The 43,208-nt window shown below is 71.6% G+C and carries 39 protein-coding genes and 1 riboswitch (1 of these 40 running past the window's edge); of the genes, 10 read left to right on the forward strand and 29 right to left on the reverse strand.

Features of this window, described 5'->3' with window-relative positions; genetic code table 11:
• A protein-coding gene (locus ABIA33_RS25935) for a tetratricopeptide repeat protein (protein ID WP_370084893.1) crosses the window boundary here: on the reverse strand, positions 1-2,875 show its 5' portion. Its footprint begins 101 nt before the window's first position; only the first 2,875 of its 2,976 coding nucleotides appear in the window; its start codon is at positions 2,873-2,875; the stop codon falls past the left edge of the window.
• On the reverse strand, positions 2,872-4,773 hold the full coding sequence (locus tag ABIA33_RS25940) for an HSP90 family protein (RefSeq protein WP_370084894.1): 1,902 nt from the start codon (positions 4,771-4,773) through the stop codon (positions 2,872-2,874). The genes ABIA33_RS25935 and ABIA33_RS25940 overlap by 4 nt, the downstream gene beginning before the upstream one ends.
• A 223-nt stretch (positions 4,774-4,996) precedes the next feature.
• Here ABIA33_RS25940 and ABIA33_RS25945 point away from each other — a divergent pair, with 223 nt between their 5' ends.
• Positions 4,997-6,427: an aspartate aminotransferase family protein gene (locus tag ABIA33_RS25945; protein WP_370084895.1), complete on the forward strand. Its 1,431-nt coding sequence runs from the start codon at positions 4,997-4,999 to the stop codon at positions 6,425-6,427.
• 296 nt (positions 6,428-6,723) lie between these two features.
• Here the strand turns inward: ABIA33_RS25945 and ABIA33_RS25950 are convergent, their stop codons facing one another.
• Complete coding sequence (locus ABIA33_RS25950) at positions 6,724-7,137, reverse strand: organic hydroperoxide resistance protein (protein ID WP_370084896.1); 414 nt, start codon at positions 7,135-7,137, stop codon at positions 6,724-6,726.
• Positions 7,138-7,248: 111 nt separating this feature from the next.
• Here ABIA33_RS25950 and ABIA33_RS25955 point away from each other — a divergent pair, with 111 nt between their 5' ends.
• Positions 7,249-7,737 carry a MarR family winged helix-turn-helix transcriptional regulator gene (locus tag ABIA33_RS25955; RefSeq protein ID WP_370084897.1) on the forward strand — a complete coding sequence of 163 codons (489 nt, stop codon included), beginning with the start codon at positions 7,249-7,251 and terminating at the stop codon, positions 7,735-7,737.
• Positions 7,738-7,800: 63 nt separating this feature from the next.
• Positions 7,801-8,049 carry a DUF5302 domain-containing protein gene (locus ABIA33_RS25960; protein ID WP_370084898.1) on the forward strand — a complete coding sequence of 83 codons (249 nt, stop codon included), beginning with the start codon at positions 7,801-7,803 and terminating at the stop codon, positions 8,047-8,049.
• A gap of 161 nt (positions 8,050-8,210) precedes the next feature.
• Here ABIA33_RS25960 and paaE read toward each other — a convergent pair whose 3' ends face one another.
• Genes paaE through paaA form a run of 5 tightly spaced genes read right to left on the reverse strand, consistent with a single transcriptional unit; the run spans position 8,211 to position 11,928 of the window.
• Positions 8,211-9,299, reverse strand: a complete 1,089-nt coding sequence (gene paaE, locus ABIA33_RS25965; protein ID WP_370084899.1) for a 1,2-phenylacetyl-CoA epoxidase subunit PaaE — start codon at positions 9,297-9,299, stop codon at positions 8,211-8,213.
• Positions 9,299-9,823, reverse strand: coding sequence for a 1,2-phenylacetyl-CoA epoxidase subunit PaaD (gene paaD, locus ABIA33_RS25970; RefSeq protein ID WP_370084900.1), 525 nt, complete (start codon positions 9,821-9,823; stop codon positions 9,299-9,301). The genes paaE and paaD overlap by 1 nt, the downstream gene beginning before the upstream one ends.
• On the reverse strand, positions 9,817-10,665 hold the full coding sequence (gene paaC, locus ABIA33_RS25975; protein WP_370084901.1) for a 1,2-phenylacetyl-CoA epoxidase subunit PaaC: 849 nt from the start codon (positions 10,663-10,665) through the stop codon (positions 9,817-9,819). The genes paaD and paaC overlap by 7 nt, the downstream gene beginning before the upstream one ends.
• Positions 10,666-10,696: 31 nt before the next feature.
• Positions 10,697-10,996 carry a 1,2-phenylacetyl-CoA epoxidase subunit PaaB gene (paaB, locus tag ABIA33_RS25980; RefSeq protein ID WP_370084902.1) on the reverse strand — a complete coding sequence of 100 codons (300 nt, stop codon included), beginning with the start codon at positions 10,994-10,996 and terminating at the stop codon, positions 10,697-10,699.
• The gene (paaA, locus tag ABIA33_RS25985) at positions 10,993-11,928 is read right to left on the reverse strand and encodes a 1,2-phenylacetyl-CoA epoxidase subunit PaaA (protein WP_370084904.1); all 936 of its coding nucleotides are present in this window, start codon (positions 11,926-11,928) and stop codon (positions 10,993-10,995) included. Before paaA ends, paaB begins: the two co-directional genes overlap by 4 nt.
• A gap of 161 nt (positions 11,929-12,089) precedes the next feature.
• Here paaA and ABIA33_RS25990 point away from each other — a divergent pair, with 161 nt between their 5' ends.
• Entirely contained in the window at positions 12,090-13,688 is a 1,599-nt protein-coding gene (locus ABIA33_RS25990; RefSeq protein WP_370084906.1) for a VWA domain-containing protein, read from the forward strand.
• Positions 13,689-13,740: 52 nt separating this feature from the next.
• On the opposite strand, the gene ABIA33_RS25995 is transcribed toward ABIA33_RS25990, so the two are convergent.
• Complete coding sequence (locus tag ABIA33_RS25995) at positions 13,741-15,087, reverse strand: aminotransferase class I/II-fold pyridoxal phosphate-dependent enzyme (RefSeq protein ID WP_370084907.1); 1,347 nt, start codon at positions 15,085-15,087, stop codon at positions 13,741-13,743.
• Positions 15,088-15,139: 52 nt separating this feature from the next.
• On the opposite strand from ABIA33_RS25995, the gene ABIA33_RS26000 reads away from it, so the two are divergent.
• Both ABIA33_RS26000 and ABIA33_RS26005 read left to right on the forward strand, forming a co-directional pair.
• Positions 15,140-15,778: an FMN-binding negative transcriptional regulator gene (locus ABIA33_RS26000; RefSeq protein WP_370084908.1), complete on the forward strand. Its 639-nt coding sequence runs from the start codon at positions 15,140-15,142 to the stop codon at positions 15,776-15,778.
• Positions 15,779-15,940: 162 nt separating this feature from the next.
• Positions 15,941-17,359, forward strand: coding sequence for a sugar porter family MFS transporter (locus tag ABIA33_RS26005; RefSeq protein WP_370084944.1), 1,419 nt, complete (start codon positions 15,941-15,943; stop codon positions 17,357-17,359).
• Between the two features lie 38 nt (positions 17,360-17,397).
• On the opposite strand, the gene ABIA33_RS26010 is transcribed toward ABIA33_RS26005, so the two are convergent.
• Positions 17,398-17,892 (reverse strand): Clp protease N-terminal domain-containing protein, encoded by a 495-nt coding sequence (locus ABIA33_RS26010; RefSeq protein ID WP_370084910.1) that lies wholly within the window; start codon positions 17,890-17,892, stop codon positions 17,398-17,400.
• A gap of 409 nt (positions 17,893-18,301) precedes the next feature.
• Between ABIA33_RS26010 and ABIA33_RS26015 the strand changes: the two genes are divergently transcribed.
• Positions 18,302-18,829 carry an HAD domain-containing protein gene (locus ABIA33_RS26015; protein WP_370084912.1) on the forward strand — a complete coding sequence of 176 codons (528 nt, stop codon included), beginning with the start codon at positions 18,302-18,304 and terminating at the stop codon, positions 18,827-18,829.
• On the opposite strand, the gene ABIA33_RS26020 is transcribed toward ABIA33_RS26015, so the two are convergent.
• From ABIA33_RS26020 to ABIA33_RS26050, 7 genes are all read right to left on the reverse strand, one after another.
• A complete protein-coding gene (locus ABIA33_RS26020; protein ID WP_370084913.1) occupies positions 18,807-19,466 on the reverse strand; it encodes a PadR family transcriptional regulator in 660 nt (219 codons plus the stop codon). The two genes, ABIA33_RS26015 and ABIA33_RS26020, sit on opposite strands and share 23 nt — an antisense overlap.
• A gap of 306 nt (positions 19,467-19,772) precedes the next feature.
• The gene (locus tag ABIA33_RS26025; RefSeq protein WP_370084914.1) at positions 19,773-20,327 is read right to left on the reverse strand and encodes an AAA family ATPase; all 555 of its coding nucleotides are present in this window, start codon (positions 20,325-20,327) and stop codon (positions 19,773-19,775) included.
• A gap of 171 nt (positions 20,328-20,498) precedes the next feature.
• Entirely contained in the window at positions 20,499-20,987 is a 489-nt protein-coding gene (locus ABIA33_RS26030; RefSeq protein WP_370084915.1) for a universal stress protein, read from the reverse strand.
• 2 nt (positions 20,988-20,989) lie between these two features.
• The gene (locus ABIA33_RS26035) at positions 20,990-22,225 is read right to left on the reverse strand and encodes an SLC13 family permease (RefSeq protein ID WP_370084946.1); all 1,236 of its coding nucleotides are present in this window, start codon (positions 22,223-22,225) and stop codon (positions 20,990-20,992) included.
• 225 nt (positions 22,226-22,450) lie between these two features.
• Entirely contained in the window at positions 22,451-22,948 is a 498-nt protein-coding gene (locus ABIA33_RS26040) for a hypothetical protein (protein WP_370084917.1), read from the reverse strand.
• 97 nt (positions 22,949-23,045) lie between these two features.
• Complete coding sequence (locus tag ABIA33_RS26045; RefSeq protein ID WP_370084919.1) at positions 23,046-23,831, reverse strand: CPBP family intramembrane glutamic endopeptidase; 786 nt, start codon at positions 23,829-23,831, stop codon at positions 23,046-23,048.
• Positions 23,832-23,952: 121 nt separating this feature from the next.
• Complete coding sequence (locus ABIA33_RS26050) at positions 23,953-25,479, reverse strand: glutamate--cysteine ligase (RefSeq protein WP_370084920.1); 1,527 nt, start codon at positions 25,477-25,479, stop codon at positions 23,953-23,955.
• Positions 25,480-25,946: 467 nt separating this feature from the next.
• Here ABIA33_RS26050 and ABIA33_RS26055 point away from each other — a divergent pair, with 467 nt between their 5' ends.
• Both ABIA33_RS26055 and ABIA33_RS26060 read left to right on the forward strand, forming a co-directional pair.
• Positions 25,947-26,528, forward strand: a complete 582-nt coding sequence (locus ABIA33_RS26055) for a hypothetical protein (RefSeq protein WP_370084921.1) — start codon at positions 25,947-25,949, stop codon at positions 26,526-26,528.
• Positions 26,529-26,780: 252 nt separating this feature from the next.
• Complete coding sequence (locus tag ABIA33_RS26060; protein ID WP_370084922.1) at positions 26,781-26,972, forward strand: DUF5999 family protein; 192 nt, start codon at positions 26,781-26,783, stop codon at positions 26,970-26,972.
• A gap of 93 nt (positions 26,973-27,065) precedes the next feature.
• On the opposite strand, the gene gcvP is transcribed toward ABIA33_RS26060, so the two are convergent.
• Entirely contained in the window at positions 27,066-29,960 is a 2,895-nt protein-coding gene (gcvP, locus tag ABIA33_RS26065; protein ID WP_370084923.1) for an aminomethyl-transferring glycine dehydrogenase, read from the reverse strand.
• Positions 29,961-30,155: 195 nt separating this feature from the next.
• A riboswitch (glycine riboswitch) is annotated at positions 30,156-30,247 on the reverse strand.
• 156 nt (positions 30,248-30,403) lie between these two features.
• On the opposite strand from gcvP, the gene ABIA33_RS26070 reads away from it, so the two are divergent.
• Positions 30,404-31,678 carry a DUF2382 domain-containing protein gene (locus ABIA33_RS26070; protein WP_370084924.1) on the forward strand — a complete coding sequence of 425 codons (1,275 nt, stop codon included), beginning with the start codon at positions 30,404-30,406 and terminating at the stop codon, positions 31,676-31,678.
• A 67-nt stretch (positions 31,679-31,745) separates the two neighbouring features.
• Here ABIA33_RS26070 and ABIA33_RS26075 read toward each other — a convergent pair whose 3' ends face one another.
• The 11 genes from ABIA33_RS26075 to ABIA33_RS26125 all read right to left on the reverse strand — a co-directional run bounded on the left by ABIA33_RS26075 (position 31,746) and on the right by ABIA33_RS26125 (position 43,024).
• A complete protein-coding gene (locus ABIA33_RS26075; protein ID WP_370084926.1) occupies positions 31,746-33,269 on the reverse strand; it encodes a DNA polymerase IV in 1,524 nt (507 codons plus the stop codon).
• A 70-nt stretch (positions 33,270-33,339) separates the two neighbouring features.
• Positions 33,340-34,050 carry a vancomycin high temperature exclusion protein gene (locus tag ABIA33_RS26080; RefSeq protein WP_370084927.1) on the reverse strand — a complete coding sequence of 237 codons (711 nt, stop codon included), beginning with the start codon at positions 34,048-34,050 and terminating at the stop codon, positions 33,340-33,342.
• Between the two features lie 66 nt (positions 34,051-34,116).
• Positions 34,117-34,788 (reverse strand): MerR family transcriptional regulator, encoded by a 672-nt coding sequence (locus ABIA33_RS26085; RefSeq protein WP_370084928.1) that lies wholly within the window; start codon positions 34,786-34,788, stop codon positions 34,117-34,119.
• Positions 34,789-35,012: 224 nt separating this feature from the next.
• Complete coding sequence (locus tag ABIA33_RS26090; protein WP_030266489.1) at positions 35,013-35,486, reverse strand: bifunctional nuclease family protein; 474 nt, start codon at positions 35,484-35,486, stop codon at positions 35,013-35,015.
• Positions 35,487-35,592: 106 nt separating this feature from the next.
• Positions 35,593-36,339, reverse strand: coding sequence for a MerR family transcriptional regulator (locus tag ABIA33_RS26095; protein ID WP_370084929.1), 747 nt, complete (start codon positions 36,337-36,339; stop codon positions 35,593-35,595).
• A 60-nt stretch (positions 36,340-36,399) separates the two neighbouring features.
• Positions 36,400-36,924 carry an FHA domain-containing protein gene (locus ABIA33_RS26100; RefSeq protein ID WP_370084931.1) on the reverse strand — a complete coding sequence of 175 codons (525 nt, stop codon included), beginning with the start codon at positions 36,922-36,924 and terminating at the stop codon, positions 36,400-36,402.
• A 448-nt stretch (positions 36,925-37,372) separates the two neighbouring features.
• Positions 37,373-38,251 (reverse strand): DUF881 domain-containing protein, encoded by an 879-nt coding sequence (locus tag ABIA33_RS26105; RefSeq protein ID WP_370084948.1) that lies wholly within the window; start codon positions 38,249-38,251, stop codon positions 37,373-37,375.
• Between the two features lie 189 nt (positions 38,252-38,440).
• Positions 38,441-38,773 (reverse strand): small basic family protein, encoded by a 333-nt coding sequence (locus ABIA33_RS26110; protein WP_370084932.1) that lies wholly within the window; start codon positions 38,771-38,773, stop codon positions 38,441-38,443.
• Entirely contained in the window at positions 38,770-39,606 is an 837-nt protein-coding gene (locus ABIA33_RS26115; RefSeq protein WP_370084933.1) for a DUF881 domain-containing protein, read from the reverse strand. Before ABIA33_RS26115 ends, ABIA33_RS26110 begins: the two co-directional genes overlap by 4 nt.
• 222 nt (positions 39,607-39,828) lie before the next feature.
• Positions 39,829-42,330: a sugar phosphate nucleotidyltransferase gene (locus tag ABIA33_RS26120; RefSeq protein ID WP_370084934.1), complete on the reverse strand. Its 2,502-nt coding sequence runs from the start codon at positions 42,328-42,330 to the stop codon at positions 39,829-39,831.
• Between the two features lie 85 nt (positions 42,331-42,415).
• Positions 42,416-43,024, reverse strand: coding sequence for a CDP-alcohol phosphatidyltransferase family protein (locus tag ABIA33_RS26125; protein WP_370084935.1), 609 nt, complete (start codon positions 43,022-43,024; stop codon positions 42,416-42,418).
• Positions 43,025-43,208 lie beyond the last annotated feature (184 nt).

Genomic DNA, 43,208 nt, shown 5'->3' on the forward strand with positions numbered 1-43,208 from the left:
CCTTGAGCTGGGCGGTGGCCGCCTCGTGCTGCTCCAGCTCGATCCGGACGCGAGCGGCGTCCAGGAGCGCCTGGGCGCGCACCCCGAGGCAGGAGTCCCCGCAGTCGGCGAAGCCCGCGGCGGCCTGCCGATACAGCTCCGCCGCCTCCGTGAACAGTGCGGTGCGCTGGTCCGGGGCGATCTCCGTGTCGCCCCACCCCTCGTCCTCGGCCACGTCGCGCAGCAGGCTCGCGAGTTGCCGCCAGGTGTCCGCCAGTTCGCGGCGCAGGTCGTCGGCGGGCTCCGGGTCGAGCCCGGGCTCGGCGAGTGCGTCGCGTGCGGTCCGCTCTGCCTCGACCATGAGGGCCCGGCCGGGGTCGGCGGAGCGGCCGTCGCGGAACGTCAGCCAGGCACGGGCCCGCAGGGTGCGCACCACCATGCCGGGGACGCCGGCGGCGGACCACAGGCCCTGGGCCCGCTGGTACGCGGCTTCGGCCTCGTCGCGGCGACCGGCCGCGCTCAGTGCCTCAGCGGTGCACGAGGCGAGCTGCGCGAGCGGATAGGGCTCGCCCCAGCCCTCGACGATCTGCGCGGCCTGCGCGAACTGCTCAGCCGCCGCAGCGTGTTCGCGCAGCTCGCTGAGCGACTCCCCCAGCGTGCGCCGGGCCGCCGCGGCCGCACGGTCGCCGTGCCGCAGCAGGTCGGGCAGGGCGGACTGGAGCACCTCGGCGGCCTCCGCGTGTCGGCCCAGGGCCTGGTACGACAGCGCGAGCCGGTGCCGCGCGGCCGCCCCCGGACCCGCGCCGAGCCCGGCCTCGTCCAGCCAGCGGGCCGCCTCCAGGGCGTGCTGGACGGCCTCGTCATGGGCTTCCCTGTGCGCTTGCAGGTCGGCTATCAGCAGGTGGGTGCTTCCAGCCTCCTCGGGGTCGAGCAGCCCCTCGCCGTACCGCAGCGCGTCCGCTGCGACGGCCTCGGCGCCGGCGTAGTCGCCCTGCCGGGCGTGGACGCGGGCCAGGGGAACCAGCGGATCGGCCGCGTTCCAGGGCTGTCCTGCGCGCAGATACGCGTCGGCGCCGGCCCGCAGCGCGTCGGCCGTCAGGTCGAGGTCCTCTTCCAGCAGCGCGGCCTGGTTGTAGTGCGCGTCGGCGAGGATCGCGAGCAGGCGCGGGGCGTCGGTGGCGCTGAGCCCCTCCGGCTCCCCTGCGACGGCGATGGTCTCCGAGAGGGCGGCCTGCGCCTGGGACAGCGCGCCCGCGTCCTGGCCCTCGCGGAACAGGAAGCTGAACACCTTGGCCCGGCTCAGCAGCGTGGAGGCGTGGTGACGGGCCGTCGCACGGCCGGCCAGCCGGGCGGTCAGAGCCGCCTCGACGGCGGCGTCGGCCCTCGACCTGGCCTCGTCCGCGCGGCCGGAGAGGACTGCGGCCACGGCCGAGCGGCCCTCGTTGACGGCGGCGTCTCCGGGTAGCCCGGCAGTGCGGTAGGCGGCTGCGGCCTCCTCGAAGCAGGCAAGCGCCACGACCACGTCGTCACCCGCGACACGCATGCCGCGCTGGGTGGCGAGCTCGGCGCGCAGCACGTCGTCCAGGGTCCGGTCCCCGAGAGCCGCCTCCACCGCGAGCCAGCTCTGACGCGCCGTCGGGTGGCCCAGGTCGCGCAGCCGCCGGGCCTCGGCGAGCAGGTCGTCGAACGAGTCGGAGGGATCGGAGGAGTCGTCAGCGATGGTGGCTGGGGTGGCGGCGGGGGTGGTCGTCGGCACCGGCCGGGCCGCGGGCGCGGCCCCGGGGAGAACGCCGCTGACCCCGAGCGGCAACCGGTCGAACAGGGGCTGCTGGGCCAGCCGGTCGGCGCTCTCCCGCGACACGACGTCGGTGCCGTTGCGCTGGTCGAAGCGGGTGACCAGGTCGCGGCGCAGCTGCTCGCAGTGGGCGCGCAGCGAATCGACCGTCCAGCTGCGGCCCTGCGGTCCGGACGTGGCCTGGTCGCCGAGGCCGCGTACCAGCAGCCGGTCCAGCAGCAGCACCGCTGCTTCGAGGAAGGACAGCGTGCTGCCCGGGTTGCCGCCGAGTCCCAGGTGCCGGGCGTGCTCGGCCAGGATCTCCAGCCCGCGGGCCTCGTTGCCGGTCAGGGCGCAGAACTCGATGTGGCGGGCGATGGTGGGCAGCAGACTCTCGTTGCCGCGCGCCATGCGGTAGCCGCGCAGGTGGTTGTTGCGGGCGTCGTCCGGGCGGCCCAGGCGCAGCAGCGGCAGCAGCGAGTACGCCAGTACCCGGTGCGGCTCCTCCGCGCAGCTCAGCTGCCCGCCGAGGACCGGCTGCCAACGTTCCAGCGCCAGCTCGTCCCGTTCGTGGGACGACTCCCATCGGCCCTGGGTCGCGGCTTCGCAGGCATGGCAGTTGCTCATCCGGTCGCGGTCCCCGGCGAGCCAGGCCGCGTAGGCGGACTCGGCACGCGGCAGATCGCCCAGGTGCCAGGCCACGGAGAACTCCTCGCACCGGACCGTGCGCGCGGCGTACCCGGCCAGGCGGTAGCGGCGCTCCATCTCGCCGAGCCAGTCCTCGATCGCGGTCAGCGGGATCTCCGGGTAGTCGATCATGCTTCCGGTCACCCACTTGAACCGCCAGAACAGCTCGTAGGCCATCTGGTCGTCGAACTGGCCCGGGTCGTCGTCCCACATCCGCAGCATCCGGGCGAAGGGCACGAACATCTTGCTGCGCTCGGTGCTGTACTCGTAGGTGGTGATCAGATGGGACAGGGCGGCGAGCAGCACCCCGGCGTCAGCGGTGTCCTCGGCCTGCGCGACCAACTCCTCGGCGCGGGCGTTGCGCGGCGCGCCGTTGGGAGCGTGGAAGTTCTCCCACATGGCCTCGCGGATCTGCTGGATACGGTCCTCGGTCATCGGCCCTCCCCCTGGTCCTGGTCGTCCTGCCGGTCGTGCCGGTCGTGCCTGTTCTGCGCGCCGTGGCCGTCGTGCGTGGCCCAGTCGAGCAGGCCCAGGAACGAGCGGTTCAGCAGCGCCGAGTCGGCGGCGCTCAGCGGTCTGCGGGACAGCAGCAGCGCCTGTCCGTAGAGGGCCTCGACGGCGATCCCGGCCAGCTCCTGGTCAGCGATTCCGGCGATGCGCCGGACCAGCGGATTGTGGTGGTTGAGCACGAGCCGCGCCCGGGGTGCGCTTCCGCGCAGTGCCCCGAGGATTCCGGCCCACAGGGCGTCGGAGCTCTCCTCCGTCTCGGCTCGGGCGCGCTCGTGCCGCGCCTCGCGGTCGTCCAGGTGCAGCGCGGGAACGCCGACGGGCTGGAAGGTGCGCAGCGCGACGTCGCAGCCGAGCGGGTCGAGCCGGGTGCGGGCGGTGGCGAGGAAGGACGCGAGAGCGAGCTCGGCGGCCGGTTCGACCGGGTCGAGGCTGGCGGTGACCGTTCCGGCGTCCAGGGTGGTGACGACGGTGCCGGGGAGGACCTGCGGCAGCAGCGCGACCAGGTCGGCGTCGTAGGTGTAGCCGCCGTTGACCACCCCGATGCCCTGGGCTGCGGCGATCGGCGCGATCTGGCGGAACTCCTCGACGCTGGAGGCGACATGGACGGTGCCGTGGTCGCGGGCGAACCGGTCCAGTGCGAGCCATCCGTCGCTGGTCTCCACGGTGAGCCAGGGAAGCATCAGCCGCAGCATCTCGGGGTCGTGCCGGGCGAGGGACTTCACGCCGAGCTGATGCACGGCCAGGAAGCGGCCCAGCCGCTCCGGATCACCTGCGGCGAGGGTGCTGAGCCAGTCCCGGACGCGCCCGCCCAGAGCCTCGCGGACGGCGGCCAGGGTCTCGTCCTCGTAGAGGCTCTCGCGGGAGGCGGTGGGCCGCAGGGTGTCGGTGTCCAGGACGCAGCGGACGAAGAACGCCCACTCCGGCAGCAGGCCCTCGGCGCGGTCGGTGAGCAGCATGCCCTTGAGCGAGACGCGATGGCCGCCGCGCTGCGTGGGGCTCGCGGTGGCGGGCAGGATGTAGCCGACTCCGCGGATGCCGGCGAGCGGCACGTCGAGGTCGATCAGGTCGAGAGGCTCGAAGCCGAACAGCCCGGCGCAGTGCGCGGCGAGGGCGACCCGTCGCGCCGCAGGCGTCGGGTGAGGGCGGTCCCAGACCGGTGGCAGTTCGGTGACCGGCCGCTCCACCCCGTCGGGGCCGACGACGGCCACGTCGTAGGGCAGCAGCGAGCCGAAGTCCCTGGCCAGCTGCAGCACGCGGTCCGGCGCCAGCCAGTCACCCGCGCCGGGGCGGGCGACCAGGTGCACCGTGGTGCCGGGCGCGGTGCGGGCATCCTCGGGCAGCTGCCGCACGGTGTAGGAGCCGTCGTCCCGGGCCGCCCACTCGACCGGCGGCTCCTGCGGGAAACGCGCGGAGCGGGTGACGACCCGGATCTCCTGCGCCACGACGAAGCACGCCAGCAGGCCGATGCCGAACTGCCCCAGGAACTCGCGGCGTGCCGACTCCAGGCCGTCGCGCTTGGAGCTGCGGCCGATGGTCGCCAGCAGTGTGTGCACGTCGGCGCCGGTCAGGCCGATGCCGGAGTCCTCGATGCGCAGCTCGCCCGCACCCGCGTACAGCCGGACCACGGCAGGTGCGCCGGGGTCGGCGAGACGGCGGGCCGTGATCGCGTCGACTGCGTTCTGCAGCAGCTCGCGGACGTAGACCCGGGGGCTGGAGTACAGATGGTGGGAGAGCAGGTCGACGAGGCCGCGGAGGTCGACCTGGAAGGTGTGGGCGGACGGTTCTGCGCCGCTCGGGGCGGCGCTGGGTGCGTCTGGTGTCATCGAAAGGGTGCACGGGTGCTGCCCGCCGCGCCGGAAGGGGCACGGGGCAGGGGCGCGGGTCGGGCGACCATACGCTGATCGCACATTCGGGAAGACGCCCCATGGTAGGGGCGCGCGCTGACGGCGGACCAGGGATTTCCTGAGCTCCCCCGGCTCGTGTGGATCACCCTTGCACGGGGGTCCGACAATCGGCCACGAGCTCCCTCACCGTACGATCGGGCGCATGAACGACTTCCGTGCGGCGGGCCACGCCGCTGTGGACCAGCTGGCGGACTACCTGGGCGGGCTCGCCGACGGACCGGTGTGGCAGGCCATGGACCCGGCCGCCCGCGAGCGGCTGCTCGGACTGGCGTTGCCCGAGCAGGGGAAGGGCCTGACCGAGCTGGTCCGGGAGATCGGCAGCGACGTCCTCCCCTACCCGATGGGCAACGGCCACCCGCGCTTCTTCGGCTGGGTCAACGCCGCACCGGCCCCGGCCGGGGTGCTCGCCACTCTCGCCGCGGCCGCGATGAACCCCAGCTCCGCCGGGGGCGACCACGCCGACGTGCACCTGGAGCGCACCGTGGTGCGCTGGATCGCCGAGCTCGTGGGCTTCCCGCATCCGCCCGGCGCGGGCCTGCTCACCTCGGGCGCGTCGATGGCGACCATCGTCGCCCTCGGCACCGCCCGTAACCGCGCCGCCCGCCTGCTCGGCGTGGACGTCCGCGAGGAGGGCCTGAGCGCGCTTCCGCCGCTGATCGGCTACGTCAGCGCGGAGACCCACTCCTGCGTCCGCAAGGCCGCCGAGCTGCTCGGACTGGGCAGCCGAAACCTGCGCGCCGTCCGCACCGACGCCGCCGGGCACCTCGACCCCGCCGCCCTGCGCGAACAGGTCCGGGCCGACCGCGCCGCCGGACTGCACCCGTTCCTCGCCGTGGCCTCCGCCGGAACCGTGAACACCGGCGCGGTGGACGACCTCGCCGCGATCGCCGACGTGTGCGCCGAGGAGCGGCTGTGGCTGCATGTCGACGGCGCGTACGGCGCCTTCGGTGTGCTCGACCCCGCCGTCGCCCACCGCTACCGCGGCCTCGACCGGGCCGACTCGCTCGCCCTGGACCCGCACAAGTGGCTGCGCGTGCCGGTGGACTGCGGCTGCGTCCTGGTCCGCGACCCGGTCGAGCTGCGCGGCGCCTTCAGCCTGGTCCCCTCCTACCTCCGGGACGAGAACGCGGGCGGCCTCGGCTGGTTCTCCGAGTACGGCATCGAGCAGACCCGGCCGTTCCGCTCGCTCAAGGTCTGGGCCACCCTCGCCGCCTCCGGCCGCGAGGGCATCGCCCGCGACGTCGCGCACTGCACGGCGATGGCCCGCCGCCTCGGTGAACTCGTCAACGCGGAGCCGGACTTGGAGCTGGTCGCTCCGGTCGAGACCTCCATCACCGCCTTCCGCTACGCCCCCGCTGGCGTTCCGGCCGAGGTGCTGGACCAGGTCAACCGGGCGCTGCCGGTGGCGGTCCAGGAGCGCGGGCGCGCCTTCGTCACCGGTACCGTCCTCGGCGGTCACGAGGCGCTGCGGGCCTGCCTGATCAACCCGGCCGTGACCGAGAAGGACCTGGCAGTACTGGTCGAGGAGGTCCGCGCGTCGGGCGCGGACCTCCTCGCCCCGCTCAACGCCTGACTTAGACCGACCGGCAAATGGGGGGCGGCGTCGCGGGCAAGGGGGCACCTCCCGCCCGAAGGGTGGGGGAGGCTCTCGCCTGGCCGGGTTGTCGTCAGTCGCCAGTGCTCCGCAATGGCTCCCTCCTCCGCCCCGCCCAGACTGTCCCCCAAACTTCGTCCGGGGGTGCCCCCTCCCTCGACCCTCCCCCAACCTTCGGCCGGGGGGATCCCCTTCTTCACCCACCCCCCATTTGCCGGTCGGTCTTACTGCGGCGCGGTCGGCGGGCCGGTGACTGCCACCACTCGACCGAGCGACTACTCGACGACGAGCTCGACCGGGATGTTGCCACGGGTGGCGTTGGAGTAGGGGCACACCTGGTGCGCCTTCTCGACCAGTGCCTGGCCGGTCTCGCCGTGGAGCGCGTCCGGGAGCTCGACCCGGAGGACGACGGCGAGACCGAAGCCGCCGTTGCCGTCGCTGCCTATGCCGACCTCAGCGGTGACCGACACCTCGCTGGTGTCGACCTTGGCCTGGCGGCCCACCAGACCGAGCGCGCTCGCGAAGCAGGCGGCGTAGCCCGCCGCGAACAGCTGCTCGGGGTTGGTGCCCTTGCCGTCGCCGCCCAGGGCCGGCGGCATGGCGAGCGCCAGGTCGAGCTGGCCGTCGGAGCTCACGGCGCGGCCTTCGCGTCCGTTGGCCGTGGCGACTGCGGTGTAGAGGGCGTCCATCGGTTTCTCCACTCTGTCTTACTGCCGGTCTTGCTTCTGCCTGGTGACTCTTTCCAGTGATAATAAGAGCACACAATTCAGTTGTGCACAACTAGCTAGTATCCTGGAGGCATGACACCGCGCACCGCAGACGATGCCGCCCCGGCCACCGAGGACCTGCTCCGCCTGGAGCACCAGGTGTGCTTCGCCCTGCACAGCGCCTCCCGCGCCTTCGGCGGCGTCTACCGCGAGGCCCTGCGCGACCTGGATCTGACCTATCCGCAGTACCTGGCCATGCTCACCCTCTGGGAGCACGGCGAACTGCCCGTCAAACGGATCGGCGAGCTGCTCCGGCTCGACTCGGGCACGCTCTCCCCGCTGCTCAAGCGGCTGGAGGCGGCGGGTCTTGTGCAGCGCACCCGTAGCCCGCAGGACGAGCGCTCCGTCCTGGTCCGCCTCACCGCCGCCGGCACCGCGTTGCGCCTCCCGGCCCAGGAAGTGCCGCTGCGGATCGCCGCCACCACCGGCCTCGACCCGGCCGAGCTCCGGGTACTCCACGGGATGTTGCAGCGCCTGACCGACCGCCTGGACGTGACCGGGAGCCCGGCCAACGCAAAATGATCAAAATCCACCGCGCTCCCGTGACAGACTGACGCTGCACACGACCGATATCAGGAGGTCCCCATGGCTGATGACGCAGTGGCCGACAAGGCAGTGGCCGACGCCGCAGCCGGTGACGCGGCGGCACCGAGAGATCCGGAGCAGCAGAGCCCCGAGGACGACGTGAAGCGCAAGTTCCGCGAGGCCCTGGCCCGCAAGAGCGGAACGCAGGCCGACACGGCCGCCGCCGGTGGCAACGGCGAGAAGTCGAAGGTCCACGGCACCCACGGCAAGTCCGGCGGCCAGCGCGACTTCCGCCGCAAGAGCGGCTGACCGGCAGCGGCGACACGACACAGCGGGCGGCAGCCATTCCGGCTGCCGCCCGCCCTTCGCTCATCCGAACACCCGACGGTCGGCGGTCAGCGCCCGACGGTCAGCGGTCAGCGCCCGACGGTCAGCGGTCAGCGCCCGACGGTCGGCGGTCAGCGCCCAGGTCAGCTGTCGTAGTCCAGCCGGACCGTCTCCGAGACCGGCTCCGCCTGGCAGGTCAGCACGTACCCGGCCGCCAACTCCTCCTTCTCCAGGGCGAAGTTGCGGCGCATCCGCACCTCGCCGGAGAGCACCAGCGCACGGCAGGTCCCGCACACCCCTCCCTTGCAGGCGAAGGGGAGATCGGGACGCACCCGCTGGGCGCCCTCGAGCACGGTCGTGCCGTACGGGACGCTCACCGTCGTCTCGCGCCCGTCCAGCCGGACCGTGGCCGTGGCCGAAGGACCGTCGAACGCCGCTTCCTCGTGGTGCAGCGTCGGCGGCCTGCCGTCGACCTCCGCCTCCTCCGCGTAGAACAGCTCCCGATGCACCCGCCCGGCGGGCACTCCGGCCGCGCCGAGTGCCGCCCGAGCGTCCTCGACCATCCCGTACGGTCCGCAGAGCCACCAGTGGTCCACGCCCTCGACGTCCACCAGCGCTTCCACGAGGCGGGCGAACCGTTCGTGGTCGAGCCGGCCGCTGAAGAGCTCCGCCTCGCGCGGCTCGCGGGAGAGCACGTGCACCAACTGGAACCGACCGGTGTGACGGTCCTTCAGGTCGGCGAGCTCGTCGGCGAACATCACGGTGTCGCTGCGCCGGTTGCCGTAGAACAGGGTGACCTGCGAGCGCGGGTCCGCGAGCACGGAGGCCGCGATCGAGAGCACCGGCGTGATCCCCGAGCCCGCCGCGACCAGCACATGATGGCCCGGCCGGTCGAGGTCGGGGGTGAACGTGCCGAGCGGCGGCAGCGCCTCCACGACGTCCCCGACCCGGAGCTCGTTGATCAGCCAGGACGAGAACAGCCCGCCGGGGACCTCGCGCACACCGATCCGCAGCGGCCCGCCCACGGGCGCGCACAGCGAGTACGAGCGCCGTTCCTCACGCCCGTCCACCTCGCGGCGCAGGGTCAGCGACTGCCCGGCCCGGAAGTCGTACTCCCCGGCCTCGTCCGCCGCCGTCACCGGGGGCTCGAAGGTCACGGCCGCCGCGTCCGCGCACAGCCGATCCACCGAGGCGACCCGCAGCGGGCGGAAGGTACGGGGGCGGACGGCCATCACAGCTCCTTGACCTGGTCGAAAGGCTCCCGGCAGGCGCGGCAGCGGCGCAGCGCCGTGCACGCGGTGGCGGAGAACCGGCTGATCTCCTCGGTGTCCGCCGAGCCGCAGTGCGGGCAGGCGACCGGGGCGCGCGTCGGGGAAAGCGTCAGCGGCACGGGGCCGGAGGCGCGGCGGGGCGCCGAGCCCGGCGGGGCGATGCCGTGCTCGATGAGCTTGCGACGTCCCTCCGGGGTGATCCAGTCCGTGCTCCACGGCGGGTCGAGCACGGTACGGATGCGGACCTCGGTGAACCCGGCGGCGCGCAGCCCGGCGTCCAGGGCGGCCCGCATCTCGGCGAGGGCGGGACAGCCGCTGTAGGTGGGCGTGATGCCCGCGGTCACTGCGCCGTCGGCGCCGACCGTGACCTCCCGCAGCACGCCCAGGTCGGCGAGGGTGAGCATGGGCAGCTCCGGGTCGGTGACCGCCTCGGCCACCTCGCGCGCACGCTCCACGGTGGGCGTCCGGTGCAGATCGGTCACCATGTCGCCTCCGGGTCCGCGCGGGCCAGGGACTGGAGTTCCGCGAGCAGCGGGGCCAGGTACGGGGTGTGCTCCCCGGCCCGCCCGGAGCCCGGCGAGGGCGCCGCCAGGGGTTGCGGGAGTCGCGCGGCGTCCAGCACCTCGCGGAGCGTCCGCAGCACCTCGTCACCCACGTCGTCACCCACCGCGCCGCCGTCGGCGAGCAGCAGCTCGTCCAGGTAGGGCCACACCTCGTCGAGACCGCGCCGCATCCTGCGCCGAGACTCGTCCGTGCCGTCGCCGAGCCGGACCGTCCACTGCGCCGCGTGGTCGCGGTGGTAGGTGAGCTCCTGCACGCCCTTGGCGGCGATGGCGGCGAGAACGGGGTCCTGGTCGTCCGTGAGCCGCTGGAACGCCGCCAGTCGCCAGGTGGAGAACAGCAGCAGCCGGGCCATGCACTGGGCGAAGTCGCCGTTGGGGAGCTCCACCAGGCGGACGTTGCGGAAGTCCTCCGGGTCGCGGAAGTAGGCGAGGGCGTCCTCGCCGCGTCCGGCCCCCTCGGCCTGCCCGGCCCGCGCGAGCAGCAGCCGGGCCTGGCCGAGCAGGTCGAGGCCGATGTTGGCGAGGGCGACCTCCTCCTCCAGCTCCGGTGCGCGGGTGCACCACTCGGCCAGCCGCTGGGCGGCGACCAGCGCGTCGTCGCCGAGAGCGAGGCAGCGCGCGGCGAGCGCGGGGGCGTCCACGCCGGATCGCAGCGCGGGGTCGACGCCGTGCAGGGGGTCCTCGAAGCCGGTGCCGAAGGCCCAGCGGGCACCGCCCTCGGGCGAGTTCTCGGCGAGGGAGAGGTAGACGTGATCGTCGCTCATGGCGGCCTTCTTCTCAGGTGACAGGTGAAGGTCAGATGTGCGGGACGTCGTCGGGGATGGCGTAGAACGTCGGGTGCCGGTAGACCTTGTCGCCGCTCGGGGCGAAGAACGGGTCCTTCTCGTCCGGGCTGGAGGCGGTGATGTCGTCGGCCCGGACGACCCAGATGCTGACGCCCTCGTTGCGGCGGGTGTAGACGTCACGGGCGTTGGTGAGGGCCATCCGGGCGTCGGGCGCGTGCAGCGAGCCGACGTGGACGTGGTTGAGTCCGCGCTTGCCGCGCACGAACACCTCGTACAGCGGCCACTCGGCCCGGGGCTTCTGCTCGTTCATACCGTCGCACCTTCCTGGTTCTGCTTCGCGGCGTGAGCCGTCGCGGCCTCCCTGACCCAGGCGCCGTCCTCGTGGGCCTGCCGGCGCCGGGCGATCCGCTCGGTGTTGCAGGGGCCGTCGCCGCTGATGACGCGCTGCAGCTCGCTCCAGTCGGGGGTGCCGAAGTCCCAGCTGCCGCGCTGCTCGTTCCAGCTGAGTTCGGGGTCGGGCAGTCGCACGCCCAGGCGCTCGGCCTGCGGGACCGTCATGTCGACGAAGCGCTGCCGCAGTTCGTCGTTGCTGTGGCGCTTGATCCGCCAGGCCATGGAGCGGGCGCTGTTGGGCGAGTCGCCGTCGGGCGGGCCGAACATCATCAGCGAGGGCCACCACCAGCGGTCCACCGCGTCCTGCACCGCGTCACGCTGCCTTGCCGTGCCGCGCATCATCGTGAGCAGCAGTTCGTAGCCCTGCCGCTGGTGGAAGGACTCCTCCTTGCAGATCCGCACCATCGCGCGCGCGTAGGGGCCGTAGGAGCTCCGGCACAACGGCACCTGGTTGCAGATCGCGGCGCCGTCCACGAACCACCCGATGACGCCGACGTCGGCGAAGCTCAGGGTCGGGTAGTTGAAGATCGAGGAGTACTTCTGCCGCCCGCTGACCAGCCGTTCGGTGAGGTCGGCCCGGTCCACGCCGAGGGTCTCGGCCGCCGAGTAGAGGTAGAGCCCGTGCCCGGCCTCGTCCTGGACCTTGGCGAAGAGGATGGCCTTGCGTCGCAGCGAGGGCGCGCGGGTGATCCACTCGCCCTCCGGCTGCATGCCGATGATCTCGGAGTGGGCGTGCTGGGCGATCTGCCGGACCAGCGTGGCGCGGTAGCCGTCAGGCATCCAGTCGCGGGGTTCGATGCGCTGGTCGCGGGCGACGGTTTCCTCGAAGCGTGCTTCCGGTGAGGTCACGCGTGTCACACCCCCTGGGCGGGTCTGCGGGTCGCGGCGGTGCGACTCCAGATCCAGACTACCGAACGGTCGGTCGGCACTCAAGGCCGGCTCAGCGCCCGTCGCTCCGCGGATTGTCGCCAATGCCTTGCCACCGGTGCCGCAAGCGGCAGGATGGCCCCATGACCTCGATGCCCAAGGGCTCCAATCTCCCCGTACCGACGACCGCGCTGCACGCGGTGGTGAGCTGGCGCACCGACGGGCCGACGCCGGACGTGGACGTGTCCGCTCTGCTGCTCGACGGCTCGGGCAAGGTTCGCTCCGACGCCGACTTCGTCTTCTACAACCAACCGGAGCACGCCTCCGGCGCGGTCAGACACGAGGGCAAGCGGCCCCAGCCCGGCGAGACGATGGACGCGGTGCTGCTGGATCTGCCGCGCGTGGAACCGGCGGTCGACCGGATCGTGGTGGGGGCGTCCGCGGACGGCGGCACCTTCGGCCAGGTGCCGGGGCTGCGCCTGCGGGTGCTGACCCAGGACGGCGGCTGCGTCGCTGAGTTCGACATCGACGGGGCGGGGGCCGAGACGGCGTTTCTGTTCGGTGAGTTCTACCGGCGCAGCGGGGAGTGGAAGTTCCGCGCGGTCGGCCAGGGCTACGCCTCCGGGTTGGCCGGCCTGGCCACCGACTTCGGCATCTCGGTGGACGGCGGGGACTCGGCCCCCACGCCCGCCCCCGCCCCCGCACCCGCACCCGCGCCTCAGGCCGCGCCGGCAGCCGCACCCGCAGCCGCACCCGCCCAGCAGTTCGCTGCCCCGCAGCCCCAACCCCCGGTCGGCTTCGGCCCACCCCCGCCCGGCTACGGCACACCCGTGCCGCAGGCGCCGCCGACGCAGGCCCCTGCAGCGTCTCCCGAGCAGGGCTCCCCGCTCAGCCTCAAGAAGCAGAAGCTCATCTCCCTGGAGAAGCAGCTCGCCGATCGCGGCGACCTCGGTCTGCTCGACCTCACCAAGCGCGCCGCTGTCACCCTGGAGAAGCGCGGCCTGTCCGAGCACACCGCCAGGGTCGCGCTCTGCCTGGACATCTCCGGTTCCATGGGCGGCCTCTACCGCACCGGCAAGGTGCAGGGGCTGGTCGAACGGGTGCTCGCGCTGGGGCTGCGCTTCGACGACAACGCCGAGGTCGACGTCTTCCTGTTCGGCGCCCGCGGCCACGCCGCCGGCGGCGTCGGCCTGGACTCGTACCAGGGCTGGACGGACCGGATGCTCCAGCAGTGGCGGCTGGAAGGCGGGACCGACTACGCCGCCGCGATGCACCTGATCCGGGAGCAGTACTTCGGCTCCGCCGCGCTGCGACAGACCCCGATCTCGGACCGCCAGCCGGTCTACGTCATGTTCGTGACGGACGGCCACACCACCAGCGAGGCAGCGACCCGGGCGCACGTCCTGTCCTCCAGCTACGAGCCGCTGTTCTGGCAGTTCATGGGCATCGGGCGGTCCTCCAAGTCGGTCGACGCCCCGATGACGGCGCCCGAGCCCGAGCCGACCGGCAAGCAGTCGCGGTTCGCCCGGAAGCTGCGGGCCATGTCGGCGAGCTGGGGCGACGGCACCTTCCGCTTCCTCGAAGAACTGGACGACCTGCCCGGCCGCTACGTCGACAACGCGGACTTCTTCTGCGTCCAGGACCCGGCCAACATCAGCGACGAGCAGCTCTACGAACTGATGATGGGCGCGTATCCGGCCTGGTTGCAGAACGCCCGCGCGAAGGGCCTGCTCGTCGACTGACCCCTCTTCTCGTCGACTGTTCCCGCCGACTGATTCCTGTTCGGGCCTGCTTTCAGATGCCTCTGACGTCGCCGCCGCGGGTGCGCAGCACGGCGGCGACGTCCTCGGCGAGTGCCGGCAGGTCGGGCGCGGACAGCGGCGAGACCGTCAGCCGGATCCCGGGCGGTGAGCCCATCCGGAAGCGCGCGCCGGCGGCCACCGCCCACCCCCGCTGCAGCAGCCCGGCGACGGCGGCGGTCTCGTCCGGCACCGGCACCCAGACGTTCAGGCCGCTGCGCCCGTGGCCACGGATCCCGCGCGCGGCGAGTTCGGCGAGCAGCCCGTCCCGCCTGGCCCGGTACGAGGCCGCAGCCGGCGCGGTGTCCTCGGCCTCCCACAGCGCGGCGACCGTGCGCTGCAGCAGATGGCTGACCCAGCCCGCGCCCAGGCGCTGACGGCCGCGGACCCGGTCGACCGTCTCGGCGTCACCGGTGAGGACGGCGACACGCAGGTCGGGGCCGAGGGACTTGGCGGCGGAGCGGACGACTGCCCAGGCCGTCGTGGTCGCGGTTCCGTTCGGGCCCGCGCACAGCGGGTGGAACGGCAGGTCCACGATGCCGTGCCCGTGGTCGTCCTCGACCAGCAGCACGGCCGGGTGCGCGGCCAGCAGCCCGCGCAGCGCGGCGGCTCGCTCGGCGCTCACGGCGGCCCCGGTGGGGTTCTGGGCGCGGCTGGTGACGACGACGGCGCGCGCTCCCTCCTCCAGGGCGCGCGCCACCTCCGCCACGAGCGGGCCCTCGTCGTCGAGAGCGACCGGCACCGCCTTGAGGCCGAGCGCGGGCAGCAGGTCCAGCAGGCTGCCCCAGCCCGGGTCCTCGACGGCGACGGCGTCACCGGGGCGCAGCCGCGCCAGGAAGATCCGCTCGATCGCGTCGAGCGAACCGGAGGCGACGCCGACCGGCGCGGCGGGAACGCTGTCGCCGGCGAACGACGCCTCGGCCAGGGCGCGCAGCCGGGGGTCGAGCGCGGGGCCTCCGTACATCACCGGGTCTGTGGCGTGGGCGAGCGCGGCCTCCCGGACGGCGCGCTCCAGGTCGGGGAGCAGGCTGGTGTCGGGGTTGCCGTCGGAAAGGTCGCGGGTGCCCTGCGGGACCGCGAGCCGCTGCGCGTCGCGCGGGGTCAACGAGGGTCTGGAGCGGATCCGGCTGCCGCGCCGGCCGGCGGTCTCGATCACCCCCCGGTCCCGGAGCAGCCGGTAGGCGGCGGCCACGGTGTTGGGGTTCACCTCCAGCTCGGTCGCCAGTTCGCGCAGCGGGGGCAGGGCCGTCCCGGGCTCCAGCTCACCCGTACCGACCGCGCGTTCGACGTCGGCGGCGATCTCCGTGGCGCGGCGTCCGCGAATCCGATAATCTCCTAGCACAAAGTAGATTATGCACTAGTACATAGCCGTTGTCGACCTTGCTGGAGACCTCATGCTGATCCATCCCTGGGACCGGGGCGCCGACCACGAATGGCGCGCCTGGCTCTCCGGACGCGACTTCGGCCTGCTTGCCGCCAACGGCACCGACGGAGCAGCCCCCGTCCTCGTCCCCACCCACTTCCTCTACGACGGCGCGGACGAGGTGGTCCTGCACCTCGCCCGTCCCAACCCGGTGTGGGCGGCGATCGAGGCCAACCCACGGCTCACCCTGGCCGTCACCGACGACTACGCCTTCGTACCAGGCCCCTGGCGTCCCCCGGCCGGCACCCCGCCCGAGGACGGCGTGCCGACCAGCTACTACGCCTCCGTGCACCTCACCGGGACGGCCACCGTGATCGACAACCCGGCCCTGAAGGCAGCCCTGCTGGACCGTCAGCTCGCACACTTCCAGCCCGACGGCCCTTGCGCACCCATCGTCCCCGGCGAGCCGCCGTTCGGACGGATGCTGTCCGCGATCCGGGGGCTGCGGCTGCAGATCACCGAGGTCAGGCCCAAGTTCAAGTACGACGACAAGCGGGACGCCGAACTGCAGTCGGAGATCGCCGAACGGCTGTCGCGACGGGACCTGCCCCGCGACGACGGGGCCCGGGCCCAACTGCTGCGCCGCAGGGACGCACGCGTCGATTCCTGACACGCGTGCGCTGGGCCGTCCGGGGCAGGCGCCCACCCGGACGGCCGAGGCCCGCGGCCGCGCTGCCGTCCCCGACCGGTCCGCGTTCATAGGCTGGTCGGACGGACCATCAGCTCGGGCCGCCGGCACCGTGTCGGCCCGCCGAACTCCGGGGAGCCTCCACTGACCAGCACCAGGACACCCGACCCCACGGAGTCCGGCGAGGGCAGCCTTGGTCGTGTCATCTTCATCGCCGCCGCGGCGGCCATGGGCGGCTTCCTGTTCGGCTACGACAGCGCGGTCATCAGTGGCGCCGTCACCGGCATCCAGCACCACTTCCGGGTGGGAAACGGCGAGACCGCACTGGTCGTGTCCGCCGCGCTGCTCGGTTCCGCGGCCGGCGCGGCCGGCGCCGGCTGGCTGGCCGACCGTCTCGGCCGGATCAGGGTCATGCAGATGGCGGCCGTGCTCTTCGCCATCAGCGGCGTCGGCTCGATGTTTCCGCCCAACATCTTCGTCCTCGGTGTCTGGCGAGTGGTCGGCGGTGTCGCGATCGGCATGGCCTCGGTCATCGCCCCCGCCTACATCGCCGAGGTCTCGCCGCCCGCCGTACGCGGGCGGCTCGCGTCCTTCCAGCAGGCCGCGATCGTGCTCGGCATCTTCATCTCACAGCTCGTCAACTACGGCCTCAACCAGGGCGCAGGCGGCAGCCCCAACGACCCGATCGCGGGGATCCAGGCATGGCAGTGGATGCTCGGCGTGGAGACGGTTCCGGCGCTCATCTACTTCCTGATGTCCTTCGCGATCCCGGAGTCCCCACGCTTTCTGATCTCCGCCGGCAGGCTCGACCGGGCGCGCCAGGTCCTCGCCGACGTGGAGGGGCCCAACTCCGACGTCGACGCCCGGATCGCGGAGATCCAGCTGGTCATGGCCTCGGAGCACAAGTCGAGGCTGAGCGACCTCCTCGGCGGCCGGTTCGGCCTGCAGACGATCGTCTGGGTCGGCATCGGCGCCTCGGCGTTCCAGCAGTTCGTCGGCATCAACGTGATCTTCTACTACTCCTCCCTGCTCTGGCAGTCGGTGGGGATCAACGCCAGCAACTCGCTGCTGATCAGCGTGTCCACCTCGCTGGTCAACATCGTCGGCACGGTAATCGCCGTCGCTCTGGTCGACCGGGTGGGCCGCCGTCCGCTGGCCCTGACCGGCTCGGCCGGGATGGCCGTCGCGCTGAGCGTCGCCGCCTGGGCGTTCTCGTACCGCAAGGGCACCGGCACCAGCGCCACGCTGCCGAACCTGCAGGCCGGGGTCGCCCTGGCCGCCGCACATGTCTTCGTGCTGTGCTTCGCGTTCTCGTGGGGCGTGGTGGTCTGGGTCCTGCTCGGCGAGATGTTCCCCAACCGGATCAGGGCTTTGGCCCTGTCGGTGGCCGCGTCCGCACAGTGGATCGCAAACTGGGCCATCACCGTCAGCTTCCCGACCATGTCGGACTGGAACCTGTCGGCGACCTATGTCATCTACGCGTGCTTCGCGCTGCTGTCGATCCCCTTCGTCTACTTCTGCATCAAGGAGACCAAGGGACGCACCCTGGAGTCGATGGGCTGACCGCCAGGTTCCAGCCGCTCCAGCCCGCAGGCAGGGTCTCAGAGTTCGGCCTGGACCCGGGCGACCACCGCCTGCGGGTCGACCCCGGCCCCGGCCAGCACCTCCGCGGCCCGGCTGGACGGGTCCGACGCCAGCTCCGCCAGCAGGTCGAGCGCGCCGGGCTCCGCGCCCTCGCGTATCAGCGCCGCCAGCGCGGCGCGTTCCAGCGCCGCCGCCGCGGACCTGCTCCAACCCAGCGGGGCCTGCCGGCGCGGGCGGGGCACGACCGCGCCCTCCCCCGAGCTCCAGTCCCGGCCGAAGCCGATGCTGCGCTGCGCGAGATAGCCCATCAGCCGCGTGGCCTGCGTCGGGAACGGCGCCGCCAGTCCGAGGACCCGGTCGTCGGATTCGAGCAGCGCATGCAGCAGGTGCCCCGTGTCGACCTCGGTGTCGCCGGCGCGTACGGCGCGGCGCCGGGCCCGGGCGGCGACCCGGCCCAGCACACCCGCCTGTTCGAGGCGCTCGACTTCCGCGCCGTGGAGATTCGGGAACACGTGATCCACCACATCGTCAGGGACGGGGCAGGAACGTCGCAGCCCACATCAGCCGACCGCTTCGACGGAAGTCTGCTTCGTAGCGTGACCGCTAGTCAACCCACAGATACGATCTTCCCACCGTCCGGCCTGGCTGGGAGTGCCCTCGGCACTGCTTCCCCAGCTCTGAACACGCCCCCCAACCGCCCCTACCTGGCTAGCTCGGCAGCCATTACGCCAGCTTTCGCCATGCGGCGCACAGGTGCACGGACCGGCGTGCGGCGACCCTCCGCACCCCCGGTCGCTCGCAACCACCGGAGCCTCCGACACGTCCGACACCACAGCGGAATCCCTACCGACCCGTCTCCCCGCTCCGCACCGCCCGGCCGCCCGCTCAGCGCCACTGGAGGCCTCGATAGAACCCACCCCCGTGCAGGTCCGCCCCTTCCCGCCGAAGGCTCCACCAGGCGGCCCCGCGGACCCGTACAACGACCGGCCGCTGCTGTACCTCGACATCGACGGCGTGCTCAACCCCGTCTGCCCGCGCCCCGAGGGCGAGTTCACGGCGCATCAGGTGCACGGCTGCTCGGTACTGATATCCGCGCGTCACGCAGACTGGCTGCGCGAGCTCGCGCAGGTCTACGAGCTGGTCTGGGCCAGCACCTGGGAGGCGTACGCCAACCGCTGCATCGCTCCACTGCTCGGACTGCCGGACCTGCCGGTCGTCCCGGTGGGGCGTCAACCGGGGGGCGACTGGCTGCCGATCGTGCGGCACGCGGCGGGCAGGCCCTTCGCCTGGGTCGACGATCTGATCCCCGAGGCCGTGCTGCGCAGCAGCGCCGCACGCAGGGACCGCCTGCTGCTGCGAGTCGACCCGGGCCAGGGCCTGCGCCGCGACCACGTGAACCGCCTGCTGGGCCACCCCCCGGTGAGATTCAGCCTTCCTCGGCGAGGATGAGGTAGAGCTTCTTGCGGGCGTCCGCGAGCACCGCCAGCGCCTTGGTGCGCTGTTCCGGCGTGCCGGTGACCACGACCTGGCGCAGGGCGTCCCGTACGGCGCCCTCGGCCTGGCCGAACTCCCGGACGATGGACCAGTGTTCACCCTGCCCGGACTCCTCCCACGGAGCCTCGGGCCCGGCCTCGGCCTCGGCCCGGCCGCTCTCGGTGAGTTGGAATAGGCGCTTGCCGCCGGCCTCCTCACTGCTGATCAGCCCCTCCTCCTGCAGCATCTGCAGGGTGGGGTAGACCGATCCCGGGCTCGGCTTCCAGCTGCCGCCGGAGCGTTCCGCGATCTCGCGGATCATCTCGTAGCCGTGCATCGGCCGGTCCTTGAGCAGGGCCAGCAGGGAGGCACGCACATCGCCGCGCCGCGCCCGGCCGCCGTGGCGTCCGCGCCCGCCGGGTCCCCCACCCCGGAACGGTCCGAAGCCGGGACCGAACGGCCCGGGGCCGAACCCGCCGCCGGGCGGCCCGAAGCCGCCGAACGCCGCGCGGCTCTCGGCACCGGGCCCACGGCCCCAGTGCCCGTGCTCTCCCCGCCCACCACGGCCGGGGCGGCCGGGCTGCGCGGGGTCGAAAGGTATTCCTGAACGCATGATCTTCGTTCCTTTCATGAACGACTGTTGTGATGGCTCAACGATATATCGGCATCAGTCGTTCGGCAAGGAATATCGGCGTGCAAAAGTGACCTGTGACAGCGAAGTCGGGGCGCGTCGGTCTCGTCGGTGGGGGAAGCGGGGGGTGGAGCCTGTTCTCGGGCTCGAGCTGGGACACGCCGTTCGAGGCGGTGGAGCCGGTCCGCTGCCGCTGTCGGTCGTCTGAGGCTCGTCACAGGTCACCTTGGACGGCGAAGTCAGTCGATGGTGGGCCTCTGACCTGGTGCGACGGGATTCACTGTCGAGTCAGTTCAAGCCATTGACGAACGCTACGACGTCCTTCAGCCCGGGGTCGTAGCCGTCGGTGGTGTCGACCTCGATCCAGGGGGCATCCAGCGAGACCCGGTCGAACGCGCTGTGGCCCCTTGCTTGCGCGGCCGCGTCGTTCGGTCGAGGGTCCGCATGCGCGCGGCGCAGCGGATTGTCCGCCCTGCGGCGTAGTTGACGCTCCGTCGCGACATCGGGGGCGACTGTGCAGTGAACAATGCGGATCTGCGCCAGCTTCCGGAGGGGCTCCAAGCCGGGTCGCCACAGTCGGTCCTGGAACGCTGCCTCGGCCACGGTCGTCACGCGGGCCCTCAGCAGCAGATCCAGCACACCGAAGAAGGTCGGCAACGTGCGCTGGGTCAGGGCGTCGCCCGGGCTCGGCAGAAACTCCGGGGCGGCATGCACCATGCCTTCCTTGATCTCATCCCGGCAGATCGCCGGGCACCCCACCAGCTTTGCGATCTCGTGCGCAAGGGTGGTCTTGCCTGAACCGGGAGGGCCACTGACGACAACGAGAGTCGGAAGAGAAGTCACCTTCCTAGTCATAGCAAACGGCGTACGCCACTTCGTAGGCCAGACCTCCTGTGAGCGGACAGCGGTATCTCCTGGTCCATGGACAGCCGCTTCCCCCCTCGACGGACAGTTCGTTCGTTCGCCTGCAGGGGTGATGGATGGCTGACCGAGGTGCCGCGATGGGTCGTGCGGTCAGGGGTGTGGGGGGTGTGGGGGCAGTGAGTCGAGGCTGGGTGCTGGTTCGGGCCAGACCAGCAGGATGGGGCAGGGTGCGTGGTCGACGACGAAGCGCGTCGCGGGGCCAAGGCTGCGGGGTCCCAGGTGCTGAGGGTCGCCGTCGCGCGCGCAGATGAGCAGGTCGGCTCCTGCGGCCGCGTGGACGACTTCGCGTTCGGTGCGTCCGTGGGCCTGGAGCCGGGTCGCGGGTCGGCCGAGCCGGTCGGCGGCCGCGTCCAGGAGGGCGGCGGCGGCGCGCTCTGACCGGTCCGCGACCTGGTCACGGGGGTCGCGCCCGGGACGACCTCGACCGAGCAGGCCGACGAAGGCGCCGTGGGCGGCTTCGGCGATGTCGTCGCCGATGACGTGCAGCAGGGTGATATCGGTCCCGGTCGGAATGTGGGTGCGGGCAGCGTCCACTGCGGCTTGCCAGGTGCCCTCGGTGATCCACACGAGCACGGTCACGGTCAACCTCCGATCACCTGCAGCATCGCCCACAGTGCCACAGTGGCCGCCACCAGCGTGGCGGGCACGGTCAACAGGCCGAGGCGGGTGAAGTCGCCCAGGTCCACCTCGGTGTCGTGCGCATGCAGGACGCGCCGCCACAGCAGCGTGGCCAGGGAGCCGACGTAGGTGAGGTTGGGGCCCAGGTTCACCCCGATCAGCGCGGCCAGCACGGGGCCGGGACCGCCGGTGGCCAGGATCGGCAGCAGGGCCAGGATCGCGGGCAAGTTGTTGATCACATTGGCCAGGACGGCGGCCAGGCCAGCAACGGCAAGCAGCGCGGGCAGGCCTACCCCGTGGGGCAGCAGGTGTCCGGCGGCGCTGTTCAGGCCGTTGTCGACCACCGCCTTGACCACGATGCCCAGGGCGAGGACGAACAGGCAGAACAACGGACTGGTCGCGCCCAGTAGGCCAGGCACGGTGGTGCGCTTCTGACCAAGCGCCCGAGCGCCGAGCACGAGCGCGCCGGCCAGCGCGGCCCAGGCCGGGTTGATCCCGGCGAAGGAGGTCACGGCGAACCCGGCCAGGGTCAGCGCGAGGACCACCAGCGTGAACACCGGCACCTCGGGCCGAGCAGCCTGCTGCGGCGGCCGGGCCGGCGTGGTCAGGTCCGCGCGGAAGAAGCGGCGGAACACCACGTACTCGATGCCGATGACCAGCAGCCAGGCCGGGGCCATGAGCGCTGCGAAGCGGGTGAAGGACAGGCCGCTGGCGGTGAACGCGAGCAGGTTGGTCAGGTTGGAGACCGGCAGCAGCAGCGAGGCGGAGTTCGCCAGATGCGCGGTGGCATACACGTGGGGACGCGGACGGGCCCCCACCCGGGCGGCAGTCGCGAAGACCACCGGGGTCAGCAGCACCACGGTCGCGTCCAGGCTGAGGACCGCGGTGATCAGGGAGGCCACCGCGAACATCCCGGCCAGCAGCCGCACCGCGCTGCCCCGGCACGCCCGGGCCACCAGGTCCCCGGCAGTGGTGAACAGGCCTTCGTCCGCACACAACTGTGAAAGGACGAGAACGGCGGCCAGGAAGCCGACCACCGGCAGCAGGGTGCGGGTCTGGGTCCACGCCTGCGAGGGTGAGACCGCGCCGAGTGCGACCACTAGCGCAGCCGCGGGGACCGCCGCAGCCGCCTCGGGCCACCCCTTGGGCCGGGCCACGGCGAACGCCAGCACCCCCAGCAGCACCAGGACGGACACGATCTCGGCGACAGCCGTACTCAGCAGGCACCTCCAGGCTCGCAGCAGCCGCGGCACAACCCCGCGGCCAGCGCATTCGCCCAGGATCGCACCCCCTCCGCGGGTCCACGGCAAAAAGGGTGACGGCGCGACCGGTCTCCCCACCGGTCGCGCCGTCACCCTCCTGGACGGCGACTCGTCTCCGCCGTCGCCCCAACCCCGACTCAGAGGCCGGGGCTCGGCGCCGCGCTACGCGTCAGCAGCGTCGGGTCCCTGCCGGCGCACCTCCTGCACGTGGCTCAGCGCCTCGCGCAGGTCCCCCAGCCAGGCGTCGGCGTTGGCGCCGACCTGCCGTACGCACCAGGCCAGCGCCTCGCTGCGGCTGCGGGCGACACCGCCCGCGACCAGGGTGTCCAGCACCTTCCGCTCGGGCTGCCGCAGCCTGGTCATGGCCGGGACGCCGAGGGTCGTGAACATCACCCGCTTCCCCTCGTACTCCACGCCCCAGGAGACCTTGCGCCCGTAGCGCTGCTCCGCCTCCCTGGCGACCGCGATCCGATCCCGGCGCGTGCGCTCCCTGAACTCGTCGACCGCTTGCTCGGCCGACTCACCTGCCGCGATCCGGCCGACCACCGTGATCTCCTCACGGTCGACCTCGATCTCCGGCGCTTCCTCGAACAGCCCCTCGGGGAGCCGCTCGGCGAACCATGCCGCCAGCTTCTCCCCGGTCTTCCCGCTACCACTCATGCAATCATGATTACACCATTACAGAGCTATGGGCATGGCTGATCCCGCGCCGACTGCTGAGCCGTCAGCGAACAGAGACCATGCTTACGGCCTGCCGTTAGGTCGGCAGCCAGCTGACGTGCCCGGCCAGCAGGACGTAGCCCACAAAAGCGACCGTGTCGATCAGGGTGTGGGCGATGGCCAGCGGGGCCACCCGGCGCCAGCGCCGGTACAGCAGGCAGAAGATCACGCCCATCACCACGTTGCCGACGAAGCCGCCCACCCCCTGGTAGAGGTGGTACGAGCCGCGCAGCAGCGAGCTCGCCGCCACGGCGGCGGGCCAGGACCAGCCGAGCTGGTTCAACCTGCGCAGCAGGTAGCCGACCACGATGACCTCCTCCACCACCGCGTTCTGCGCGGCCGAGAGGATCAGCACCGGAATGCGCCACCACACGTCGGGCAGTCCGCTGGGCACCACGGTGAGGTTGGCGCCGGACGCCCGCGCCGCCAGGTAGAGCATCAGCCCGGAGCCCCCGATCCCGGCGGCGACCACGAACCCGCGCCCCAGATCGGACCAGCGATGGGTCAGGTCGAATCCCAGGGCCCGCAGCGACGAGCCCTCGCGCAGCAGCAGGTGCGCCACCAGCGCCACCGGAACCAGCGCCGTGGCGATGTCGAACAGGTGCCAGGTCAGATCGAGCCATGGGCGTCCTGGCGCCAGCGAGCCGTTGAGGGTGGCGGTCTGCGCCTTGAGCGTGGCGGGCGCGGTGAGCGAGCCGGCGAAGCTGATCAGCGCGCTCACCCCGCTGGCTCCCAGGGACAGCGCGAGGACGATCACCGTCTCCTGCCCCAGCAGTCGGCGGGATTGGCCGGCCGGAGCCGGCAGGGTTTCGGTGGTGGTCACGGCGGTGTCTCCGACACGGGCGGGGCGGGGCGATGCGAAACGATCGATTCGGACGATCATCCCACAGGCCCCATCCGCTGCGGGGCTCCGCACAGCGGCCGGACCCGGCCCACGCCCGCGCTCAGCGCACCGGCCAGGTGTGCACCGGGTCCCCTGTCCGCATCAGCTCCATGTAACGCCCGGTCATGGCCACCAGCGCTGACCTACGGTCCAGCCCCGTACGCTCGCGCAGGTCGTGGAACACGGCGCTCTGCCAGGACGCCCCGTTGGCGTTGCGGACGCACCGCTGCTCCACGATGCCCAGGTAGCGGTCCCGGTCCAGCGGCTCCACCCCCCAGGCGTCCAGTCCCTGGTAGGCCAGCGGGAGCAGTTCCTCCAGCACCAGCTCCCGCACGGGAACCCGGGAGACCCCGCCGCCGGCCCGCACGCCGGGCCCGCGCGACCCGAAACGCCCGGCGCGCGGCCACCACAGTTCCGCCTCCAGGCCCCAGCGGGCGGCCACATGGAAGTTCTCGGCGGCGAGTTCGAACGGAAGCCGGTTCCACACCGGCCGCGGCTGGTCGGCGAGCGAGCGCACCAGACCGTAGTAGAAGGCCGCATTCGCAAGGGTGTCGACCACGGTCGGCCCGGCCGGCAGCGCCCGGTTCTCCACCCGCAGGTGCGGGACGCCGTCGGTGACGTCGTACACCGGGCGGTTCCAGCGGTAGATCGTCCCGTTGTGCAGCCGCATCTCGCGCAGCGCAGGGATGCCGCCCGCCGCCAGCACCTTGAGCGGGTCCTCGTCGTCGCAGATGGTGAGGAGTCCGGGGAAGTAGCGGACGTTCTCCTCGAACAGGTCCATCACGGAGTCGATCCAGCGCTCGCCGAACCAGGTGATCGGCCGCACCCCCTGGACCTTGAGTTCGTCAGGCCGCGTGTCGCACGCCTGCTCGAAGAGAATCGGCCGGGTCTCCCGCCAGAGCTCCCGTTCGAACAGGAACGGCGAGTTGGCCCCGAGCGCGAGCTGCGGGCCCACCAGCGCCTGAGCCGCGTTCCAGACGCTGGCGAAGCGGCTCGGCGTCACCTGCAGGTGCAGCTGCATCGAGGTGCAGGCAGCCTCCGCGACGATGGACACGTTCGACACCCGCAGCCGTTCCACGCCCTCGATGTCCAGGGCGATGTCCTCGCCCCGCGCCGCCAGGATGCGGTCGTTGAGCAGGTGGTACCGGTCGCCGTGCGACATATTGTCCAGCACCGCGTCGTCGCTGGTCAGGGTGGGCAGGATGCCGACGGTGACGATCCGCGCCCCGACCTCGGCGGCCTTGCGGTCCGCGTAGCGCAGCCCGATGTCGATCTCCTCGCGCAGCTCCTCGAAGACCCGGCCGCCGAGGCGGTGCGGGGCGATGTTGACCTCGATGTTGAACTGACCCAGCTCGGTCTGGAAGTCACCGCTGGCGATGGCCGCGAGCACCTGCTCGTTGAGCATGGCCGGGCGCCCCGCCTCGTCTGCGAGATTGAGTTCGATCTCCAGGCCCATCACCGCCTGGGGACGGGCGAAGCGGCGCTCGCCGAGCATCAGCTCCAGGGCTTCGAGGCACTGCTTCAGCTTCCTGCGGTAGAGCTGGCGGTCAGCCAGGTCGGATACTCCGGCCGCGACCTTCTCCCCCATGAGCGACATCCTCCTCGGTCGACCGCACGCCGTGGGTCCCTCCCGGCTGAGGCATCATGCCCAGCCCGGGAGATCGATAGCCCGGCGCCCGGGCATGTGCCAACACCCTCTTGCGTACACGAACGTCCGAGAAGGTCCCTTGCGGCCGCACACGGTGCGTAGTAGAAGAGTCACGGCGCGCACCCGTTCGTATAGACTTGCCCCACAACCGGTACGAGTTGCACCGCCTCGGCGGCCACGCGCCGTACCGGGTGGTCGGGCCGTCCGCAACAGCCCCGAACCACGACCCCAGGCCCTGAAGCAGCAGTCAGAACCTGCCGGCCCAGCAACCCGGCTCAGCACCGTCCGGTACCAAGCGGCACCGCCTCATCGCACCTGAGCTCTCCGGACCCCCGGCCCTCGCCCCGCGTCGGTGGCCCCTCGGCACGTCCCCCGCACCGCCTGTCTCTGCCCCGAGAGGCGAATCCATGTCCTTGTCGATGCCCCAGCCCCCAGCCGCCGCCCTCCGCGCCGTCCTCGGCGCGCTGGACTCCCCGAACGCCGTTCGCGCCGTCCGCACCGCGGCCATGCGACGCCGGACCGGGGTGCTGGCCCCGGCGAACCCGCTTCCGGTCCACCTGCTCGACCCCATGGCGGCGCTTCCCGGCCCCGCGCTGGCCGGGGCCCGGCGCACCGGCTGGCGCTTCCTGATCCAGGACGGCGACGAGGTCGTCGCCGCGGCGGACACCCGCGAGTGCACCGAGGGTCAGGTGTTCTCCCACTTCGCTGAGGGGCCCTACCCGCTGTCCACCCTGCGCGCCCTGCAGCAGGCCAAACAGCACACGGCGAGCTCACCCACCGTGTACCTGCCGCGCCTGCTCTCCGTACCCGGCCACTACATGGCCGCGCTCTGGTTGCACCCCGTGCTCGACCGGGCACAGAGCGCCGACCTGCTGATTCCGCTCGCCCCCGCGCCGCTCGGGGTCACCGCCCATCGGCCTCACGACGCCGACGAGCTGCTGTCCCTGCTCGCCCTCAGTAACGGACAGTTGCTCACGGCTACGCACTGACTCTGCGTATCACCCGAAGTGACCATGCCCGGCATGGTCACTTCGGTGCGTTCCGAGGCCGGTCGGGATCCAAACGGGTGGTCCGTGCCAGAGACCGGTGACGCATGTCACCAAATGGCTGCGGGAGCGTCCCTGTCCATCGACACTGGGAACCAGCGCGGGCGGCTTCAGCCTCTACCCGAGAAGCAGGCGGTTCACACCTCCGAAGCGGACCGCGCCGTGATCGGAAACTTCGAATCGAGGGTACGCGCTATGTGCCAGCACCATCCTGACTGCCCGTCGGCCGATTCCCCGGACCGTGAGGCCGCCGTCGTCGTGGCGAGTCACCCCGAACAGGGCTGGAGCCTGCTGTGCAACGGCGTCCTGCTCTTCGAGGACACCGGCGAGATTCTCCCCGACGGCCGGGTGATCGCCCCCCACCGTCCGCTGGCCAAGGTGGCCTGAAACAACGCGCGACGAGGGGCCGCCACCGAACAGTTCGGTGGCGGCCCCTCGTCGTGTGTCGACTCGTCGCGTGTCGATTCGTCGCGCGTCGACCTATGCCTCGTACTCGTCCATCGGCGGGCAGGAGCAGATCAGGTTGCGGTCGCCGAAGGCCCCGTCGATGCGGCGCACCGGCGGCCAGTACTTCTCCGCCGGGTTGACCCCGGCCGGGAAGACGGCCTCCTGACGGGTGTACGGGTGCTCCCAGTCGCCCGCCAGCAGTGCGGCCGTGTGCGGGGCGTTGGCCAGCGGGTTGTCCTCGGCCGGCCACTCGCCCGCGCCGACCCGGTCGATCTCGCCGCGGATGGCGATCATCGCCTCGCAGAAGCGGTCGATCTCGCCCAGGTCCTCGCTCTCGGTGGGCTCGATCATCAGCGTGCCGGCGACCGGGAACGACATCGTCGGTGCGTGGAAGCCGTAGTCGATCAGGCGCTTGGCGACGTCGTCGACGCTGACCCCGGCCGACTTGGCCAGCGGGCGCAGGTCGATGATGCACTCGTGCGCGACCAGCCCGGCCGGGCCGGTGTAGAGCACGGGGTAGTACGGCGCGAGGCGCTTGGCGATGTAGTTGGCGCTGAGCACCGCCACCTGGGTGGCGCGCTTCAGTCCCTCGCCGCCCATCAGCCGCACGTACGACCACGAGATCGGCAGGATCGCCGCCGAGCCCCAGGGCGCCGCCGAGATCGGGCCGACACCGGTCGCCGGGCCCGCCGAGGGCTGCAGCGGGTGGTTCGGCAGGTACGGCGCGAGGTGCTCGCGCACCGCGACCGGGCCGACGCCGGGGCCGCCGCCGCCGTGCGGGATGCAGAAGGTCTTGTGCAGGTTCAGGTGCGAGACGTCGCCGCCGAACTTGCCCGGCTTGGCCAGACCGACCATCGCGTTGAGGTTGGCGCCGTCGACGTAGACCTGGCCACCGGCCTCGTGCACGGTGGCGCAGATGTCGGCGATGTTCTCCTCGAACACGCCGTGCGTGGACGGGTAGGTGACCATCAGCACGGACAGCTGGTCGCGGTGCTGCTCGATCTTGGCGTGCAGGTCCTCGATGTCCACGTCGCCGTCGACGAGGGTCTTGACGACGACCACGCGCATTCCGGCCATCACGGCGCTGGCGGCGTTGGTGCCGTGCGCCGAGGAGGGGATCAGGCAGACGTCACGGCCGGTGTCGCCGTTGGCGTGGTGGTAGGCGCGGACCGCGAGCAGACCCGCGAGCTCGCCCTGGGACCCGGCGTTGGGCTGGATGCTGACCTTGTCGTAGCCGGTGAGCTCGGCCAGGCGGTCCTCCAGCTCGTGGATCAGCGTCAGGTAGCCCGCCGCCTGCTCCTCCGGTGCGAACGGGTGCACGTCGGCGAACTCCGGCCAGGTGACCGGCTCCATCTCGGTGGTCGCGTTGAGCTTCATGGTGCAGGAACCCAGCGGGATCATGCCCCGGTCCAGCGCGTAGTCCTTGTCGGCGAGCTTGCGCAGGTAGCGCAGCATCCCGGTCTCGGAGCGGTGCGCGTGGAACACCGGGTGGGTGAGGTAGTCCTCGCTGCGGCGCAGCGCCTCGGGCAGCTTCTCGCCCGCCGCGGCCTCCAGCGCGTCGACGTCGCCCGCCGGAACGCCGAAGGCGGTCCAGACGGCGGCCAGGTCGGCGCGGGTGGTGGTCTCGTCGCAGGCGATGCCGACCAGGTCGGCGTCCACCAGGCGCAGGTTCACGCCGACGGCGCGGGCGGCCTCGACGACCTCGGCGGCGCGGCCGGCGACCCGCGCGGTGACGGTGTCGAAGAAGGCGTCGTGGACGACCTCGACGCCGCCCGCGCGCAGGCCCTCGGCCAGCACGGAGGCGTAGCGGTGGGTGCGGGTGGCGATCGCCCGCAGCCCGTCCGGGCCGTGGTACACGGCGTACATGGAGGCCATGACCGCGAGCAGCACCTGCGCGGTGCAGATGTTGCTGGTGGCCTTCTCACGGCGGATGTGCTGCTCGCGGGTCTGCAGCGCGAGCCGGTAGGCGCGGTTGCCGTCGACGTCGACGGACACGCCGACCAGGCGGCCGGGCAGGCTGCGCGCGTACTCGGCTCGGACGGCCATGTAGCCGGCGTGCGGTCCGCCGAAGCCCATCGGGACGCCGAAGCGCTGGGTGGTGCCAATAGCGATGTCCGCGCCCAGCGCGCCGGGGGAGGTCAGCAGGGTCAGCGCGAGCAGGTCGGCGGAGACGGCGACGATCGCGCCCAGGCCGTGGGCCTGCTCGACGACCGGCGCGAGGTCGCGGACGGCGCCGGAAGCACCCGGGTACTGCAGCAGCACACCGAAGACGCCGCGCTCGACCAGCTCGGCGGGGATGCCCGCACTGAGGTCGGCGACGACGGTCTCAACACCCTGCGGCTCCGCGCGGGTCTGGATCACGGCGATGGTCTGCGGCAGCGCGTCGGCGTCGATGACGAAGACCCCGCCCTTTACCTTGCCGACGCGACGCGCGAGGGCGACAGCCTCGGCGGCGGCGGTGCCCTCGTCCAGCAGCGAGGCACCGGCGGTGGGGAGCCCGGTCAGGTCGGAGACCACGGTCTGGAAGTTGATCAGGGCTTCCAGGCGACCCTGGGAGATCTCCGGCTGGTACGGGGTGTAGGCGGTGTACCAGGAGGGGTTCTCCAGCACGTTGCGCAGGATCACCGGCGGGGTGAAGGTGCCGTGGTAGCCCAGGCCGATCATGGAACGCAGCACCTGGTTGCGGCCGGCCAGTGAGCGCAGCTCGGCCAGCACCTCGGCCTCGGAGCGGGCGGCGGGCAGGTCCAGCGCCTCGATGCTGCGGATCGCGCCGGGGACCGCGGCGGCCGTGAGCTCGTCCAGGCTGGCGTAGCCGACGTGGGCCAGCATCTTCGCCTGCGCCCCGGCGTCGGGGCCGATGTGGCGCCGTTCGAAGAGGTCCTGGTCGAAGGGGCTGGAATGCGCAAGCCCGGCGAGGGGGGATGTCATGGCTGGGGAGCCTCCTGGTCTGACCCGGTTGGCACCATGGGTGCCGGGACGACCTCCCCCTCTGTCATGGAACCTGAGAGCTTCACCGGCCGCCACCGTGCGTCATGCACGACAGCCGCCGGTTTTCACCGTCGGTGAGGGCTTGCCCGGTGTGCACTTGCGTACACCCGACCCTGCCCTGCTTTCCAGAGTGACCTCGCGCGCGCGGTACGGATGCCTGAGAGATTCCGGGGAGGAGTTGCTCCTTCGGCGCCACAGCGGTGTGCGGGCTCTCCCGCGCACGCTCGACCGGTCGACGCCAGGGTACCAGCGAGCGCATGCGCGACATCGAATGGACCAACGACACACCCGCATGGCTCCGGGCATTCGACAAATCGATCTTTGTGCCTTTTCGTATGAGTTGACCGTATTGCCCCGAGCCCGCCGTGAGGAGTGGACGAGCCGTGCAGACCGAGATCGACCCCAGGGACCTGATCGGCCACAAGGCTGTGGACCGCCACGGCGACAAGATCGGCACCGTGGACGAGGTGTACCTCGACGACGCCACCGGCCAGCCCGAGTGGGCAGCCGTCCGGACCGGGCTCTTCGGTCGTGATGCCTTCGTGCCGCTGACCAGCAGCGAGTTCGTCAGCGACGAGTTGCGCGTGCCCTACGACAAGTCCAAGGTCAAAGACTCCCCCGATTTCGGCGTGGGCCAGCACCTGTCACCGGCACAGGAGTTGCAGCTCTACCGCTACTACGGCCTGGACGTCCCGGCGGGCGAGGGCGCGAACAGCGGTTCCGGACTGCACAACCGCAACGGCAGCGGGGTCGCCGCCCCTGCGGCCACGGCGGCCACGGCGGTCACCGCGGCCACGACCGCCACGACCATGCCTTCGGCGGCCCACACCGAGGCGCCGCCGCGGGCTGCCGCGGACACCAGCCGTACCGCGGCGTTCATGGCTGCTCCGGCTCCTGCACCGGCTGCGGCTCCTGCTCCGGCTCCGGCTCCTGCACCGGCTACGGCACCGGCTCCGACGGCCGCGCACGCGCACGTACCGCATCCGGACCTCTACGCCAACCCGCTGACCGACCACCCCAGCGGTCCCAAGCCCGGTGCCATCGTGCCCGACCTGGCCAAGGCGGCGGCCCCCGCGGTCGACCCGGGACAGGTCGGCGTGCCCGAGCCGATTGAGTTCGTCTGCCGCGAGGAGCGGCTCGACATCGCCACCGAGTGGCATGTTCTCGGGCGGGCCCGGCTGCGCAAGTACGTGACCTCCGAGCAGGTGGAGCGCCGGGTACCGGTGATCCGGGAGCGGATCCGGGTGGAGCGGGTGCCGGTGACCGCGGAGGAGCGCGCACAGCTGTCGGACCAGGAGATCTCGGAGAGCACCGAGGAGGTCACCCTGCACGAGCAGCGGGTGATCGTCCGCAAGGCGGTCGTTCCGGTGGAGCGGATCCGGCTGGTGACGGAGCGGTTCACCGAGGAGGAGGTGGTCCGGGACGAGGTGCACCGCGAGCACATCCAGGTCCACGACAGCACCCGCCCCGACGAGCCGACCCCGGTCCAGGACAGTGCGATGTCCGCGCCGTCGGCGGGCTCCTCCGTACCCTCTGCCGCGTCCGCTCCGGCGCCGCACTCCGCCCCGCCCGCACCCTCAGCGTCCTCCGCGCCCTCCATGGCTCCGTCGGGGCCGCCCGCGCAGCCTGATCTCCCCGGCCACGCCCTACGTGCCTAGCGGTTGCCCAAGAGCCCCGACCGACCACACGGGGGTAAGGGCAGACGGGCGAACTGCCCGTCTCCCCTCACCCGTCTCCGCCCGCGCTCTCCTCCCGATCGGCGCGCGCGATCGACAGCGGTTCCGCCGGATCGAGCGCGGGATTGTCCACCGCGAAGGTGCGGACCCGGCCAGGTTTTGACCAGGGGATCTCAAAGCGCACCGTCACCCGGCCCACACCGCTGCCCTGCACCCAGCCGTGCCCGTACTCGACGTGGTGCGCGTCCTGTCCCGGCATCCACCGCCGTGCGCCGGTGTCCCCCGCGGCGCCGGGGAAGGCGCCCGGGTGGAACGCCCGGGGGCCGGCAGGCCCGCCGTAGGCCGCCGCAGCGCCACTGTCCGCCTCTTCGGCCCCTGCGGTGCCGGCCGCCGTGCCGCGCGCTGCTTCTGTGTCTCCCTCAGCCTCCGCCGCTTCCGCTTCCGCCGACGCCTCCGCCGCTTCCTCTGCCTCGCGTTGGGCCTGGGCGAACAGGTCCTCCTGGGTGAAGTCCGCGAGTCCGGAGACGCCGACGCCCAGCAGTCGCACTCCCCCGGTGAGCTCGACCTGCTCCAGCAGCCGCCGGGCCACCCCCGCGATCACCAGCGGATCGTCCGTGGGCGCGGGCAGCGTCTCCGATCGGGTCAGCGTGGAGAAGTCGAAGCGCCGTACCTTGATCACCACGGTCCGCCCCGACTTCGCCGCACTACGCAGCCGCCGCACGCAGCGGTCGGCGAGCCGGTCGAGCTCGAACCTGATCCGCTCCCGGTCTGCCAGGTCCACCTCGAAGGTGTCCTCCACCGACACCGACTTGGCGTCCCGCTCCGCCACGACCGCGCGCTCGTCAAGGCCGAGCGCCAGCGCGTGGACGCTCGCGCCGTGCGCACGACCGAGCAGCCGCACCAATTCGTCCTCGGGGGTCGCCGCCACCTGGGAGACCCGGGTCAGCCCGAGGCGGCGCAGGGTCTCGGCGGTCGCCGGGCCGACGCCGGGCAGCGCGCGCACCGGCAGCGGGTCCAGTACCTCCCGCTCCCGGCCCGGCTCGATCAGCACCAGGCCGTCGGGCTTGGCCTGCTCGGAGGCGATCTTGGCGAGGAACTTGGTTCCGGAGAGTCCGACCGAGGCGGTCAGCCCGACCTCGGCCAGGATGTCCGCCCGCAGGTCCTCGCCCAGGGCCCGAACCAGTGCCGCACCCTCGTCCGAACTGCTCTCGCGCAGCAGCTCCCCGTACGGACCGGCTTCCAGGTCGACGAACGCCTCGTCCAGGCTGAGCGGCTCGACCAGCGGTGACAGTTCCCGGAGCAGTCCCATCACGAAGTCGCTGACCTGCCGGTAGAGCTCGAACCGGGGGATCAGGAATGCCGCGTTGGGGCACAGCCGCCGAGCCTGCGCCATCGGCATGGCCGAGTGCACCCCGAAGCGCCGGGCCTCGTAGGAGGCGGTGGCGACCACGCCCCGACCGCCGAGACCGCCCACGACCACGGGTTTTCCGCGCAGGCTCGGCTTGGACGCCTGCTCCACCGCTGCGAAGAAGGCGTCCATGTCGAGGTGGAGGATCGACGGCACGGACCGCATGCGTCGATCATCGCCCACAGCACTGACAGTGCGACCTGACCGCCTGGGGACGACGCGCCGACTGCGGCTGTCAGCGCCACTGCTCCAGCGTGGTGACTTGCGGTCCGAGCAGGTGCGGGTCGGGCGTGAACAGCACGTCGATCAGGGCTTTCCCGGCAGCGGGCAGTTCCCGGACTCCGCCGTAGTACCAGGTCGTGTCGTGCGGCTCGGCGACCCCGACTCCGTAGGCGTCCACGCCCGCCGCCCGGCACAGCGCGATCGCCCGCCGGATGTGAAAGTCCTGGCTGACCAGGATCGCCCGGTTCACGCCGAAGATCCGCCGCGCCCGGCTGCACGAGTCCCAGGTGTCGAATCCCGCGTAGTCGCGCACCACCCGCTCCTGCGGGACGCTATGACCGACCAGGTACGTGCGCATCGCGTCGGGCTCGTCGTAGCCGATGTGCCCGTTGTCCCCGGTCACCAGGAATGCACGCACCTTGCCCTCGCGGTAGAGCTGCAGCGCGGCGTCCAGCCGGTGCGCCAGATACGGCGTGGGCCTGCCCTGGTCGAGTCCCGCGCCGAAGACCACGGCGACGGGCGCGGAGGGCGCGTCGGCGACCGTGCGCAGGCGCTGTGCCGCGTCCAGGTACAGCCAGGTCGAAGGCAGCAGTGCGACCACCGCCAGCGCGCCGGCGAGCTGGACGGCCCGCCGCTGCCCCTGCCGGGTCCGCAGCACCCGACCGAGCCACGCTCCGAACCCTTCCCGGAACCTTCGGAGCACCCGCCGCAGACCCGCCGACATTCAAGTCCTCCCGCACGTCGTCCCCGCCCCGGCGTCCTCAGGGCTCTGACGACTGCGGACGCAGGCCTAGCCCGCGCGGTTGCGGCGACGTGCGAGTTCGTCGGCGGGGTCGAAGCCGACCAGGGTCTCGCCGGTGTCGGCGCGTTCGCCGTGCAGCCGCCGCAGCGAGCTCTCCAGCTCTCGCCACACGGCCCCGAGGGCGATGCCGAACACGCCCTGCCCGCCCTGGAACAGTTCCACGACCTGGTTCGGGGAGGTGCACTGATACACCGTCGCACCGTCGCTCATCAGCGTGATCCCGGACAGGTCCGCCACACCGCAGGAACGCAGATGGACGACCGCAGCCCGGATGCTCTGCAGCGACACGCCGACGTCGAGGAGCCGCTTCACGACCTTGAGCAGCAGGACGTCCATGAAGCCGTAGAGCCGCTGCGTACCGGACCCACCGGCCGCGCGGACGGTCGGCTCCACCAGGCCCGTGCGCGCCCAGTAGTCCAGCTGGCGGTAGGTGATCCCGGCAGCGGCGCACGCGGTGGGCCCCCGGTAGCCGATCAGACCCGAGGTCGGGCCGGGCGGGACGGAGTCCCGTTCCGCGCCGGAGCTGTCCTGCTCCGGCACCATGGCCGTGACGGCCTCCCAACCGACCCGCGCGGTCCGCGCCGACCGGCCGGGGCTGCGGAACCCGGGATGGATGGGGCAGGAGCCACCTGCGGCCGTGCTGTCGCCGGTGCTGCTCACGCGGCCCTCCGTCCAGTCGTCTCGCGGAACCGTCGCCGAGGGTGCGGGTGGCATACCCCAGGACGTCCACACCCGACGGTAGGCAGTTGCCAGACGTGCGTCAACGATCGCCACGCTCGGCATGCCGGGTGATGTCGCCCTGACGAGTGGTTTAGCGTGCCCTTGTCGGGGGTACGGGGCCCTGAATGGCCACTGGGCCCGCAGTGGGGACCACTCGTTCGGGACTACTGGCTGCTGCTGCCGAAGTCCTCGGGCGAGATCTGGTCCAGGAACTCGCGGAACCGCTCGACCTCGTCCTCCTGCTCGTCCGGGATCGCGATCCCGGCCTCGTCCAGCACCCCGTCGCTCCCGTAGATCGGTGCCCCGGTGCGCAGCGCGAGCGCTATGGCGTCGGACGGCCTGGCGCTCACCTCCACGCCGCTCGCGAAGACCAGTTCGGCGTAGAACACGCCTTCGCGCAGGTCGGTGATACGGACCTCGGTGAGCTGCTGGCCCACCGCCTCCAGGACGTTCCGGAAGAGATCGTGCGTGAGCGGCCGTACCGGTGTCATCCCCTGCTGGGCGAAGGCGATCGCGGTGGCCTCACCCGGGCCGATCCAGATGGGGAGGTACCGGTCGCCACCGACTTCGCGCAGGAGCACGATCGGCTGGTTCGACGGCATCTCCACCCTGACACCCACGACGTCTAGCTCGTTCACAGTGGCAACCCTAGGGCGCTACGCCCCGATACTCCAGTTCTCCCGGTTTCTGGGCGATACCGAACTGGATCAGTGTGCTTCCTCACAGCTTCTCGGGAGGAACGGTTCAGAGCCCCGGCTGGGCCCGCAGCCCGGCCTGCACAAGCGCGGCGTGCAGCCGCACCGACAGCGTCGCCAGCTCCCGGGCCAACGCCGCCGCATGGGCGCGCGTCTGGGGGTTCCGGTGCCGCCGAAGCGGTGCAACCACCTGCTCCACCAATCCGACCTCCCGGTCGGCGGCGGCCTTCACCGCACGCAGGTGCCGAGGTTCGAGTCCGAACCGGCCCAGCTCCGCGACCAGCCGGGCGACCTGCAGCATCTCCGGGTCGAAGCCGCCGTCGGCAGTCGCCGCCACCAGCCCGTACGACTCCCAATCGGCGAGCTGCTGCTCGGCGACGCCGGCCGCGGCCAGCAGCTCCGCCCGGCCCAGTCGCGGGCCCGGCAGGACCGCGTCCCGCGCGACCTGGTCGGCCAGGACCGGTGCCCCGATGGCCGGCTGCTCCGCGCCGGGCAGCACCGGCGGCTCCTCGCCCGCGTCCATCGCGTCGAGATGCTCGCGGATCACCCGCAGCGGCAGGTAGTGGTCCCGCTGCATGCGCAGCACGTAGGCGAGCCGGGTGACGTCCTCGCGGCTGAACTTGCGGTAGCCGGACGGGGTCCGCTGCGGTTCCACGAGGCGCTCCGCCTCCAGGAACCGGATCTTGGAGATCGTCACCTCGGGGAACTCGTCACGCAGCACACCGAGTACCGCACCGATGCTCAGCAGTTGCCTGCCCGCCTCGGATCCACCGTTCTCGCCCTGCACAGGACCCACTCCTCCGTGATGGCCGCCGGACCCGGCTGATCTTCGTTGAAGGCTGCTGGGCCCGCCGGGTCAGTACCCCCTGCGGCTCTCGAAGAAGACCAGCCGGTACTTGCCGATCTGGACCTCGTCACCCGTGCTCAGCGGCACCTCGTCGATGCGCTCCCGATTGACGTACGTGCCGTTGAGACTGCCCACGTCGGCCACGGCGAAGCCCGAAGCGGTGCGCCGGAACTCGACATGCCGCCGGGACACGGTGATGTCGTCCAGGAAGATGTCGCTCTCGGGGTGCCGGCCGGCCGTCGTCAGCTCGGTGTCCAGCAGGAAGCGGCTGCCCGAGTTGGGGCCGCGACGGACCACCAGCAGCGCCGAGCCCGGGGGCAGGGCGTCCACCGCGGCCTGCGCCTCCGGCGAGATCGCCGGGGTGACCGGCGCGGACACCTCGGGCTCGTAGGCTTCGAGGCCGGAGATCGAGATCGTGGACGTGGTCTCCGAGGGCCGCTCGGCGAAGCCGCGGGCCCGCAGCGGCGCACCGCAGTTGGAACAGAAGCGGCTCGCCTCAGGATTGCTGTTCCCGCACCGGGTGCACACCGTCACGCCTGCCGCCTCCTGTCGCGGATCGCCTGCCGCAGCCTGCGAATACGGATCGGTTCCAAACCCTCCACCCGAGGTTGAGGGTACCGCTTCAGGTGCTATGCGGCCGCCACCGTCCGCCTCCGCGTGTCGCGAGTCGCCGCGGTACAACGGACCGTCCTGCACCGGCGCGAACGCCTCGTTCTCCGCGGCGCCCCGCATTCCGGGTACGACGCTTCCCGGCACGGACTGCGTCCGCGCCTCCTCGTCCGCCCTGCGGTGCCGAGCCGTGGGGGCCTCGACGGCACCCTGAGGGGACTTCCGACCGAACAGCTTCGAGAACAGACTCACGGACGATTCCCCTTGCGTGACACGAGCCTGCCCGACGGGCAGGGTGAAGCCATCATGGACGATAGTTGAGAGTTGGGTTGAGACCTGCTGGCGAGAGGGCCGTCATCGGCCCGGGGCGCCCTCACGGCTGCGCCGAGTGAGCGTAGCCAGGGGTGCTGAGCGGGATCAAAGCGGTCACCGCAAGTGCCTTCTGCTCGGTGACGATCGCGCTCGCCTGCAGCTTGTCGACCGACTGCACGACCCCGCCAGGGATGTTCAAGCCCGTATCGAGATCCTGTGAGTTGCCGATCACGGTGAAGCGGTACGGCTCCGAGACCGGCTTGCCGCCGATCTCGACGGTTCCGGGGGTCCCGTCGGAGAACCAGGTGTTGGCCACGACTCGCACATCGTTGATCTGAACCGCCTCCGCCCCCGCCGCGCGCAGCTCCTCCAAAGTGTTGAGCAGCATATCCGCCTGGACCTTGCCACCGGGGTCCTTGATGGTCAACTCGATCCCCGGACCGGTCGCGCCGACCGTGCCGGCCAGCACGCCCAACTGCTGCTCCTTGGTAAGAGTCTGAATCTGCGCCTCCTTCGCCTGCTGCGAGCTGTTCTGCAGCGTGGCGAGGGACTGCTGCAGTTGCTGCCGCTCGCTCTGCAGGCGCTGCTGCCGGGCGTCGACCTCGTCCAGGATCCGCACCAGGTCCTCCTGCCGGGCACCGCGCAGCTGGCTCTCGGTACTGGTGGAGCGGACCTGGATGGCCAGGCCCAGGCCCAGCGAGAAGAGCAGCAGGGCCACCACCAGCTGCCCCCGCGACAGCCGCGGCGGCCAGAGCGCGGCGCGCAGCCGTTGACGACCGGTCAGCGCCACGGAGGGCACGGTAGCCGCGGCAGCGGAGGAAGAGGAGGGCTGCGACTCGGACTCAGACCGGTGCTCGGGGGCGGTTTCGGGCCGCGGCTCGTCGGCATCGTTCCCGTCCGTCGGTGCAGGCCTGTCCGTCGCGCCAGACCCATCCGTCACGCCAGGCCCGTCCGGCACGCCAGGCTTGTCCGGCAGGGCAGGCCCGTCCGGCAGGGCAGGCTCCGGCGTGGGGGCGACGTGCTCCCCCACCGGCTCCTCGTCCTGACTCACCTGTACTCCCGCCGCTCCCGACCTGCGCCGATCATCCTGCCACCCGTCCTACCCGGTTGGACCACCGGGTGCACCCCGCTAGGCCCGGAACACATGCCGCCTGATCGCGGCCGCGTTGGAGAAGATCCGGATGCCCAGCACGACGACCACCCCGGTGGAGAGCTGCGAGCCCACGCCCAGCTGGTCACCGAGGAACACGATCAGCGCGGCGACCACCACGTTGGAGAGGAAGGACACGACGAACACCTTGTCGTCGAAGATCCCGTCGAGCATCGCCCGGATCCCTCCGAACACCGCGTCCAGCGCGGCGACGATGGCGATCGGGAGATACGGCACCACGGCCGCGGGAATGCCGGGCTGGACCACCAGCCCGACGACGACCCCGACGACGAGGCCAAGAACGGCGATCACGGTGTTGCTCCTCCCCTGCCTGTCGGCACCGCGTACAGCAGGCCGCTTCTGGCAGCTGCAGGCAGGTCGACACGGTCCTGTGCGGTAATGCTGTATCTGATTGCGTAGTCCTGGTGCAGCCGGCTCAGGTAGATGCCGCCGTAGACATTCTGCGTGAACCCGCTCTCCAGCCCGCCGCCCCCGATCGCCAGGACGGTGTAAGGGAGCACGAGCGGGCGGTTGTCGACCAGTATCGCGTCACCGGCCGCCCGGATCGCCGACAGCGAGGTCAGCCGCTGCCCGTTGATCGCCACACCCTCGGCGCCCGACTGCCAGAGTGCGTTGACCACCAACTGGACGTCGCGGTCGCGCACTCGGCCGGTGTCACCGAAACCGGCAGCGGTACGGGGGTTGGTGCCGCCGTCGGTACCTGCGGCGGTCGAGTCGTCCAGCACGACCTTCAGTCCCGGCCCGTAGGCGTCCACCGTTCCCGTCACCAGGCCCAACTGCCCCAGCTGGGACGCTCCGCCGCCGCCTGTGGGCTGCCGTCCGAGGTCGGCGATCTGCGCCTGCAGCCTCCTGACCTCCTGTTGCACCTGGTCGGCGTTGGCCGTTTCGGTGTCGACCCGCTGGATCAGCGCCTGGCGCTCCTTCGCGGCGACCGGCGCGGACGCCCTGACCTGCACCGCCCCGACGGTCAGCACCAGAGCCGGAAGTGCCAGTCCGAGCGCGAGCAGAAGCCTGCCCCGGAGCGTCGTCGGCATCCGGCTGGAGCCGTACGCCCCACGTGTCCGCGCCGCCTCCGCGTAGCCCTCGTCGAGGCTGTGCTCCATGACGTTGGTCAACAGCGACATGGATGCGTCAGTCCGCGCGTACTGCGCTGCCCGTTCACCATCCGTCCCTGTGGCTGACATGGGCCACATCGTCGCATGTCGGATCGCGTTCACTGACGCAACTCGCGTCCCGCAGGACGAACCCGGCACCGGATCGTGACAAACTCTCCGCCGTGCCGGCGCACTGCCGACTGCGTTCGCGGGCCGGTGCGGTGACGCACCGGCCCACAACTCCTGATTCGGTCAGCTCAAACGCTCGGTGGCTTCGACCACCGCGCTCCACTCGTCCAACAGGGCCTGTGTGGAGGCGTCATCAGGGCCCTCCGCCCACAGGTGGGTGACAGCCTCCGCGGGGTCGGGAACGACCATCGTCCAGCGGCCGTCCGGCTCCACCACCCGGACGCCGTCGGTCGTGTCGACATGCCGGTCGCCGGCGGCCTCCACCACGGATCGCATCACCATGCCCTTGGCCGACCAAGGAGTCGCCAGGTCGCGGCGATGGACATGCGCCTTGGGGATCCGCGCATCAATCTGACTCAGCGTCAACTGTGTGCGTGCGACCAGGCCCACCAGCCGGACGAAGGCCGCGGCGCCGTCGAAGATCCCGCTGAACTCGGGGATCACGTAACGGCCCTGGCCGTCACCGCCGAAGATCGTGCCCTCGGCGGAGGCGGCGCGGGTGAGGTCGTCCGGCGAGGTCGTGGTCCACAGCACCTGGGTACCGTGGTACGCCGCGACCTGCTCGGCGATCCTGGTCGTGGTCACCGGGAGGGCGACCTTGCCGCTGCGTCCCTCGGCCGCCACCAGGTCGAGGAACACCAGCAGAGCCCGGTCGTCCTCGATCAGATGGCCCCGCTCGTCGACCAGGGAGACGCGCTCGCCGACCGGGTCGAAGCGCACCCCGAAGGCCGCCCGCGAGGACGCGACCATCTCGCCGAGCCGCATCAGGCCGGCGCGCCGATCCTCGGCCGACTCGGTCGGCCGCGCCTCGTCCATCCCCTGGTTCACGGTCAACGCCTCGATGCCGAGCCGCCCGAGGATGCTCGGCAGAACAAGACCGGCACTGCCGTGGGCGGCGTCGATGACGACCTTGAGCCCGGCCTCGGGGACCCCGCTGGTGTCGACGGCACGGAGCAGGGTGCCCGCGTAGGAGTCGAACACGCTGCTGGGGAAGGTAAGGTCGCCGATCTCACCGGGGAAGGCCCTGCGGTACTCCTGGCGCGCGTACACACGGTCCAGCTTGCGCTGACCCGCCTGGGAGAGGTCCGCGCCGCGCTCGTCGAAGAAGAGGATGTCGAGCGAGTCCGGTACGCCGGGTGTCGTCCGCAGCATGATGCCGCCGGCGCTGCCGCGCGCCGTCTGCTGCCGGGCCACCGGCATCGGAACGTTCTCCAGGTCGCGGACGTCGATCGCGCTGGCCTGCAGAGCCGAGATCATGGCCCGCTTGAGGGCGCGGGCGCCACGCGAGTGGTCACGGGCGATCGTGACGGTGGCGCCCTTCTTCAGGGTGGTCGCGTAGGCACCTGCCAGCCGTACGGCCAGCTCGGGTGTGATCTCGACGTTGATGATCCCGGAGACGCCGCGCGCGCCGAAGAGGTGCTCCTGCCCGCGGGACTCCCAGATGACCGAGGTGTTGACGACCGCACCGGCCTCGATGGTCTTGAAGGGGTACACGCGGACATTGCCCGCGATGATCGACTCCTCCTCGATCAGGCACTCGTCGCCGATCACCGCCCCGTCGTCGATCCGCGCAGCGCGCATGACATCGGTGTTCTTCCCGATGACACAGCCACGCAGGTTGCACTGCGGACCGATGTAGACGTTGTCGTGGACGATCGCCCGGTGCAGGAACGCACCGCGCTTCACGACGACGTTGCTGCCCAGCACGGTGTGCTCGCGCAGCTCGACCCCGGCCTCGACCTTGGCGTAGTCGCCGATGTAGAGCGGACCGCGCAGCACCGCCTCGGGGTCCACCTCGGCACCCTCGGCCACCCAGACGCCGGGCGAGATCTCGAAGCCGTCGATATCGACATCGACCTTGCCTTCCAGAACGTCCGCCTGGGCCTTCGCATAGCTCTCGTGCGTGCCGACATCCTCCCAGTAGCCCTCGGCGATGAAGCCGTAGATCGGCTTCCCCTCCTTGAGGAGCTGCGGGAAGACGTCCCCGGACCAGTCGACCGAGGTGTCCGCGGCGACGTAGTCGAAGACCTCGGGTTCCATCACATAGATGCCGGTGTTCACGGTGTCCGAGAACACCTGGCCCCAGGTCGGCTTCTCCAGAAAGCGTTCGACCCGGCCCTCGTCGTCGACGATGGTGATGCCGAACTCCAGCGGGTTGGGCACCCGGGTCAGGCACACCGTGACGAGCGCGCCCTTCGACCGGTGGAACTCCATCAGCTCAGTGAGGTCGAAGTCCGTGAGAGCGTCGCCGGAGATCACCAGGAACGAGTCGTCCTTGAGCGCGTCCTCCGCGTTCTTGACGCTGCCGGCGGTTCCGAGCGGGGTCTCCTCATTCGCGTAGGTGAGGTTCATCCCCAGCTCTTCGCCGTCTCCGAAGTAGTTCCGGACGAGCGAGGCCAGGAATTGCACTGTCACGACGGTGTCGATCAGCCCGTGACGCTTCAGCAAGCGGAGCACATGCTCCATGATCGGTCGGTTCACGACCGGAAGCAGGGGCTTGGGCATGCTCGATGTCATAGGGCGGAGGCGCGTGCCCTCACCGCCGGCCATCACAACGGCCTTCATGTCGGGTGGTTCCTCCTTGTGGCCTCGGGTGGGACGTGTCGTCCGCCGTCGGCCCTCGGACCAGGCACCCCACGGGGCCCCGGGGTCAGTCGGCTGCGGTACCCGCCCGGACGAGCCGTCGGGTCTGAACCGCGTACAGGATCCCTGCCCACCAGTAGAGCGTCGTACCCCACCAGACGAACGCCCATCCAATGATTGATGCCACACTTCCGAGCCAGCCATGCGTCTCGGTGAGCAGAAGCAACGGGAACGCGTACATCAGATTGAACGTAGCCGCCTTCCCCAGGAAGTTCACCTGGGGCGGCCCGTAGCCGTGGCTCCTGAGCACCGGCAGCAACGCCGCGATGAACACCTCTCGACCCAGCAACAACGCGGTCAGCCACCAGGGCATGATCCCGCGCCAGGTCAGGCCCACGATCGTGGAGAGCACGAACAGGCGGTCGGCAAGAGGGTCGAGAAGTTGACCCAGACGGCTGATCTGCCCCCACTTGCGAGCCAGCTTGCCGTCAAGGTAGTCACTTACCCCGCTGGCCATGAGAATCGCGATGGCCCAGCCGTCGTTCTTGGGCCCTCCGAACACCGGCCACAGCACCAGCCACAGGAACACGGGCACGCCAACGAGCCTCGCCATGCTGAGCACGTTGGGGATGGTGAGCACACGGTCGGTCTGGACGCGTGTCTCCTGAACCTCCACCCGGGGGCCTCCTGAAGCGAACGGACTATATACGGCGACTTTACCCGGCCGAAGAGCCGGCACCCCGCCCCGGGGCGGCTGGAACGCAGTAAGCCCCCTGACCGGTGGTCAGGGGGCTTACTGTCAATGGTTGTTCGGCGGCGTCCTACTCTCCCACAGGGTCCCCCCTGCAGTACCATCGGCG

It is taken from the genome of Streptacidiphilus sp. MAP12-16 (assembly GCF_041262165.1).
In the GTDB taxonomy this organism is placed as follows: domain Bacteria; phylum Actinomycetota; class Actinomycetes; order Streptomycetales; family Streptomycetaceae; genus Streptacidiphilus.

Excerpts from the sequence above, each read along its gene's own strand:
- ABIA33_RS26040 (WP_370084917.1), bottom strand. The coding sequence starts at position 22,948 with ATGAGTGGTAGCGGGAAGACCGGGGAGAAGCTGGCGGCATGGTTCGCC.
- ABIA33_RS25950 (WP_370084896.1), bottom strand. The coding sequence starts at position 7,137 with ATGGACGCCCTCTACACCGCAGTCGCCACGGCCAACGGACGCGAAGGC.
- ABIA33_RS25960 (WP_370084898.1), top strand. The coding sequence starts at position 7,801 with ATGGCTGATGACGCAGTGGCCGACAAGGCAGTGGCCGACGCCGCAGCC.
- ABIA33_RS25955 (WP_370084897.1), top strand. The coding sequence starts at position 7,249 with ATGACACCGCGCACCGCAGACGATGCCGCCCCGGCCACCGAGGACCTG.
- paaC (WP_370084901.1), bottom strand. The coding sequence starts at position 10,665 with ATGAGCGACGATCACGTCTACCTCTCCCTCGCCGAGAACTCGCCCGAG.
- paaD (WP_370084900.1), bottom strand. The coding sequence starts at position 9,823 with ATGGTGACCGATCTGCACCGGACGCCCACCGTGGAGCGTGCGCGCGAG.
- paaE (WP_370084899.1), bottom strand. The coding sequence starts at position 9,299 with ATGGCCGTCCGCCCCCGTACCTTCCGCCCGCTGCGGGTCGCCTCGGTG.
- ABIA33_RS26120 (WP_370084934.1), bottom strand. The coding sequence starts at position 42,330 with ATGAAGGCCGTTGTGATGGCCGGCGGTGAGGGCACGCGCCTCCGCCCT.
- ABIA33_RS26115 (WP_370084933.1), bottom strand. The coding sequence starts at position 39,606 with ATGTCGCTGTTGACCAACGTCATGGAGCACAGCCTCGACGAGGGCTAC.
- ABIA33_RS25990 (WP_370084906.1), top strand. The coding sequence starts at position 12,090 with ATGACCTCGATGCCCAAGGGCTCCAATCTCCCCGTACCGACGACCGCG.
- ABIA33_RS26050 (WP_370084920.1), bottom strand. The coding sequence starts at position 25,479 with ATGGGGGAGAAGGTCGCGGCCGGAGTATCCGACCTGGCTGACCGCCAG.
- gcvP (WP_370084923.1), bottom strand. The coding sequence starts at position 29,960 with ATGACATCCCCCCTCGCCGGGCTTGCGCATTCCAGCCCCTTCGACCAG.
- paaB (WP_370084902.1), bottom strand. The coding sequence starts at position 10,996 with ATGAACGAGCAGAAGCCCCGGGCCGAGTGGCCGCTGTACGAGGTGTTC.
- ABIA33_RS26000 (WP_370084908.1), top strand. The coding sequence starts at position 15,140 with ATGCTGATCCATCCCTGGGACCGGGGCGCCGACCACGAATGGCGCGCC.
- ABIA33_RS26020 (WP_370084913.1), bottom strand. The coding sequence starts at position 19,466 with ATGCGTTCAGGAATACCTTTCGACCCCGCGCAGCCCGGCCGCCCCGGC.
- ABIA33_RS26060 (WP_370084922.1), top strand. The coding sequence starts at position 26,781 with ATGTGCCAGCACCATCCTGACTGCCCGTCGGCCGATTCCCCGGACCGT.
- ABIA33_RS26075 (WP_370084926.1), bottom strand. The coding sequence starts at position 33,269 with ATGCGGTCCGTGCCGTCGATCCTCCACCTCGACATGGACGCCTTCTTC.
- ABIA33_RS26055 (WP_370084921.1), top strand. The coding sequence starts at position 25,947 with ATGTCCTTGTCGATGCCCCAGCCCCCAGCCGCCGCCCTCCGCGCCGTC.
- ABIA33_RS26080 (WP_370084927.1), bottom strand. The coding sequence starts at position 34,050 with ATGTCGGCGGGTCTGCGGCGGGTGCTCCGAAGGTTCCGGGAAGGGTTC.
- ABIA33_RS25940 (WP_370084894.1), bottom strand. The coding sequence starts at position 4,773 with ATGACACCAGACGCACCCAGCGCCGCCCCGAGCGGCGCAGAACCGTCC.
- ABIA33_RS25945 (WP_370084895.1), top strand. The coding sequence starts at position 4,997 with ATGAACGACTTCCGTGCGGCGGGCCACGCCGCTGTGGACCAGCTGGCG.